Annotated in this window: 50 protein-coding genes (1 of these 50 running past the window's edge); 31 read left to right on the top strand and 19 right to left on the bottom strand. The window is 59.6% G+C overall.

Going from position 1 to position 57,671, the window contains the following annotated elements; genetic code table 11:
• The 6 genes from BCS36_RS04875 to BCS36_RS04850 all read right to left on the bottom strand — a co-directional run.
• Positions 1 to 126, bottom strand: partial view of a cytochrome C gene (locus BCS36_RS04875; protein ID WP_291301788.1) — the beginning only. The gene continues 1,266 nt to the left of window position 1, outside the view; 126 of the gene's 1,392 nt are visible here — the first part of the coding sequence; it begins with the start codon at positions 124 to 126; its stop codon lies off the left edge, out of view.
• Between the two features lie 2 nt (positions 127 to 128).
• Positions 129 to 1,016, bottom strand: a complete 888-nt coding sequence (locus BCS36_RS04870) for a c-type cytochrome (RefSeq protein ID WP_291301787.1) — start codon at positions 1,014 to 1,016, stop codon at positions 129 to 131.
• A gap of 1,299 nt (positions 1,017 to 2,315) precedes the next feature.
• Positions 2,316 to 3,140 (bottom strand): histidinol-phosphatase, encoded by an 825-nt coding sequence (locus BCS36_RS04865; RefSeq protein ID WP_291301786.1) that lies wholly within the window; start codon positions 3,138 to 3,140, stop codon positions 2,316 to 2,318.
• Positions 3,141 to 3,188: 48 nt separating this feature from the next.
• Complete coding sequence (locus BCS36_RS04860; protein ID WP_291301785.1) at positions 3,189 to 4,127, bottom strand: bifunctional riboflavin kinase/FAD synthetase; 939 nt, start codon at positions 4,125 to 4,127, stop codon at positions 3,189 to 3,191.
• Positions 4,128 to 4,196: 69 nt separating this feature from the next.
• A complete protein-coding gene (locus BCS36_RS04855) occupies positions 4,197 to 4,715 on the bottom strand; it encodes a hypothetical protein (protein ID WP_291301784.1) in 519 nt (172 codons plus the stop codon).
• Between the two features lie 14 nt (positions 4,716 to 4,729).
• Positions 4,730 to 6,466, bottom strand: a complete 1,737-nt coding sequence (locus BCS36_RS04850; protein ID WP_291301783.1) for a DEAD/DEAH box helicase — start codon at positions 6,464 to 6,466, stop codon at positions 4,730 to 4,732.
• A 689-nt stretch (positions 6,467 to 7,155) separates the two neighbouring features.
• Here BCS36_RS04850 and hisI point away from each other — a divergent pair.
• The 8 genes from hisI to tyrS all read left to right on the top strand — a co-directional run bounded on the left by hisI (position 7,156) and on the right by tyrS (position 16,063).
• Positions 7,156 to 7,569 (top strand): phosphoribosyl-AMP cyclohydrolase, encoded by a 414-nt coding sequence (gene hisI, locus BCS36_RS04845; protein ID WP_291301782.1) that lies wholly within the window; start codon positions 7,156 to 7,158, stop codon positions 7,567 to 7,569.
• Between the two features lie 13 nt (positions 7,570 to 7,582).
• Positions 7,583 to 8,476: an ATP phosphoribosyltransferase gene (gene hisG, locus BCS36_RS04840; protein WP_291301781.1), complete on the top strand. Its 894-nt coding sequence runs from the start codon at positions 7,583 to 7,585 to the stop codon at positions 8,474 to 8,476.
• 202 nt (positions 8,477 to 8,678) lie between these two features.
• Positions 8,679 to 9,452 carry a YkgJ family cysteine cluster protein gene (locus BCS36_RS04835; protein WP_291301780.1) on the top strand — a complete coding sequence of 258 codons (774 nt, stop codon included), beginning with the start codon at positions 8,679 to 8,681 and terminating at the stop codon, positions 9,450 to 9,452.
• 383 nt (positions 9,453 to 9,835) lie between these two features.
• Positions 9,836 to 11,098 carry a sulfite exporter TauE/SafE family protein gene (locus tag BCS36_RS04830; RefSeq protein ID WP_291301779.1) on the top strand — a complete coding sequence of 421 codons (1,263 nt, stop codon included), beginning with the start codon at positions 9,836 to 9,838 and terminating at the stop codon, positions 11,096 to 11,098.
• 2 nt (positions 11,099 to 11,100) lie between these two features.
• Positions 11,101 to 11,832 (top strand): hypothetical protein, encoded by a 732-nt coding sequence (locus tag BCS36_RS04825; protein WP_291301778.1) that lies wholly within the window; start codon positions 11,101 to 11,103, stop codon positions 11,830 to 11,832.
• Between the two features lie 985 nt (positions 11,833 to 12,817).
• Positions 12,818 to 13,690 (top strand): hypothetical protein, encoded by an 873-nt coding sequence (locus BCS36_RS04820; protein WP_291301777.1) that lies wholly within the window; start codon positions 12,818 to 12,820, stop codon positions 13,688 to 13,690.
• Positions 13,691 to 14,148: 458 nt separating this feature from the next.
• The gene (locus tag BCS36_RS04815) at positions 14,149 to 14,397 is read left to right on the top strand and encodes a hypothetical protein (protein WP_291301776.1); all 249 of its coding nucleotides are present in this window, start codon (positions 14,149 to 14,151) and stop codon (positions 14,395 to 14,397) included.
• A 469-nt stretch (positions 14,398 to 14,866) separates the two neighbouring features.
• On the top strand, positions 14,867 to 16,063 hold the full coding sequence (gene tyrS / locus BCS36_RS04810; protein WP_291301775.1) for a tyrosine--tRNA ligase: 1,197 nt from the start codon (positions 14,867 to 14,869) through the stop codon (positions 16,061 to 16,063).
• A gap of 206 nt (positions 16,064 to 16,269) precedes the next feature.
• Here tyrS and BCS36_RS04805 read toward each other — a convergent pair whose 3' ends face one another.
• A complete protein-coding gene (locus BCS36_RS04805) occupies positions 16,270 to 16,962 on the bottom strand; it encodes an aspartate/glutamate racemase family protein (protein ID WP_291301774.1) in 693 nt (230 codons plus the stop codon).
• 91 nt (positions 16,963 to 17,053) lie between these two features.
• Here BCS36_RS04805 and BCS36_RS04800 point away from each other — a divergent pair, with 91 nt between their 5' ends.
• On the top strand, positions 17,054 to 18,271 hold the full coding sequence (locus BCS36_RS04800; RefSeq protein ID WP_291301773.1) for a 6-phosphofructo-2-kinase/fructose-2,6-bisphosphatase: 1,218 nt from the start codon (positions 17,054 to 17,056) through the stop codon (positions 18,269 to 18,271).
• Positions 18,272 to 18,471: 200 nt separating this feature from the next.
• Positions 18,472 to 20,232: a methyl-accepting chemotaxis protein gene (locus tag BCS36_RS04795; RefSeq protein WP_291301772.1), complete on the top strand. Its 1,761-nt coding sequence runs from the start codon at positions 18,472 to 18,474 to the stop codon at positions 20,230 to 20,232.
• 677 nt (positions 20,233 to 20,909) lie between these two features.
• Here the strand turns inward: BCS36_RS04795 and BCS36_RS04790 are convergent.
• From BCS36_RS04790 to rpsB, 5 genes are all read right to left on the bottom strand, one after another.
• Positions 20,910 to 21,206, bottom strand: coding sequence for an ACT domain-containing protein (locus BCS36_RS04790; protein ID WP_291301771.1), 297 nt, complete (start codon positions 21,204 to 21,206; stop codon positions 20,910 to 20,912).
• Positions 21,203 to 22,879 carry an acetolactate synthase large subunit gene (ilvB, locus tag BCS36_RS04785; protein WP_291301770.1) on the bottom strand — a complete coding sequence of 559 codons (1,677 nt, stop codon included), beginning with the start codon at positions 22,877 to 22,879 and terminating at the stop codon, positions 21,203 to 21,205. Before ilvB ends, BCS36_RS04790 begins: the two co-directional genes overlap by 4 nt.
• A 273-nt stretch (positions 22,880 to 23,152) precedes the next feature.
• On the bottom strand, positions 23,153 to 24,760 hold the full coding sequence (locus BCS36_RS04780) for a transporter associated domain-containing protein (RefSeq protein WP_291301769.1): 1,608 nt from the start codon (positions 24,758 to 24,760) through the stop codon (positions 23,153 to 23,155).
• A gap of 331 nt (positions 24,761 to 25,091) precedes the next feature.
• Entirely contained in the window at positions 25,092 to 25,949 is an 858-nt protein-coding gene (tsf, locus tag BCS36_RS04775; protein WP_291301768.1) for a translation elongation factor Ts, read from the bottom strand.
• A 139-nt stretch (positions 25,950 to 26,088) separates the two neighbouring features.
• Complete coding sequence (gene rpsB / locus BCS36_RS04770) at positions 26,089 to 26,865, bottom strand: 30S ribosomal protein S2 (RefSeq protein WP_291301767.1); 777 nt, start codon at positions 26,863 to 26,865, stop codon at positions 26,089 to 26,091.
• Positions 26,866 to 27,317: 452 nt separating this feature from the next.
• Between rpsB and BCS36_RS04765 the strand changes: the two genes are divergently transcribed.
• The 5 genes from BCS36_RS04765 to cbiR are packed head-to-tail and all read left to right on the top strand — an operon-like array spanning position 27,318 to position 32,732.
• A complete protein-coding gene (locus BCS36_RS04765) occupies positions 27,318 to 30,230 on the top strand; it encodes an insulinase family protein (protein WP_291301766.1) in 2,913 nt (970 codons plus the stop codon).
• A complete protein-coding gene (locus tag BCS36_RS04760) occupies positions 30,231 to 30,533 on the top strand; it encodes an EAL domain-containing protein (RefSeq protein WP_291301765.1) in 303 nt (100 codons plus the stop codon).
• A 6-nt stretch (positions 30,534 to 30,539) separates the two neighbouring features.
• Entirely contained in the window at positions 30,540 to 30,725 is a 186-nt protein-coding gene (locus BCS36_RS04755) for a hypothetical protein (protein ID WP_291301764.1), read from the top strand.
• Positions 30,726 to 30,751: 26 nt separating this feature from the next.
• Positions 30,752 to 31,888, top strand: coding sequence for a glycosyltransferase (locus tag BCS36_RS04750; protein ID WP_291301763.1), 1,137 nt, complete (start codon positions 30,752 to 30,754; stop codon positions 31,886 to 31,888).
• On the top strand, positions 31,881 to 32,732 hold the full coding sequence (cbiR, locus tag BCS36_RS04745) for a cobamide remodeling phosphodiesterase CbiR (RefSeq protein WP_291301762.1): 852 nt from the start codon (positions 31,881 to 31,883) through the stop codon (positions 32,730 to 32,732). Before BCS36_RS04750 ends, cbiR begins: the two co-directional genes overlap by 8 nt.
• Positions 32,733 to 32,788: 56 nt before the next feature.
• Here the strand turns inward: cbiR and BCS36_RS04740 are convergent, their stop codons facing one another.
• On the bottom strand, positions 32,789 to 33,046 hold the full coding sequence (locus BCS36_RS04740) for a hypothetical protein (RefSeq protein ID WP_291301761.1): 258 nt from the start codon (positions 33,044 to 33,046) through the stop codon (positions 32,789 to 32,791).
• A gap of 324 nt (positions 33,047 to 33,370) precedes the next feature.
• Between BCS36_RS04740 and BCS36_RS04735 the strand changes: the two genes are divergently transcribed.
• From BCS36_RS04735 to BCS36_RS04710, 6 genes are all read left to right on the top strand, one after another.
• On the top strand, positions 33,371 to 34,444 hold the full coding sequence (locus BCS36_RS04735) for a DHH family phosphoesterase (RefSeq protein ID WP_291301801.1): 1,074 nt from the start codon (positions 33,371 to 33,373) through the stop codon (positions 34,442 to 34,444).
• A gap of 378 nt (positions 34,445 to 34,822) precedes the next feature.
• Complete coding sequence (locus BCS36_RS04730) at positions 34,823 to 35,620, top strand: 2-amino-3,7-dideoxy-D-threo-hept-6-ulosonate synthase (RefSeq protein ID WP_291301760.1); 798 nt, start codon at positions 34,823 to 34,825, stop codon at positions 35,618 to 35,620.
• A gap of 2 nt (positions 35,621 to 35,622) precedes the next feature.
• Positions 35,623 to 36,606: a 3-dehydroquinate synthase II family protein gene (locus tag BCS36_RS04725; protein WP_291301759.1), complete on the top strand. Its 984-nt coding sequence runs from the start codon at positions 35,623 to 35,625 to the stop codon at positions 36,604 to 36,606.
• Between the two features lies 1 nt (position 36,607).
• Positions 36,608 to 37,846, top strand: a complete 1,239-nt coding sequence (gene pheA / locus BCS36_RS04720) for a prephenate dehydratase (RefSeq protein WP_291301758.1) — start codon at positions 36,608 to 36,610, stop codon at positions 37,844 to 37,846.
• Positions 37,843 to 39,297, top strand: coding sequence for a 3-phosphoshikimate 1-carboxyvinyltransferase (locus BCS36_RS04715; RefSeq protein WP_291301757.1), 1,455 nt, complete (start codon positions 37,843 to 37,845; stop codon positions 39,295 to 39,297). The genes pheA and BCS36_RS04715 overlap by 4 nt, the downstream gene beginning before the upstream one ends.
• A gap of 158 nt (positions 39,298 to 39,455) precedes the next feature.
• Positions 39,456 to 40,223, top strand: coding sequence for a prephenate dehydrogenase/arogenate dehydrogenase family protein (locus BCS36_RS04710; RefSeq protein ID WP_291301800.1), 768 nt, complete (start codon positions 39,456 to 39,458; stop codon positions 40,221 to 40,223).
• Positions 40,224 to 40,430: 207 nt separating this feature from the next.
• On the opposite strand, the gene BCS36_RS04705 is transcribed toward BCS36_RS04710, so the two are convergent.
• Entirely contained in the window at positions 40,431 to 41,681 is a 1,251-nt protein-coding gene (locus BCS36_RS04705; protein ID WP_291301756.1) for an MFS transporter, read from the bottom strand.
• Positions 41,682 to 42,182: 501 nt separating this feature from the next.
• On the opposite strand from BCS36_RS04705, the gene flhB reads away from it, so the two are divergent.
• Positions 42,183 to 43,262, top strand: coding sequence for a flagellar biosynthesis protein FlhB (gene flhB / locus BCS36_RS04700; protein WP_291301755.1), 1,080 nt, complete (start codon positions 42,183 to 42,185; stop codon positions 43,260 to 43,262).
• 51 nt (positions 43,263 to 43,313) lie between these two features.
• Complete coding sequence (flhA, locus tag BCS36_RS04695; protein WP_291301754.1) at positions 43,314 to 45,413, top strand: flagellar biosynthesis protein FlhA; 2,100 nt, start codon at positions 43,314 to 43,316, stop codon at positions 45,411 to 45,413.
• A 468-nt stretch (positions 45,414 to 45,881) separates the two neighbouring features.
• Here flhA and BCS36_RS04690 read toward each other — a convergent pair whose 3' ends face one another.
• Positions 45,882 to 46,091: a helix-turn-helix transcriptional regulator gene (locus tag BCS36_RS04690; RefSeq protein WP_291301753.1), complete on the bottom strand. Its 210-nt coding sequence runs from the start codon at positions 46,089 to 46,091 to the stop codon at positions 45,882 to 45,884.
• 568 nt (positions 46,092 to 46,659) lie between these two features.
• On the opposite strand from BCS36_RS04690, the gene BCS36_RS04685 reads away from it, so the two are divergent.
• Positions 46,660 to 47,727: an HD-GYP domain-containing protein gene (locus BCS36_RS04685; protein ID WP_291301752.1), complete on the top strand. Its 1,068-nt coding sequence runs from the start codon at positions 46,660 to 46,662 to the stop codon at positions 47,725 to 47,727.
• Here BCS36_RS04685 and BCS36_RS04680 read toward each other — a convergent pair.
• Positions 47,717 to 48,400 (bottom strand): Crp/Fnr family transcriptional regulator, encoded by a 684-nt coding sequence (locus BCS36_RS04680; RefSeq protein ID WP_291301751.1) that lies wholly within the window; start codon positions 48,398 to 48,400, stop codon positions 47,717 to 47,719. The two genes, BCS36_RS04685 and BCS36_RS04680, sit on opposite strands and share 11 nt — an antisense overlap.
• 370 nt (positions 48,401 to 48,770) lie before the next feature.
• Here BCS36_RS04680 and BCS36_RS04675 point away from each other — a divergent pair, with 370 nt between their 5' ends.
• From BCS36_RS04675 to BCS36_RS04645, 7 genes are all read left to right on the top strand, one after another.
• Complete coding sequence (locus BCS36_RS04675) at positions 48,771 to 49,817, top strand: flagellar biosynthesis protein FlhF (protein WP_291301750.1); 1,047 nt, start codon at positions 48,771 to 48,773, stop codon at positions 49,815 to 49,817.
• A 28-nt stretch (positions 49,818 to 49,845) separates the two neighbouring features.
• A complete protein-coding gene (locus tag BCS36_RS04670; protein WP_291301749.1) occupies positions 49,846 to 50,658 on the top strand; it encodes a MinD/ParA family protein in 813 nt (270 codons plus the stop codon).
• A gap of 534 nt (positions 50,659 to 51,192) precedes the next feature.
• On the top strand, positions 51,193 to 51,978 hold the full coding sequence (locus tag BCS36_RS04665; protein WP_291301748.1) for a FliA/WhiG family RNA polymerase sigma factor: 786 nt from the start codon (positions 51,193 to 51,195) through the stop codon (positions 51,976 to 51,978).
• Positions 51,979 to 52,052: 74 nt separating this feature from the next.
• Positions 52,053 to 52,433: a chemotaxis response regulator CheY gene (locus BCS36_RS04660; RefSeq protein ID WP_291301747.1), complete on the top strand. Its 381-nt coding sequence runs from the start codon at positions 52,053 to 52,055 to the stop codon at positions 52,431 to 52,433.
• A 59-nt stretch (positions 52,434 to 52,492) separates the two neighbouring features.
• Complete coding sequence (gene fliL, locus BCS36_RS04655; RefSeq protein WP_291301746.1) at positions 52,493 to 53,152, top strand: flagellar basal body-associated FliL family protein; 660 nt, start codon at positions 52,493 to 52,495, stop codon at positions 53,150 to 53,152.
• Positions 53,153 to 53,217: 65 nt separating this feature from the next.
• Complete coding sequence (locus BCS36_RS04650) at positions 53,218 to 53,547, top strand: hypothetical protein (protein WP_291301745.1); 330 nt, start codon at positions 53,218 to 53,220, stop codon at positions 53,545 to 53,547.
• Positions 53,544 to 53,969 (top strand): hypothetical protein, encoded by a 426-nt coding sequence (locus BCS36_RS04645; RefSeq protein ID WP_291301744.1) that lies wholly within the window; start codon positions 53,544 to 53,546, stop codon positions 53,967 to 53,969. Before BCS36_RS04650 ends, BCS36_RS04645 begins: the two co-directional genes overlap by 4 nt.
• A gap of 158 nt (positions 53,970 to 54,127) precedes the next feature.
• Here the strand turns inward: BCS36_RS04645 and BCS36_RS04640 are convergent, their stop codons facing one another.
• The 3 genes from BCS36_RS04640 to BCS36_RS04630 are packed head-to-tail and all read right to left on the bottom strand — an operon-like array spanning position 54,128 to position 57,272.
• On the bottom strand, positions 54,128 to 55,687 hold the full coding sequence (locus tag BCS36_RS04640; RefSeq protein ID WP_291301743.1) for a DHA2 family efflux MFS transporter permease subunit: 1,560 nt from the start codon (positions 55,685 to 55,687) through the stop codon (positions 54,128 to 54,130).
• Complete coding sequence (locus BCS36_RS04635) at positions 55,668 to 56,792, bottom strand: HlyD family secretion protein (RefSeq protein WP_291301742.1); 1,125 nt, start codon at positions 56,790 to 56,792, stop codon at positions 55,668 to 55,670. The genes BCS36_RS04640 and BCS36_RS04635 overlap by 20 nt, the downstream gene beginning before the upstream one ends.
• A gap of 36 nt (positions 56,793 to 56,828) precedes the next feature.
• On the bottom strand, positions 56,829 to 57,272 hold the full coding sequence (locus tag BCS36_RS04630; RefSeq protein ID WP_291301741.1) for a MarR family transcriptional regulator: 444 nt from the start codon (positions 57,270 to 57,272) through the stop codon (positions 56,829 to 56,831).
• Positions 57,273 to 57,671: the final 399 nt, after the last annotated feature.

Raw genomic sequence — 57,671 nt, 5'->3', positions numbered from 1 at the left:
AAAAAGAATCAGCATGGTCATGAAGCCAATGGCCAGACCGTGACTTATGACGACGTGCAGCACGGCGTCCAAGGCGATGGTCATGCCGTCGCCAACACCCGGAATGTGCAGAATGGGAAAAATCATGGCTACTTCCCTTCCGTCAGGGGGATAAGCCGCTCAATCTTGTCGGGATGGGTGGGCACGAACTTGGGCCTGGGCTTTTCATGAATGTAGCCCGCCACGTCCAGGGCCTCTTCCTGTGTGAGTGAGGGCGCGTTCTTGGGCATGAAGCGCCAGGCAAAGGTGGACAGTGTACGCACGCGGTGCATGCCCGCCCCGTCGTTGTAGGACTCGTCGCCCCACAAGGGCGGCGCAATGTCCGTGCCTTCGCCGTTTATGCCGTGGCAGCGGGCGCATACGTCTTTATACACCTTTGCGCCATTGGCCGTGTCAGGCTTGTGGGGATTGCCCAGACTTTCGGGCAGGGTCCAGGGCAGTTTGGCATAGATGGGAATGTCCTTCGAAATCCACTGCAGATAAACCAGCAGGGACTGGATGATCTGCCCGTCCAGCGGCGGCGGCGTTCCGTTCATGCTGCGGTCAAAGCAGCCCTGAATGCGAATGCCGAGGTCCACAGTATAATCGTTGCGGTCGCGGAAGCGTGGGTACGTGGCTCCAACCCCCACCAGGGAGATGCTCTCCATAGACCGGCCGCCTTCAAAGTGGCAGCTGGAACAGGAGAGCTTGCTTTCCTTGCCATTGCCCACATACTGCCAGGCGTATTTGCTGGTTTCAGTCATGATCTTGTAGCCCAGCATGACCTCTGCGCGGATGCTTTCAGGCGCGTCCTCGGGCCGGGGCGGATTGAACAGCGCCTGCCCCGATGGCAAGGCCACCCGTTTGGCCGCGACTTCCGAGTCCATGGCCACCCTTTTGATCGAAAGCGTCGTGTCAAAAAACGACAGCACCCATACGCCAAAGACAAGCAACAGGCCCGCCAGAACGAGCCCTGTATATACGCCGCGGTTTTTCATTGTAACTCCTGCTGGGGCACGGCCCGGGCTGCCCCGGTGTGCATGGACGCAATCCTGTGTGGTTTGGTAAGTATAGCATCCTTGTTTCTCAGGCACAGAGAAGGATTACTATTCATTGTATGAATTTCAAAAATACAGAACCTTGTCAACCGCATATCGAAAAAATGCTTTCTTTTCGTATAGCTGCAAATTGCGTTTTTATTGGGGGAATTGGTATTGAGTGAACTTGGGGATATTGTTGTATTTTTTATGGGAGGGAAAAAGCCGGGTGGTTGGGCTGTGTGGGGGATGGGGACTGATGGAGATTTACGCAGATGGTCTTTCAGAAAAAGGGAAACCGGGCCTGTCCTTTGAGAGGTGGTTGTTGCGCCCTGCGGGCACGGGGAACTTTTATTTATTCCAGTTTGGGCCGCCTGCGCGGCGGGCGGCAGATGGGGGCCTGTTAGGGGCTGCCGCCCCTCCGAGGCCCCCTCTGCACTCCCCCCGGACAACCCCGCTGGGGCTTTCCCGTTTCCGCCATTCCACGAGGGCTGCGCGGCTGTCGCTGCGGGAGCTTCCTCGCTGCGCTCGGCGATCTCCCTCCGCGCCGCGCAATGCCACCAACATACACCGCTACGAGTAGTGGGAAGAAAGTTGACAGCAGCCTGCAAAAATACGGTGTCAGGGTGCTGGTCTTCGTTCATCTCAGATGAATGCAAGAGCAAATGCCCACCATTGAAGCGCAAACAGCGTCAGCTTCGCGCCGCGCAATGCCAGCGTGCACCTTCACGTTGGATGCAAGGCCGAGGGTGCCTGGCTGGCTTGAGGCATTGTGGAGGATTTGGGTTTTATAACTGATCGCTTCGTAACGGCCAAAAGTGGCCGCATCTGTTGTGTGATTCATTCTAAAAAGATTTGCCGTATAGCAATACTGTGAAGCCTATGCAGGTTCTCAGGCAAGGAGCGGATTGTCGCCGGGGGCGGCGTCATAAAGAACCGAAGCCGACACGTCGGCGAGGTTCGTGCATAGCCGCCCCCGAAAGAAGGGAGTTGTTGGTCAGGGTAGAACAGGGGGGTGCTTCGGGGGGGATGCAAGGGGGCCGAGAAGGGGGCGCAGCCCCATAACCGGCCCCGCCTTGCCGCACGCCGCGCAGGCGGCCCAAGCAACAGAAAAAGAAAAGCCCCGTGCCCGCAGGGCACAGAAGCCACCTCTCACAGGACAGGCCCTGCTTTATCTTTCATGAAGAACATGCCGCGACGCCCCCGCAAGGCACTGCAAAAACGACTCTACCGGGGGCTGTTTCTAAATAAGAGACTACCCTAAAACTCGAGCAGTATTTTCTCGCGCCCCACGCTGATACGGTTGCTTTTGAAGCCGTAGCTACGGGCGTAACGGGCCAGTTCTTCGAAGTGGGACACGGTCTCACTGACGGCGTGGGCGTCGGAGCCGAAACTGATGGTCAGGCCGAGGTCAGCGGCGATTTCCATTATGGCGGGGCCGGGGTACGGCTCATGAAAGGGTTTGCGCAGTCCGGCGGAGGAAACTTCCATGGCCGTGTCGGAATCGCGCATGGCGGTGAGCGCGCCAGCTATGCGGTCAAGGCTGCCGGGCTGTTTCAGCCATGCCTGAAAATCGTCATAGCAGCAGACCTTGATAAAATCCGGGTGGGCGACCACATCCACCAGGCCGCTGGCGGCCAGGCGGGCCATTTCTTCATAATAGGCATCATAGCGCGCAAAGCGCTGCGGCAGGGCAAGCCCCTCTCCCCAGCTGCGCGGCGAACCCACAGCCGCATCATTCACGTAATGCAGGCCGCCGATAACGTAATCAAAGGGGTAACGCCCCAGAATTTCCCGCATCCAGGGCAAATTGACGGGCAGCCAGTCCAGCTCCATGCCGAGCAGTACGCGCGGCCCGTCGGAAGGCGCGCTTTCCTTGAGGGCCAGCACCGCATCCACGTAGGCGGGAAAGGTCACAGTGAGGTCGCCGGTGTACAGCGGGCAGGCGTAGCCGGGCGGCAGGGGCGAATGTTCAGAGAGGCCGTACCACTCCAGGTGGCTGCCCATGGCGGCCTCATACATGGCGGCCACAGTGTCGCGCCCGTGAGCGGCAAGCGTGTGATTATGCAGGTCAGCGAGTATCATGCCTCAAGCATACCCCCAAGTTGCCTCAAAAGCCACCCGCGTAAAATCCTACAGGCGGATAAAGGCAGCCAGGATGCGCCGCGCGAGGTCAACGTCGTCCGCTATCTGTGCCTTGAGGGCCTCCACGGAGTCAAAACGCTTTTCTCCGCGCAAATGATCCACAAAATCCAGACGCATGGCCTCACCGTAAAAATCCCGTCCGCCCTCAAGCAAAAAGGTTTCCACGGTGAGCTCATTGTCGCCGAAGGTGGGTTTGCGCCCTATGCAGGTCACTGCAGGCCAGGTGCGGCCATCAGCCTCGGCTGGCGTGGCAAGGGTGGCGTAGACGCCCTCGGTGGGAATGACCACCTGCGGGCGGTCCAGATTGGCCGTGGGAAAGCCCAGACCGGCTCCGCGCCCGTCGCCGTGCACGACAACGCCGCTGAATCCGTGAAAGCGGCCCAGCAGGCGGGCGGCCTCACGCACATTGCCCTCGCCGATAAGCGCGCGCAGCGTTGTTGAACTCACCACCGTGCCGTCCACAACCACAGGCGGCAATTGCTCCACGCAAAAGCCCTGGTCCTCGCCCAGACGGCGCAGCGTTTCCACATGCCCGCCCCGGTTGCGACCCAGGGAAAAGTCATAGCCGACAACCAGATGGCGCAGCTTCAGCGGCGCAAGAAAGGCCCGCACAAAGCTCTCGGCATCGTGGGCGGCCAGTTCGGGGGTAAAGGGAAGTTCCAGCACATGCTCCACGCCAAGAGCTTCCAGCAGGGCAAAGCGTTCCTCGCGCGTGGTCAGGGGCATGTGCCCGCGCTGGGGCATGACCACCTGACGCGGGTGCGGCCAGAACGTCATGACCACGGGCGTCAGCTTTTCACCGGCGCACACATCCAGCGTATGCCGTATGAGCGCCTGGTGCCCAAGGTGTACGCCGTCAAAGTTGCCGATGGTGAGGCCGCTGGCCTCAAGAAAAGTAAGCTCTTCAATGGAATGTGCGATATTCATGTCTGCCGGTTCCAAGGCAAGGATCCGCGCGGCAAAAGACCCGGACTGCCGGGCCCATGCGTAACGGCCTTATATAAGCCTGTCAAATATATGTTTGTAAAGTTTGCGGATGTGCAGCACGAGCTTGAGATTGACGCTCTTGGCCCCCATTTCCGTTCTGGAAAAAAAGGAGGTCAGGTGGCGCGCCACATCACTGAAGTCGCCGTCGCCCATAGGCTCCAGCATGCCCCAGTACTCGCGTCCCCGCGTCAGCACGCGGGCGCTGGCCCTGTCCCTGTTCTTTGCGGCGAATTCCCGCAAAAACGCGTCAAACATGAAGTCCGCGTCCTGTGGAAAAGACTTGGCCAATGCCAGCCGCCAGAGGGCCATGTACAGCCCGCGCAGCTCAAGCAGCATCTGGCGGCGACGCAAAAACTGCATGCGCCCCACGCCCAGATAGGCCAGTTCCACAGTAAAATCCGCGTCTTCATACAAGGCCATGAAGTTGTCCAAAGCCTGCCGCATGGTGTCGGAAAGAACAGCGGGTGACGCCGTTTCCGGGGATGTGGTTTTAGAGGCTGGTCCCGGTGTGCCGTCCATATGACGCATAGAACTCCGTCGGCTTATTCAGCGCTGTCCGTTTTGCCTTGCACATTCCGGGGCGCAGTGTCCCCGGCATCCCTGCCCTGTTCGCCGTCACGGCGGCGTGAAGAACGGCGGCGCCTGCCCGAACGGGCCTCCGCGTTTTCGCCGCTGGCGGTTTCACTGCGGTCGTTGCGGTCGCTATTGCCGTTGGTTCCGCCCTTGCCGCCTCTGGAGTTTCTGCCGCCACGGCCCCCAGAGCCGCCACGGCCGGAACCATTACGCGAACCGGCGTTCTGGCCTGCGGGGTTGGATGAAGACTGGTCGGGAAAGCGGTTTTCACGCAGGCTTTCCTGATGGGCTGAATCCAGCAGCATGGCCAGCAGCAGGGCGCTGTCCTCGTCATCGCCCCCTTCGGCCGCGAGGTCGCGCGCCAGCTGGGCATAGCGGGCCACACGCATACGCTCAAGGCCCGTGAGATTGCGAAAACGCCCTTCAAGAATGGCCGTCAGGCGAGTGCCCGCCACGCGGGCCACGTCCTCATCCGTGGGCAATGACAGAGGGATGAGGCCGATCTTGTAGTGCTTGGCGATGCGGTCAAGTTCCATGCGCTGCATGACGTCCACCAGGGAAATCACCGTGCCTGCAGCTCCGGCGCGGCCCGTGCGGCCCGCGCGGTGGATGTAGCTTTCGTGATCTTCGGGCGGCTCGTACAGGAACACGTGCGACAGTTCGGGAATATCAATGCCGCGCGCGGCAACGTCCGTAGCCACCAGATACTGGAGCTTGCCCTGCCGGATCTTTTCCAGCACGGCTTCGCGCCGGGACTGGGAAAGGTCGGCGGAAAGCTCGTCGGCGCTGTAGCCGAAGCCCTGCAAGACCCCCGTCACATAGTGGACGTTGGACTTGGTATTGCAAAAAATTATGGCAGAAGCGGGGTTTTCCGTCTCCAGCAGCCGCACAAGCGCGCGGTCTTTATCCATAGGCTTCACTTCGCAGAAGAGGTGCTGCACTTCGGCCACGTGCACTTCTTTTTGCGAAAGGGAAAGCATGGCTGGCTCGGACATGAACTCGCCGGACAGCTTGAGCACGTGCGGCGGATACGTGGCCGAAAACAGGCAGGTATGGATGGCCCGCCGGGGCAGATAGCGCTGTATCTCCTTCATGTCCGGGTAAAACCCGATGGAGAGCATGCGGTCGGCCTCGTCGAAAACCAGTTCGCGCAAATCCTTGAGGTCAAGGGTGCGGCGCAGCAAATGGTCCAGCACACGACCGGGAGTGCCCACGATAAGTTGGGCTCCGTCACGCAGGGCGTCCATCTGCTTTTTGTAGCCCACGCCGCCGTAAACGGCGACGGTGACAATGCCCGTGCCCGCGAACAATACGGCGGCCTCGCGCTCGACCTGCACGGCCAGTTCCCGCGTGGGAGCCAGCACAAGGGCCTGCGGGGCCTTGAGGTCAGGGGACAGCCGGGGCAGCATGGGCAAAAGGTAGCAGCCTGTCTTGCCGCTGCCGGTACGCGACTGCACCATGATGTCGCGCCCTTCCAGCAGATAGGGGAGCGCCAGGGACTGGACGGGCATAAGCCCCTGCCAGCCAGCGCGGGCGCAGGCTTCATGCATGACCTGGGGCAGGTCGGCCAGGGTTACTCGCGGCAGCGCGTCTTCGGGTTCGCTGACAGCTATGCCCTCAAGCGGCGCGCCCGCGGCGTCCGACGGCGCGTCTTTCGCCGCTGCGGAGGCTGTGTCGGGGTCAGTGGGCAATTGATGTTCTGGCATATATTTTTCCCGGCGGCATTCCGCCAATAAATATGATTTCGCTAACGGACGAACATGCCATAGCACGCTAAATTGCGCAAGTTGCCTGGGATCAGGGCCGTAAATGAGCCGTGAATGGGGCATGTATGGGCACATAGCCCCGCATATGGCCCCGCATATGGCCCCGCATCTGACCTGTCCATCCAGCCGGCGCGGTTCACAACAAGGCCTGAACATGGCAGGCTCTGCGCATAACAAGCCCTGCGCATGACGCGGCTGGCGATCATCCGGCGCATATGCCACTGCCACCGGAACAGAATACCGTTGCGAATGCATATCCGCAACGATCTTGCAACGCCGCCAGGGCGTACAACAGTGCAGACAAAACGCGCTTACGCCCGGCGGCGAGATACTGCCCCCGCAATGGCCGGGCAATTGCGCCGTTAAATGGTTCCAGGCGCAAACTGCAACGTGCGCGCTGCCCACACGATACAGATAAGAGCCCTATGCAGTGACGCAACACTTTTTCCGCAAAAAATGTTTTCTACGCGCCCTGTAATGGATGCGGCCCCCTGCGCCCCATGCCGCCATACAGGCTTTGCTTGCGTCTCATGGCGCTTCTGGTTAGATTTATTCCCTTTGCCGACCACGAGCGCCGTGCGCACGCACAGCCCCTGGCTCATGGCCGCCGCCTTTTTCAAGGAGTGTGTATGACAGCCCCGGAACAAACGCCCACAGCCGTTCCCGGCGCGGATTTTGCGCCCGACTTCAGCAAGGGCCTTCTGCCCGCCATCGCGCAGGACCACGCCACAGGCGAGGTGCTGATGCTGGCCTATATGAATGAAGAAGCCTGGCGTAAAACCCTTGAAACCGGCGAGGCCCATTACTGGAGCCGCAGCCGCAAGGAACTCTGGCATAAAGGCGGCACTTCCGGCCATGTGCAGAAGGTCTGCGCGTTGCGGCTGGATTGTGACAGCGACACGGTAGTTCTGCTGGTGGAACAGATCGGCGGCGCGGCCTGCCATACGGGTCGGCGCACCTGTTTTTACCGGGAATGGAAGGACGGCGCAGTAACCTTGTGCGCCCCAATGGTTTTTGACCCTGAAAAAGTCTACGGCGTATAATAAGGACTGTAACATGAGCGCGGATATGAAGCCCATCATCAAACTGGGCGTGCCCAAGGGTTCGCTGGAAGAAGCCACTATCAATCTTTTTGAACGCGCGGGCTGGAAAATCCGCAAGCATACGCGCAACTATTTTCCCGACATCAATGATCCCGAGATTACGGCATCCTTGTGCCGCGTGCAGGAAATCGGGGAATATATCGAGGCGGGCGTGCTGGACGTGGGCATCACCGGGCTTGACTGGCTTGCCGAGCGCAATCACGACGACAAGGTCGTGCGCGTTTCCGACCTTGTGTACTCCAAGACTTCCAACAGGCCCTGCCGCTGGGTGCTGGCCGTGGCGGGCGACGCCCCCTACCACTGCGCCGCCGACCTCGCCGGCAAGCGCATTGCCACCGAACTTGAAGGCATGACGCGCCGCTATTTTGAAAAAGCCGGCGTTAATGTGGACGTGTTCTATTCCTGGGGCGCCACCGAGGCCAAGGTAGTGGAAGGGCTTGCCGACGGCATTGTGGAAGTGACCGAAACCGGCACGACCATCCGCGCCCACGGCCTGCGCATTATTGACGAGGTCATGGTCTCCTACCCGGTGCTCATCGCCAACAGGGATGCCTGGGCCGACCCGCGCAAGCGCGCCAAAATCGAGCAGCTTGATCTGCTGCTTCAGGGCGCTTTGCGGGCTGAGAATCTGGTGGCCCTCAAGATGAACGCCCCGGCGGACAATCTTTCGAGCATCCTTGAAATGCTGCCGTCGCTCAATTCCCCCACGGTGTCCCCCCTGCGGGACGAAAAGTGGCTCTCGGTTGAATCCGTGGTGCAGATCGACGTTGTGCGCGACCTAATCCCCCGCCTACGCGAGGCTGGAGCCGAAGGCATTATCGAGTACGCCCTGAACAAGGTCATCTAGCAGTATATGAAGGGCGGCCCGCCAAACGACGCGGGCCGCCCTTCCGCTTTTTTGCCGCCAGCTTCGCAACGCGCCCCCATGGCGCATCTGCTGCCCGCCTGCAGCACTCCTGCGGCACATCCGTGGCACATCTATGGCACATCTATGGCGCATCTGCGGCAACCGTGCCGCCCGCAATCCCCCGTCCTCACAAGGAGCCCCCATGAGCAACGACGCAAGCCGCGATTTTATTGACAAGCTGCCCGAGCTTGGCCCTGACGAAACCTTCTGCTTTGACTGCAATCCCGAAGTGCCCTGCTTCAATCGCTGCTGTGCGGAGCTCACCCTGCCGCTCACTCCTTATGATATTTCGCGCCTGCGCCGCCACCTGGGCATGGCCAGCGACGCCTTTCTCAGCACCTTTGCCACCATGCGGTCCTTCCCCGACACGGGCTTTCCCCTGCCCATGCTGCGCATGCTGGACGGCCCCGGCGAACCCTGCCCCTTTGTGACGCCTGCGGGCTGCTCCGTATACGAAGACAGACCCGGGGCCTGTCGCTACTACCCCATCGGGCGCGGCACAAAAATGGCCCCCGATGGCGTGGCCGAGCGCTTTTTTATCGTGCGCGAGCCCCATTGCCACGGGTTTGACAAGGGCACCAGCCGCACCCCGCAGCAGTGGATGAAAAATGAAGAGCTGCACCCTTTCAATGAGGCCAATGACCGCTACATGCGCCTGATGGCTATGGTGCGCGCTACCGGCAAGCCCCTTGAGGCGCGCATGGCCACCACGGCCGTGCTCTGCCTTTTTCAGATAGATAAATTTCGCGAGCTTATCAGCGCCATGAAAATATTCAGTCATGTGGCCATTGATGAGGCGCGCAAAACAGCCATTATGGAAGACAGCATGGACGGAGACGTGGCCGCCCTGAACTTCGCTCTGGACTGGCTTGAACTGATCATATTCGGGCAAAGCCAGGGTCTTGCAAAAAAATAGACGTGCGTTTTTTTTCACAATAACACGAAAAGACACGCAAAATAACACGAAACCAAGCAGGAAGGTGCGTTTATTTGTTCTTTGGTGCCAACTACTTGGATTGATTACTTCAAAAGTGCCTTGCAATGGTGGCATTTTCTCCACGCAAGACACAAAAAACTGTCGCTCGTGATAAATTTCTTTTACAAAAATAAAAGAATGTGTCACGGTAATTCCGTGTATGGGAAAAGATTGGCATTTTTCTTTTTACCATGGAAAAACCGCCAGTTACCAACATTTTGGCTGCACCGGGGCGCGCCGCGCAGCTACAAGTGCCTGTACACGTCATTGTTGGGGCCATGACCTACGGCCGTTGGCCGGCCACAATCGTATTGGAGGAGAATATGAGTTTTGGCAGACAAGTGTACGAGTTTCTGCTGAGCGGCTCACAAGCTTACGCAAAATGGGATCTGGAGGTGTCTACCTCCATTCTCAAAAACCGCAAAAAACTGCTGCTGCTTCTGGCGCTGGCAGTTCCGATTCTTGCGGGTTGCCTGGCGGAAGCTTATGAGTACCACGAAATGCTGGGCGGCAAAACCGCCTACGCGCCCGCCTTTTACACCACCAACATTTTTCTGGCGTCCATAGCGGTGGGCCTTGCCGCCGGTCTTATCACCGGGTGTATCGGCGCTGGCGGCGGCTTCATCATTACCCCGGCGCTTATGGCCGTGGGCGTCAAAGGCATCCTGGCGGTGGGCACTGACCTGTTCCACATCTTCGCCAAGGCCATCATGGGCACCACGGTGCACAAAAAGCTTGGCAACGTGTCGGGCAAACTGGCCGTAGCATTTCTGGCCGGGTCCATTATCGGAACATTCATCGGCGGGGCCATCAATAAAGGCCTGTACAACGCCGACCCCCTGCTGTCCGAACTGTTCATCAGCAGTATTTATGCGGTTCTGCTGGGCTTTCTCGGCTTTTACGCCCTGTTTGACTTTTTGAAGAGCTCACGCGGCGGCGCTGCCGCAAGCCAGGATGCGCACGGCGGCAGTTCCGGCATGACCGGCCTTGCCGTGAAGCTTCAGGGCCTGCGCATGCCCCCTATGATCTCTTTTGATGAAGACCTCGTGCCCGGCGGCCGCCGCATCTCCGGTTGGATCGTCGCCGCGGGCGGCGTCTTTGTGGGCCTGCTGGCCGCCATCATGGGCGTGGGCGGCGGCTTCGTCACCTTCCCCATGTTCGTGTACATTTTCGGCGTGTCCTCTATGACCACAGTGGGCACCGACATTCTGCAGATCATCTTTACCGCCGGTTTTGCCGCCATCGGCCAGTACGCCATTTACGGCTACGTGTTCTACACCCTGGCCATCGGCATGCTGCTTGGCTCGCTGCTCGGCATTCAGGTTGGCGCTCTGACCACCAAGGTGGTCAAGGGCATCCATATCCGTGGCTTCTATGCCATTTCAATCATTGCCGGTTTCATCAACCGCGCCGCCACCCTGCCCAAAAAGCTGGTGGAAATGGAAGTGCTGCACTGGTCGCCCAGTGTTGTGGGTGTTATCGAAAATGTTGGCAACGTCATTTTCTGGGTCGTTGTGGCATTTTTCGGCATCTGGGTATTCAGCAAGTTCTTCTTTAACATCGGCAAGCTCAGAGGGGAGGCCTGATTATGCTCATACATGCTAAAGCGCCCTTTATCCGTGGCTGCCTGCTGCTGATCTCGTTTCTGATTCTGTTTGCTGTCATGCTCATGCCCCTCATGAAGGATGAGCTTGGTAATCATATGACCGGGCTGCAATACGCGGACAACGTGTTCAACGAACTGTCCAAGGGATCTTCCTACTTCATCCCTGGCGTGCGCAATACCATCAAGTCTGTGGACGGCAAATCCGTTCAGCTTACGGTCAAGCTCAAGAAGGCTGACCTCGCCGCCCTGGCTGGCATGGTGCTTGAAAAGTCCGGAGCCACTGACGTGCGCGTTGAAGACGGCAAGGTCAGCTTTTCCGGCAACCTCGGCGTGATTCTGGCCTCAGCCACGGACGACGCCGACAACCTGTACAATAACGACGCCAATGCCGTTTCGCAGAAGTACGACGGCCAGCCCGCCCTCAAGGTCGCAGCTGCGTGGTGGTATGTGCTTTCGCCCAGCATCAAGGAATTGCAGAAGCAGTACAAGATTGAGGAAGCCCAGGTGGTGGACAGCGTACTGCGCCGCGCCATTGAACCGGGCAACAACTTCTTCAGCGTGCCGCCCGCCAAGGTTTCCGAGCACCTCATTCTCATGAGCGCCATGCTCATCTTCTACGTGCTCTATACCCTGTGGTACGGCTTTGCCATCTTTGAACTTTTTGAAGGTATGGGCCTGGCCATGACCAAGTCCAAGGTAAAGCAGGAAAGCTAAACGCTCCAGTTCCACAAGCCAGACGGGCTGCCCTTGCGGGCAGCCCGTTTTTTATTGCCAAGGCTCATAAACGCAGCCGGGCCGGAGCGCACCTTCCGGCATTGCGCAATAACAATTGCGCGAATGCTTCAGCCTGAAGCGTTGCCTCCCGAATCTGGATATACCTTCACAGTCAGCAGGATGCACACACCGGCCCCTCCAGGCAGTCCTCGCTAAAAACACGTATTCTTAACGGTTACGGCACCCGTTGCGACACCCCCCGTGCAATTAGAGCCTATTACCTTTGAAATGCCTCGCATTCCAGTTTATGATTCTGCCGTAAAAGCGCTCTCGGCAGGATCACGTCACGTTCTGGCGCTGCGCTCTCGTACTACGCCAGAGCTTGCAGCTATTTTCAAAGGTAAGATGCTCTACCCCGTAGCGCCGTCAGCGAGGCACCCATGACGGCGCAGAATCGTTGCACGCTGCGACACAGGAAATAACGGGCGCGCAGGCATACAAGCCGATACGGCGGCAGCCAGAGAAGACCAACAGCCTTGCGCTTCACGGCAGGCCTCTGCCTCCACAACCGCCAAAATACGTTCAGGATAAAGAGTATAACAATCATTCGGAACGTAGAACTACAAAACAGCATGCCCTTGCATTACGAACAACATAACAGACGCAGTGAAGCCTGCATTTTTGAAATACAGTCAACAGGGCATAATTACTGACTATATATAAAAGGCTTGCTGCATTCCCACAAATCGGGCAATTGTCTACATTGACTAACTGATAAACTTGTCATACTAACTTGCTAACTTTTTTGGCATAATATCAGCCAGTAATGCTGGCTTTTCTATCTTGCAAACAACTGTTTTCCAGTCCTGTATAAACGTCTCAGCGCGCTTCGTGATAATCCCCACGTTCCCCTACGAAAAACGCTTCGGGCTGTCTCTCCCCCCAGCGAAACTACCAGGGCCTGCAGCCGCAAAATGAGAACGAAATGACCAGCGTCAACTCTTTCAGCCTTTGGAACTCCGACATCACGGAAGCCTTCACCAATGCCATGCAGCACAGGGTGAACGTGCGCGTCAGGTGCTGCATTCTTCACGAAGGCAAACCTGTGGACATGCTTTTGCACGGCAAGTTTCGCAAGGTTGAGGGCCGCGAAGTGCAGTTCGTTGTGCGGCACAAGGAAATTACACAGGGGAAATGCAAATCTGAAGAAAACACCTGCGAGTATTTCTTCTGCCTTGACGAAAATACGCCCTCCGGCAGAGTTCGCCTTGGCCATCAGGGGCCAGGCCTGGTGCTTGAAGTCAGCTACAACGAAAAAAACGAACTGCGCAGCCTCTTTCTGCGGCTTGCCAACACCTGCTCCACGCGCCAGATGCGCCGTGACAGACGGGTACCCTGGAGCAAGGAGCGCAGCCGCCTTGCCGGGGTTATGCCCCTGGAAGAAGTGCCCGCCACCAGAGCTGAACTGCGTGATTTGCTGACCCTTTACTACAACTCCAGCCACCCCAATCCTCTGCCTCTGGTAAACATTTCCGCTGGCGGCGCGTGCGCCTGCGTCTCGGAAGAAATTGCCCAATTCTCCCGATCCGGCAACATTTTCTATCTCTTCTTCATTGTGCCCAGCAAGGCTCCGGCCTCGTCGCCTCCCCACATCTTTCTGTCAAAAAAAATGGGCATCGCCCGCAACGTGTGCGAAGAAGGCACGGGCCTGCGCCTTTTATTCGCTGAAGAGCTCAACTGGGAATCTCCTGGTCAGGCTCTCCAGTGGACTGACATCCTTGCCTCGGGCTCTGACCGCCTGCGCACCTGCCTTGAAGATTACCCCGATGATGAAGATGAGGCATTGCTGACCGCCTGAACCGCCTGCGTCAATTACGAACCTTCCCCACCATCCACGCCCCAAAGGCCGCACGGTCGGCTGCTTTCCCGCCCGGAGCATGAGCATTTTGCGCTCCACCTACAGGGGAGCGCATCAAGTGCCTGCCTTCCCGACGTTTACTCCACCCCGCTAGGGCGCGTACGATGCGCAACGCGAATTTGTGCCCCGCCCGGTCGTTTGTTCCACGCCCGCCTGGCGCGTAATGGCACATAAACGCGCAGCCCGACGGCGTACGCCCGATCCCGCAGCGCGTGAACTCTGCCCAAAACTTGCCCGTCCTATCCCGCAGCGCCAGCGCTTCCAACATGAGCGCGCCCCGAACCGTCAGAAACACATGCATTATTCATGGCACCCAATTTGCATAATTTTCCGCATCCGCTCTGGGCGGAAAGTTTGACCACACCCGCGCACGCGGCCATATCATAGAGGATACCGCCATGGAAATTTCCGGCATCAATGCATTCCACCCCATCACTTTTCTGCGCTCCGACAAGGACGATTCCGGTTCCACCCCCGCCGCTGTGCAGGATGTGGTCAACCTGAGCACGCCCAAACTGCTGGAAGACAACGAGGTGGATTCCGTTATGGATGACACCCTGAGCATGATTTCGCAGGACAATATGGCCGCGCTTTCGGTTCATGGCGGATTGAGCCAGAGCCGCGTTTACGCCCTGCTCGGCATCTAGATCAGATCCCCTTTGAAATGCTCCGCATTTCAATGTGTCTTCTGCCGAAAAATGCGATTTGCGGAGAATCCACGCCACGCTGCGTCTCGCTGCACTCTCGTGCCGCGTTGGAGCATGTACCCTTTTTCAAGGTAAAATGCTCTGACGTTGCGCATTGTTATGCATAATCACCTTCAAGGATTCGGCATACCCCTCATGCGCTGACCAGCGCTCATCCCCTGGCTTGCACGTTCACCGGGAACGCCGCTCGCATGCCTGCCAGCCAACGCCACCGCCAGAGCACGTTCAACGCCAACTGCCCCGAGTTCTCTGGCTGCAGCCAGAAGTTGCCCATACATGCAGTGAAAATTTGACACCCCAGCGGCCTTGGGGGTATTCTTGTCAGTCTGCGCAGGCACAGAACCCAGTTCTGTGCCGCGTTTTTTACCAACAGCACTGTATACCGCAGCCAGCACATGAGGACAGGGTGATGACCGATATCGACCGCCAGATGGCAATCATTAAGCGCGGCGTGGCCGAACTGATTGACGAAAACGAATTGCGCAAAAAAATCGCGCGCGGCGCGCCCCTGCGCATCAAGGTGGGCTTTGACCCCACCGCGCCCGACCTGCACCTCGGCCACACGGTGGTCATGCACAAGATGCGTCATTTTCAGGAGCTGGGCCATCATGTGATTTTTCTTATCGGCGACTTCACCGGCCGCATCGGCGACCCGTCAGGACGCTCCGAAACCCGCCCTCCCCTCACCGAAGAACAGGTGATGGCCAATGCCGAGACCTACAAAAAGCAGGTCTTCAAGATTCTTGACCCCGAAAAGACCGAAGTGGCCTTCAACTCGGCGTGGCTTGGCAAAATGGACGCCGCAGGCTTCATCAAACTGGCCTCCAGCTACACCGTGGCCCGCATGATGGAACGCGACGACTTTGAAAAGCGCTTTCGCGAGCAGCGCCCCATATCCATCCACGAATTTCTCTACCCGCTCTGCCAGGGCTACGACTCCGTGGCGCTCAAGAGCGATGTGGAAATGGGCGGCACCGACCAGAAGTTCAACCTGCTCGTGGGCCGCACCCTTCAGGCCCATTACGGCATCGAAAGCCAGTGCATTCTTACCCTGCCCCTGCTGGAAGGCACGGACGGCGTGCGCAAGATGTCCAAATCTTACGGCAACTACATTGGCATCGACGAAGCGCCCTCCGAAATTTTCGGCAAGGTCATGGCCGTTTCCGACGAACTCATGTGGCGCTACTACGAACTGCTTTCCGCCAAGAGCCTTGAAGACATCGCCAGCCTGAAAGAAAACGTGGCCAAGGGCGAAGTACACCCCAAGGCCGCCAAAGAAGCCCTGGCCCACGAGATGGTCAGCCGCTACCACAGCCCCAAGGACGCCGACGAGGCCCAGCAGGGCTTTAATGCCGTTTTTGCCGGGGGCGGCGTTCCGGACGATATGCCCGAACACAAGTGCCAGAGCGGCGACGACAGCACCCCTCCCGCCTTTCTTGAGGCTGCGGGCCTGGTCAAAAGCCGTGGCGAAGCCAAAAGGCTCATGAAGGAAGGCGCGCTTGCCATTGACGGTCAGCGCTGCGAGGACGCCCTGAGCCCCCTGAGCGCTGGCGAATACGTGGTCAAGCTTGGCAAGAAGCGCTTCTTGAAACTTATTGTCAGCTAGTGCACTGTTCATTTGAAATGCTTTGTGGGGGCGTGACCCTTTTACAAAAGAATCACGCCCCCACCCCCAAAACTCCTGGTATGTTTTAGCATCGCACAGAGTTTTTGCTGAAAAAGTATTGCCCCTGCGCAGACATCTGCGCAGGGGCAATATGATTAAAAAAATGCGTCTGCGGGCGACAGTCGCCCCTTGATTTTCACACGTTTTCAGCGGGCCAGCGCCATCTCCGCCGCAGCGGTGGCGTGCAGCACGGTCGTGTCCAGCAAGGGAAAACCCCCTTCCTGCTGGCGCACGAGCAGGCCTATCTCCGTGCAGCCGAGCACAACTCCCTGCGCGCCCCGCTCACGCAGGCTCTCAATGACAGACAAAAACTTTTGTCGTGAGGCGTCTTCAATACGCCCCATACACAGTTCATGAAAAATAATGTCATTGATCATGCCCCTGTCCGCAGCCTCCGGAATGAGCACCTCTATGCCCCGCCGCCGCAGCACGCCGCTGTAAAAATCTTCCTCCATCGTATAGCGTGTGCCCAGCAGGGCCGCCTTGACGATGCCTTGCCGCAGCAGCGCGTCCGCCGTGACTTCCGCCAGGTGCAGCAGGGGAATGCTCACGCCCGCCGCCACCTCCGGAGCCACCTTGTGCATGGTGTTGGTGCAGATGAGCAGAAAATCAGCCCCGCCCCGCTCCAGGCTTCGGGCGGCCTCCACCAGAATGGCCGCCGCATCGTCCCAGCGCCCCGCAGCCTGGCAGGCTTCAATTTCAGCAAAATCCACGCTGTACAGAAGGCACTTTGCCGAATGCAGGCCGCCGAGCCGTTGTTTCACAACACGGTTGATTATCTGGTAATAGGAAACCGTACTTTCCCAACTCATGCCGCCGATCAGGCCGATGGTTTTCATGTGTGCTCCATAGCGTTAACGTGCGCAGCGCCGCCTGTGCGGCCTCTTTTGTTATACGGGCTTTTGCTCTAATCTGCCAAGTGGAGGGCATATGCAAAAACTTTATGTAGCCATGGTGGGGCTGCCCGCACGCGGCAAGTCCACCTTGGCCAGACGCATTCGCGACGGCCTTACGGCCGAGGGCATTCAGGCCAGGCTTTTCAATAATGGCGACCTGCGCCGGGCCCTTATGGGGGCGGAATCCACCAACCCCGATTTTTATAATCCCACCAATGCCGCAGGCCGCGAAGCCCGCGAAATGATCTGCCGCCGCAACATGGACATGGCCCGCGACTGGCTGGCCGAGGGCGGCGAAGTGGCCATTCTGGACGCCACCAATGTGAGCCGCGCCCGCCGCCGCATGATTGAAAGCACGCTTACGGACTATCCCGTGCTGTTTGTCGAGTGCGTCAACGAAGACCAGCTTCTGCTCACGGCCTGCATCCGGCGCAAGACCACCCTGCCGGAATATGCGTCCTACAGCGAAGAAGAGGCGCTGCAGAGCTTCATGAAGCGCATTGGCTACTATGAGGCTATCTACGAGCCTCTTGAGGATGAAAAATTCTGGCTTTGCGTGGATTCCACCGCCAACCGTATTCTTGCCGAGCGCCCCTGCGAGGGCTCGCCTTTTTACCCGGCCATACGCGAGATCGTGGTCAGCGCCTGGGTGCACTGCCTGTACCTTGTGCGCCACGGACAAACGGAATTCAACGTGCGCGGCCGCATCGGCGGCGATCCGCCCCTGACGGCCAAAGGACGCGCCCAGGCCGAGGCCCTGGCGCGGCATATGCGCCATAAGGAAATTGACTGGGTTTTCACCTCCACACGGCTGCGCTCGCACGAGACGGCCGCGCCGCTGCTGGTCGAACGCCCCGGCGCCCATATCATGGCCTTCAAGGAATTTAACGAGATATGGGCAGGCGACTGCGAGGGCATGCTGTACAGCGAAATACGCGAAAAAATGCCGCAGGTTACCGCCGGGCGCAATGCCAACAAGTTTTCCTATGCCTATCCCAATGGCGAAAGTTACGCCATGCTGGGCGAACGCGTGCAGCGCGGCCTGCGCCGGGCCCTGTTTCTGGCTGGCGACACTCCTCTTGTGATCGTGGGGCATCAGGCCATCAACCGGGTGCTGCTGTCGCTTTTTTTGCGCCAGCGCAGTGAGGACGTCCCCTACATCTATATACCCCAGAACCAATATTATCACATCAGCCTTACACCGCGCCGCAAGGTTTTCGAGAGGGTTGCCTATCAGGACGATAGCAGATAAAACCTGCCCGCCCTTGCATTGTTGGCAATAGGTTTTACTTTTCAGTAAGCGCGAAGGTTACTCCCCGCGTTGCTCCTCTTTACCCTTTGCACAACACCTGATTTCTAGTCAGCAACACTCAAGTTAAAAGCCTTATAACCGATAGGCATATATGAAGTCGCCGCGCGTGTTGCCGTGGAGACAAAGACCGAAGGAATACTATGAAACTGCAAACAAAACTTTTGGCGGGTTTTATTGCCTCAGCCCTGATCACATTATCAGTGGGCATTTTCGCCGCTTCGCGGATGCACGACATGAGCAAGGCCGACAATTTTCTCTATACACGAGCTGTGGAGCCCATGGGCGACCTGCTCAACATCTCGGCCTACTTTCAGCGCATCAGGGTTAATTTGCTCGATTTTGCCACCACAAGTGATGATGCAGTAAAAGCACGCGCGCGCACCGTTATTCCCCAGTTTCGCGCCGTCATCGACAGCAGCGCCACAAAGGTTGAAGCCACCCTTATCTCTGATGAGGCGCGCAGGATCATAGCTGATTACAAGTTACGCCGCCAGGATTTCAGAAAGATGACCGATGAGGTCATGGCCATGGCCGAGGCAGGCCGCAAGGATGAAGCCTACGCCCTGCTGAGCGGCAAAGGCAGAGAAATTGCCACGACCTACCAGAAGACCATTGACGCCCTCGTGTCCTCCAAGCTTGAGCAGGGCGCCCTTGTGGCCAAAAACAATGCCGCGCTGGCAGATACCTCCAGCTACCTTCTGTTCGCGGCCCTTGGGTTCGGTCTTTTGCTTTCCATCAGCCTGGGCGTTTTGCTGACCCGCAACATCATGCGCCAGCTTGGCGAAGACCCCGGCTATCTGGCCGAGGTGGCGGGCGAAATAGCACGCGGCAATCTTGACGTGAACTTCCGGGTGCAAAAGCGCCCCGGCGGCGTATACCATGTGATGCAAAACATGGTGGCCACCATGAAGGACAAAATAGGCGAGGCCGAAGAAAAGAGCGCGGAAGCCGCCCGACAGGCGGAACAGGCGCATACGGCTATGAAAGAAGCCCAGGCCGCCAAGGACGAAGCCCTGCACGCAAGGGCCGAGGGCATGTTGCAGGCCGCCAACCAGCTTGAAAACGTGGTGAATATCCTCACCTCCGCCTCCGAAGAACTGTCCGCCCAGATTGAGCAGTCCAGCCGTGGCTCTGACGAGCAGTCGCAGCGCATCAGCGAAACAGCCACCGCTATGGAACAGATGAACGCCACTGTGCGCGAAGTGGCCAGCAACGCCGGCCACGCCTCGGAAATGTCCGGGAACGCGCGCACCCAGGCCCAGGAAGGCGAAGCCATCGTCACCAAGGTGGTGCGCGGCATTGACGAAGTCTCCAGGCAGAGCCAGGAACTCAAGCAGGACATGGACACGCTCAGCCATCAGGCCGAAGGCATCGGCCAGATCATGAACGTCATTTCAGACATTGCAGACCAAACCAACCTGCTTGCCCTCAACGCCGCCATCGAGGCTGCCCGAGCGGGCGACGCCGGGCGCGGCTTTGCTGTCGTGGCCGACGAGGTTCGCAAGCTGGCCGAAAAGACCATGTCAGCCACCCATGAGGTGGGCCAGGTCATCAGCGGCATTCAGGAAGGCACCCGCAAAAGCGTGGCCGGGGTGAACCTTTCCATCAATACCATTCAGGAAGCCACCAACCTTGCCAACCAGTCTGGCCAGACCCTGCGCACCATTGTTAACCTGGTTGACCAGACCAATGATCAGGTACGCTCCATTGCCACCGCCAGCGAGGAACAGTCCGCCGCCAGCGACGAGATAAACCGCTCCGTGGAGCAGGTGGCCGCCATATCCAGCCAGACCGCCTCGGCCATGGGCCAGGCCTCGCAGGCCACGGCGGAATTGGCGCGACAGTCGCAGGTTTTGCAGCGCCTTATCAATGAAATGAAGTCTGAAAGCAGCCGGGTCTAGAGCATTTTATCTCGGCAATGCTTAGTGGAGGAGGGGCCCTTTTGCAAAAGGGTCCCTCCTCCACGCCCCCACCCCCTAAAACTTTTATTTCCGACATAACGCAACAGGTTTTCTGATCTCAAGCGCGGGTTCCGGAGGCGGGGTTACGTGGCAACGCCGTCAAGGCATAAGGCCATCACAGGGTTTATCTGCTTTTTCCCGCTGCCGAAAAACCAGAGCTTTGAAGCAAAAAACAGAGGCCGTGCACCACATGAAGTGCGCGGCCCCTGTTTTTTGCGGCGAAGAATAGCTTATGAGTGAAACGAACAAGTGGTAACTACTCTGCTCCAGACAGTGTCGCCACGAGATGAATTTTCAGTCATATCAGGGAGAACAAGCCTTTTCTACAGGGAGTGTACTCTGATGGTACTCGACCGGAACAAAGGGCGAAGTTCGCCGCAGAAATACCAGGAAAGGCGCTCGTGACGGCACTGTCCAGAGCAATTTCATTTTGAAATTGCTCTGGCGGATGCGGGAGCAGACGCCCGCCGCGGAGGCGTAAGCGCAGCTTCAGCCGTTGCCCGTAGGGCTTACGGATGAAGACAGCATCGCTATTTATTTGCGCTGTTACGCGCCGAAGCGGGCGTCTTGGAAGCATTGAAAATGGATATTTTCAATGCGAAAATGCTATAAGAGATTCAGCATTCAAGGCATCCGGCCAGCCGGTTGAAGACCGCCGGTTCGGCCTGCCCCACATGCACGTCCAGCACGTCGTGCAGTTTGCTCACCTGTTTCACTATCTGCTCCATGCGGCCGTCATCCTTGACCACCAGCCACATGCGGCAGGTGGCCCCGTCGGCCTCGGGCGTGACAAGTATCCCTTCAAGATTATAGGCGCGTCCGGCGAAAAGACCGCAGATATGCGACATGACGCCGGGATGGTTGTTGACGCTCAGGCGCAACATGGCAAGGGCGTTTTTGATGGAACTGCTCATGACGGAATCCCCTCTATCATTTGACTGTTGGCCGCTCCTGGCGGCACCATCGGAAAAACCTTGTCTTCTGCCCGCACCTGCACTTCAATCAGGCAAGGGCCGGGCTTGCCAAGAAATTCTTTCAAAACACGCTGCGGGTCTTTTCCTCTGGTAAGCCGGGCCGCAGGCAGGCCAAAACCCTTGGCGATCTGCACAAAATCCGTGCGGGTGGTGTAGGCGGAAGCAGTGATGCGCCCGTCAAAGAAAAGGTCCTGCTGTTGCTGCACAAGCCCCAGCCCGTTGTTGTTGCACAGGATGATCTTTACATTGGCCCCGGTTTCAGCGGCAGTGGCCATTTCCTGAATATTCATGAGCAGGCTGCCGTCGCCGGTAAAACAGACGGCAACGCCCCCGCGCCGCTCCAGCGCCGCGCCTATGGCTGCGGGCAGGCCGAAACCCATGGTGCCCAGGCCGCCGGACGTGAGCCACTGACGCGGGCGGCTCATGGGGTAGGCCTGCGCCACGCGCATCTGGTGCTGGCCCACATCTGTGGCGATGACGGCATTGTCATCCAGCAATTTCGCCACATGGCGAATGATGCCGTAGGGGGAGAGGATGTCGTCCTCCCTCTCAAACCGCAGCCCGTGCGCGGCCTTGCGGGCGTCCACGCGCGCCAGCCATGCGCCGCGCTCGCGCGGCTTCACCAGGGGCATGAGCGCCCGCAGGGCCTGCGCTGCGTCCGCCGTCAGCCCCACCTGCGGCATGCGCAGCTTGCCCACTTCGCTGGCGTCGATGTCGATATGGATAAGCCCGCTCTTGGGGCAAAAACTGTCCAGACGGCCTGTGGCCCTGTCGCCCAGACGAGCGCCAACCACCATGAGCACGTCGCATTCCTCCACCAGCATGTTGGAGGCGCGCGCGCCATGCATGCCCAGCATGCCCACGGCAAGATCATGCCCGTGCGGCACAACGCCGAGCCCACGCAGGGACATGACGGCCGGGATGCGCTGCTGTTCCATAAACTCCAGCACAGCGGCGGCGGCCTCCGGCGACGACGTGCCGCCGCCAAGCAGCAGCAGCGGCCGTTCCGCCGCGTTGAGAAGCTCGGCAGCCCTGGCCAGGGACGCGCTGTCGGGCGTGGGCATGGGCTTGGCCACGCCGGGGTCGGGCAGGCAGTCTATCTCGATGGGGGCCACCTGCACGTCACGCGGGATGTCCACAAGCACCGGGCCAGGGCGATCGCTGACCGCAATGGAAAAAGCCTCGGCAATGACATGCGGCAGTTCTTCCGGAGAGCGCACGAGAAAATTGTGTTTGGTCGCCGGGATGGACATTCCGTAAATGTCCACTTCCTGAAAGGCGTCAGTGCCTATCATGCTCTGGGGAACCTGGCCGGTGATGCAGACCAGGGGCACCGAGTCCATACGGGCGTCGGCAAGAGCCGTGAGGGTATTGGTTGCTCCCGGCCCTGATGTGGCAAAGACCACGCCAGGGCGGCCCGAGACCCTGGCCATGCCCTGCGCTATAAAGCCCGCGCCCTGCTCGTGGCGCGCCAGAACATGGCGGATATTGCCGCTGCGCCCAAGCGCGTCGTACAAGGGCAGATTGAAACCGCCGGGAATCCCGGCAATGCAGGTAACCCCCTGATTTTCCAGCAGGCGTATGGTTAATTCGGCTCCAGTAAGACGTAACATCGCCACAAGGCTCCTTTTGCGTTGGCTGGGGCTTGCTGGCAGGGTTTTCGGGTATAAAAAAACCCCGCCAGCTCGCGCCGGCGGGGTTCACATATACCTTTTGCTCTTCCCTGCTTATGACGCGCCTAAAGATCGGTCCCGTACTACTAGGCCGACCATAACGAGGCAAATCATGCCGCAGAGGAAGAAAGAAATGTTGTACATTGTCATACCGCTTGTAAAATTACAGCCGAGTCCACCAGCTTGTCAACAGATTTACGGCGGAGTTTTCAATCAGCCCCGTCCGGACGCATCCTTCGCCTTTTTCTTGCCCTTGGCCGGAGGCGTCAGCAGGCGCACGGCGCGCACTTCGTCAATGCGCCTTCTGTCCATGCGCGTGATTTCCAGATCCCACCCCTGATAGTGCAGGTGCTCGCCTTTTTCGGGTATGCGCCCAAGGCGCTCCAGAATGAACCCGGCCAGGGTCGCGCTGTCGAGGCGCTTGGGCAGGCTGATGCCAAGCCAGCTGGCAAAAAGGTCAATGGTAAGTCGCCCGGGCATGACCCAGCTGCCGTCGGGGCGGCGGCAGGCTTCCGGCCCGGCGGGCATGTCGCCCATCTGCCCGGCCAGCACACTCAAAAGTTCCGCCGGGGTGATGATGCCCACCACGCTGCCGTATTCGTCGCGCACAAAGGCCAGAGGCGAGGGATGGGTGCGAAACTCCTCCATAATGACAGGCAGGGGCGTATGCTCGAAGATGGTGGGGGCTGGCCGGATGAACTTGGTCAGGTCCCATGGCCCTTCAGGCTGCTCGCCTTCGCGCATGAGAATGTCGCCGGGATGCACCACGCCAAGCACCTCGTCAGTATCGCGGCGCAGCACTGGCAGCCATGCCAGCCGTGACGACGCGGCATGTTTGCTCACGGTTTCCCTGTCGGCATTGCTGTCCAGCCAGTTCACGCGCTGGCGCGGCACCATGATGAACCGGGCCGTGCGCCCGCCAAGGCGGATGACGCGGGCCAGCATGGCCCGTTCTTCTGGCGCGAACAGCCGCTCTTTGCTTTCTCCTGCCAGGGCGGCTGCGTCGAGCTGGGCATCACCCTGCCCCGGCGCGCTGCCGCCCAGAATATTCAGAATCACGCGGGCCGTGGACTCGCGCATGTCGCGCATGCTGAATCGTCTGCGGCGGTTGCGCAGCGCCCACTGATTGCACATTTCAACCAAAAGGGAAAACACGATGGCCGCGTACATGTAGCCCTTGGGAATATGAAAGCCCAGACCGTCGGCCAGAAGGCTCAGGCCGATCATGAGCAAAAAGCCCAGGCACAGCACAATGACCGTGGGGTGGCGTTCCATAAAGCCCAGCAGGGGCCCGGCGGCCATGACCATAATGCTCATGGCTATGACCACGGCCAGCATCATGATGGTGACATGTTCCACCATGCCCACGGCCGTGATGATGGAGTCCAGCGAAAAGACCGCGTCCAGCACCACCACCTGAAAAATCACCTGCCAGAATCCGGCATGGTGTTCAGTTTCGCCGGCGTATCTGCCGCTGTGCCCTTCGAGCCGGTCATGCAGCTCCATAGTGCCCTTGAGCAGCAAAAAGACGCCCCCAGCCATGAGTATGAGGTCACGCGCCGAAAAGCCGTGCCCCCCAAGCACAAACAGGGGCGTGGTCAGCGTGGCCAGGCGGGCCATGACGGTGAGCAGGATCATGCGCATAAGCAGGGCCAGCCCAAGCCCCACCAAAAAAGCCTGCCGCTTGCGGTCGCCGGGCAACCTTCCCACAAGAATGGAAATAAAGACCAGGTTGTCCACGCCAAGCACCACTTCCAGCAGTACCAGCGTGCCCAGACCGGCCCAGGCGGAAAGCTGCGTCACCCATGAAAATTCCAGCATATATACTGCTCCGGGGCTGTGCCCCTTCTTGTAAAACAGACTCCCGGCGGCCATGGCCGGGCGTGGCCTCAAAAAGACAAAAGAGGGCCGAAGCCCCCTTTTGTCAATAGTCTGCTGCGCCCGAAGGCGCGATATCCAGCGCAGAGTACCCTTGAAACGCTTGGCATTTCAATTTGTCGTTCTGCAAAAAAAGCGATTTTTGGCAGAATCCACGCCACGTTGTGGCGCGCCGCACGCTCGTGCAGCATTAGAGCATGCGCCCTTTTTCAAAGGCAAAAAATGCTCTAGGCCGGACAGGCGAACCCGCCCGGCTCTGGCGAGTCAGATATCATTATTCAGCGGCAAGCTGAATGCGCTCAAAGCCGGTGACGGCGATTTCATCGCCAACGGTCTTGCCGGTTTCACGCACGATGTCGCTGATGGTCTTCTTGTCGTCGCGGATGTAAGGCTGTTCCATAAGGCACACTTCCTTCTGGAACTTCTTGACCGCGCCGTCAGCGATCTTGTCCACGATGTTGGCGGGCTTGCCTTCTTCCAGGGCCTTCTGGCGGTACACTTCGCGTTCGCGTTCCACAGCGGCCTGGTCCAGGCTGGCGGCGTCAAGAGCCATGGGGCTGGCGGCGGCCACCTGCATGGCGATATTTTTGGCCAGTTCCTGCACTTCGGGCTTGGCGGCGCTTTCGGCCTTGCCGCAGGTCAGAAACACCAGCACGCCGATCTTGCCGTTGGCGTGGATGTACTGGCCGATCACGGAGCTTTCGCCGGGCTTGGTGTGACGGGCAAACTTGCCGATCTGCATGTTTTCGCCCACAGAGGCGATAAGCTGGGTCACTTCTTCACCCATAAGGGCTTCAAGGGCCACGGCGTCGGCAGGGGCATTGTCCAGCACGCTCTTGGCAAGCTTGGCGGCCATGGTCTGGAACTGCTCGCCACGCGCCACGAAGTCGGTTTCGCACAAAAGTGAAGCCATGGCCACGGTCTTGCCGTCATCGCTCAGGGTCACGGTCACAAGACCTTCACTGGTGGCGCGGCCCGACTTTTTGGCAGCCTTGGCCATGCCCTTCTGGCGCAGCCAGTCCACGGCCTTTTCCAGGTCGCCTTCAACTTCCACCAGGGCTTTTTTGCAATCCATCATGCCAGCGCCAGTCATTTCGCGCAGTTCTTTTACCAGTTGAGCGGTAATAGCCATTGTATTCTCCAAAATGCGTCCGGCCTGAAGCCGGAGTTATCAGATAGGCTTGAGTGTTGCGGTGCTGCATCCAAACAGGGGCAGCGCAGCCATCTATACTGGTTGCGCTGCCCCCAAAATGCGAAAGCAGAAAAGCCGGTTATTGGGCGGGAGCAGCTTCGGCCACGGCCTCGGCAGCGGCAGCCTTTTGCATGGCTTCTTCAGCGTTGGAAGCTTCGCCCTTGTGATCCTTGTTCATGGCTTCGCCTTCCATGCAGGCTTCGGCGAAGGCGGCCACAAAGAGCTTGATGGCGCGGATGGCGTCATCATTGCCGGGGATGATATAGTCGATGACATCGGGGTCGCAGTTGGTGTCCGTGACGGCCACGATCGGGATGCCGAGCTTGCGGCATTCCTTGACGGCGATGTCTTCACGATGCGGGTCGATGATGAAGGCAAGCTGGGGCAGACGGTCCATGTTCTTGATGCCGCCGAGGGTTTCTTCCAGCTTGTTCATTTCGCGTTCCAGAAGCAGGATTTCCTTTTTCTGGTAGCGGTTGATGCTGCCGTCGGCAAACATGACTTCCAGCTTCTTCAGGCGATCAACGCTCTTCTGGATGGTGACAAAGTTGGTGAGCGTGCCGCCCATCCAACGGTTGGTCACATAGTACTGCGCGGCGCGACCGGCTTCGGCGGCCACAGCTTCCTGAGCCTGGCGCTTGGTGCCGATGAACAGAACCTTGCCGCCCTTGGCAACGGTGTCCACAACTTTGTCGTGGGCGATGCGGAAGAGCTTTACGGTCTGCTGCAGGTCGATGATATGGATGCCGTTACGCGCGCCGAAAATGTAAGGACGCATCTTGGGGTTCCAGCGGCGGGTCTGGTGACCGAAATGCACGCCGGTTTCCAGCATTTGCTTCATGCTGACGTAAGCCATTGGGATTCCTCCAAAGGGTTGTTTTCTTCCACCCACGCCCTGACCCTGCAACCCGGCGTTGCGCCTTTGGCGCAAAAAGAACGCCGCCACACGCGGCATTCCACCGGGCACCCCGGGCCGCTGCCTGGGTGTGCTTGATAGAAAGGGAGTACATACATGATCAAACCACGCTTGGCAAGCGTGGCCGCGCCCTTTTTGACCGGCAGGGCGACTCGCGGCGCAATTCTGTTGCATTGCCGGGCTGTTGCCCTCTTGCCGGGCCGACATGGGGGGGAGAGGGGGCGGGCAACGGCCACGGCAAAAAACTTCGACACGCCGCCGCACCGTGACGCCGAAAGAGGCTCACGACCTGCGACCTGCCGCCCCTTTTCAAACCCCGCCCCAGCCCTTATAGTTTAGATTCATTTGCCGTATACACTAAACAGGCCCCAAAATTATTTGCAGGAATTACTATGAACAACAACGGTTTTACTCTTGTCACCGAACGGCATCTCCACGAAGTGGACGGCATGGCGCGGCTGTGGCTGCATGAGGCCACGGGCGCGCAACTGCTTTCCATCAGCAATACAGATGAAAACAAGTGCTTTGGCGTGAGCTTTCGCACGCCGCCCACCGATTCCACCGGCGTGGCCCATATTCTCGAACACTCCGTGCTCTGCGGTTCCGACAAGTACCCGGTCAAAGAGCCCTTTGTGGAATTGCTCAAAGGCTCCCTGCAGACCTTTCTCAACGCCTTCACCTTTCCGGACAAGACCTGCTATCCCGTGGCAAGCTGCAATCTGCGCGACTTCTATAATCTCATCGACGTCTACATCGACGCCGTCTTCCACCCGCGCATCAGCGAGGACATCCTCAAGCAGGAGGGGTGGCATGTGGAAGCCCCCAGCGCCGACGGCCCCTGGTCCTACAAGGGCGTCGTCTATAATGAAATGAAGGGCGTCTACTCCTCGCCCGACTCCGTGCTCGCCGAGCAGAGCCAGCAGGCGCTTTTTCCCGACACCCTGTACAGCCTTGACTCCGGCGGCAATCCCGAGCGCATCCCCGACCTCACCTATGAGGCTTTTTCCAGTTTTCACAGCAGCTACTACCACCCAAGCAACGCCCGCTTCTTTTTCTGGGGCGACGACCCCGAAACCGAGCGCCTGCGCCTTGTCAACGAGGCCCTGAAGGACTACGCGGCCCGGCCAGTGGACTCCGCCGTGCCCCTGCAAAAACGCCTGGACACCCCGCGCCAGATTGAAGTGCCCTATGCCGCCTCTGAGGGCGAAAAGCGCGCCCTGCTTACGGTCAACTGGCTGCTGGGCGAACGCGGGGACGTGGACCAGGCCCTTCTTATGGAGATGCTGGAGCATATCCTTGAAGGCCTGCCGGGCTCGCCCCTGCGCAAGGCGCTCATCGCCTCCGGCCTTGGCGAGGACACGACCGGCTGCGGGCTTGAGACAGACCTGCGCCAGATGTACTACTCCACCGGTCTCAAGGGCGTGGCCCCAAGGGACGTGCCCAAGGTCGAGATGCTCATTTTTGAAACCCTGGCAGAGCTTGCCGAGGAGGGCATCCCCAAGGCTGCGGTGGAAGCCGCCGTCAATTCGGTGGAATTCGCCTACCGTGAAAACAACTCGGGGCGCTTCCCGCGCGGTCTTTCGGCCATGATTCAGGCCCTGTCCACCTGGCTGTATGACGGCGACCCCCTGGCCCCCCTGGCCTGGGAAGCTCCGCTGGAATCTCTCAAGGCGCGCATCGCCGCCGGTGAGCCGGTGTTCGAGCAGGCCATAAAAGACTGGTTCCTGAACAACGAGCACCGCGCCACGGTCGTGCTGCTGCCTGACGCAAACCTTGGCAAAACCCGTGAAGAGGCCGAAAAGGCCCGCGTGGACGCCGTGCAGGCAGCCGCCGACGCCGCGGCGCGCGCCGCCATGGCGGCTGACACCCTGCGGCTTGAGGAAGTGCAGAGCGCGCCCGACAGCCCGGAGGCCCTTGCCAGCATACCCGCCCTGGGCCTTGACGATCTGCCGCTCCACAATGCGCCCATACCGCGCAACATTGTGGAGCTGCCGGAACCCGCGCTGAGCCATGAACTGCCCACCAGCGGCATTGCCTACGCGACCCTGCTGCTGCCTCTGGCCAACGTGCCTGACCGCCTTGTGCCCCTGCTGCCCCTGTTTTCCCGCTGCCTGACCGAAATGGGCACCGCGCGCCGCGACTTTACGGAGCTCGGCGCGCTCATGGCGGCCAAAACCGGCGGCGTGGGAGCCGACCCCTTGCTGGGAACAGTGCGTGAAAGCCGCCATACCGTGAGCTATCTGGGCGTCTCCGGCAAGGCGGTCTACGACAAGTTGCCGGATCTCTTCGCCATCATGCAGGAAATCCTTCTGGAACCCCTCACGGACCAGAAGGTCATTGAAGAGCGCCTGGGCCAGATGCTTCTGGAAGCCAAGGCGCGTATGGAAAACGCCCTTCAGGCCGCAGGCCATGCGGCGGTCAGCGCCCGTTTGCGGGCGCGGTTCACGGGGGCGGGCGCTCTGGCCGAGCGCACCTCCGGCCTGAGCTATCTTGAAAGCGTGCGTTCCATGCTCGAACGCCTTGAAGCGGAACCGCAAACGCTCATGGCCGACCTGGAAGAATTGCGCGCCCGTATCGTGGCCCGGCCCGGCGCGATCTTTGACTGCACCGCCGAGGCAGCGGGCCTCGCCCAGGCCGAAACACAGGCGCGCCAGCTGCTTCAGGCCCTGCCGCCTGTTCGCCCCGGCGCGGCCAGCGGCATTGGCGAAGCCCCAATGAGTCTGCCCGAAGCCGAGGCCTTCATCGCTCCGGCCCAGATCAACTATGTGGGCAAGGCCGCCAACATCTATGACCAGGGCTATGTGTACCACGGCTCGGCCAGTGTCATCCTGCGCTATCTGCGCATGGGCTACCTGTGGGAGCGCGTGCGCGTGCGCGGCGGCGCGTACGGAGCCTTTTGCAATCTGGACCGCATGGGCGGCACCCTGGTGTGCGCTTCCTACCGTGACCCCAACGTGGACGCCACCCTTGAGGCCTTTGACGGCATGGCCGAATTCTTGCGCGGCTTCGCGCCGGACAAGGCCCAACTGACCCAGGCCATTGTGGGCGCCATCGGCGACCTGGACAGTTACCTTTTGCCCGACGCCAAGGGCGCGCAGTCCCTGAGCCGTTGGCTCACCAACGATACGGACGCCGCCCGCGCGGTCATGCGTGAAGAAATCCTTTCCACCACTGAAAAGCATTTTCGCGAGTTTTCCGAAGTGCTGGCAGAGGCCGCCAAAACCGGGCACATCTGCGTGCTGGGCGGCCCCAAGGCTGAAGCCGCCGCCCAGGAACACGGCTGGCAGAGCAGCAAACTGATATAATTGCAAAAGCGGTGGGGCGGGCTTAAAGCCCGCCCCCTGACGGAATATATCGACAACAATGTCAATGCGCAGATCGTGCGCAGCGTGCTTGAACTGAGCCAGAGCCTTGCCATCAGCGTCGTGGTTGAAGGCGTTGAAGACAAAGAGCATCTCCATTCATTCACCGCCATGGGCTTTTCCACCTTTCAGGGGTATTTTTTCAGTCGGCCCCTGAGCGCGAAAAACTGCCTCCCTATATCAGCGCCAGCGACACGAACCAGCGCCCGTAAGACCTCGTCTCCACCCGTCCGGCGGCAGGCATGAATCCGAATGGCGAAAAAACTTGTTCCCGGCCAGCGCGGCGGCTATGCTGCGGAAAGCAGGGGCCCTGTCACTGACCACGCCCTTGACGCGCCCTACCCGCGCCCCTGCCGCGCGGACAGTCAGCGCTCGCGCCCCGCGGCGGGCATCGGCGCGCACAGCCGCCAAAACGGCCTCACTTTGAAGCGGCCCTGATTTCAGTAAATTATCACTACGTGACAATGGAAAAATCCATGCGCCTGCTCTTCTGTACCCATGCGATCGATAACGGCGGCTCCGGCCGCAGCCTGTTCGTGCTGGCCCGCCAATTGTCGCACCGGCACGATATACAGGTGCTCAGCATGCTGCCCCCCGATCCGGCCAAGGCAGCCCGGGGCAACTACGCGGACCTGGGCATTCCTGTACATGTTTTTCCCCATCCGTCGCTGAAGCTGGTGTACGCGGGGTGCGCCGCGCCGCCTGAAGCCACCGCGCAGGGGCTGCCCTCGGCCCCGGATCTGCCGCAAACCCTGCCCGCCTGGGCTGAAGCCGTATGCTTTAACGGTTTTCCCTGTACAAGCCTCATCCCTTTTTTTCCAGAGCAGCGCAAAGTGCTCATCGCCCGTGAAGTGGTGTTGGAAGAATCGCCGGAACTGGACGCCACGGGCGAGTTTTTGCGGCAGCACCTTCACGCGGCGGCAGCCATCGGCCCGGTGGAAGCCCGCCAACTGGCCCGGTGGGGCATCCCGCACCGCATCGTATACAATTCTCCGATGAAGCCGCCGCGCTTTCACCCGCTGCCCCCGGCCCCGCCCGTGCGCTTTGGCTTTTTTAGTGAACTGCGCCCGCAAAAAGGGCACGACATCCTGCTGAATGCCTGCCTTGAGGCTGCGACGGTTCTGCGCGCCCACCGGGCTGAAGTGCATTTTTACGGCGTGGACGCCACAAGGACGGACCATCCCCTTGTGGGGCAGATCCTGGCCTTTCTCGAGCGCACGGGACTTGAAGACATTGTGCGTCTGCACGGCTGGACCGACAATGTGGAGCAAGCCATGCTGTCCATGCACTGCATGGTCAAGCCGGACGGCGCTGGCCACCCGTGGACGCGGGACATTATTGAGGCCCTTTCGCTGGGACGCCCGGTCATTGCCACTGGCACGGAGGAGGGCTTTATCCGGCATGGCGAAAACGGTCTTTTGCTGCCGCCCGGCAACGAATACGCTCTGGCCGCCGCTCTGGCGCGCATGGCTGAAAACCCCACGGTGCTTGAACTGGCGGGCAGAAAAGCCGCCGCCACCGCAGCGGCCCTTTTTCATCCCATTCGCAATGCGGCAGGCATTGAGAGCCTGCTGACAGGGCAGGATCGCGGCCATGCCTGATCATTCCCACGCGGCCCGCTCCGGGACAGAGGCATGCCCCGCGCCGGAGCCGGCGGGCAAGAGCGGCGGGCAGCGGCTTGAAGGCCGCATCGCCGCGCCGTCCTTTGTCATTGCCGCCAACGTCGCCGACAACGCATTTTTTCTGGCCCGCAAGGTGGATGAAGTGGGCCTGTGCCTTTTTGAAACGCGCGGCTGCCTCAACTATGGGCCGGATGATCTGCCCGCCGCTCTTGCCGAACTGCCCCTGCGCTGGCATGCCCACCTGCCCGTGGACCTGCCCTGGCCCGCACGCGCGGCCGCAGGCAAGGCCCGACCGGCCAGCGAAGCCGCCCGGCTGGCACTGGCCGTGCTTAACAGGGTTGTCACCCTTGTGCCCCATATGACCTTGCGGGCCGCCGTGCTGCACCCGCCCGAGGGTTCCCCCGCGTTTCAGCGCCGCATGCTGGCGGATTTCGCGACGCACTGGCACGCGCAGGGGCAAGCCGCGCCACCCCTGCTGCTGGAAAATGTGGCGCATAGTGATGTGCTCTGTCTCGGCGGCAGCTTCCTCGCAGACCACGGCCTGGGCCTTTGTCTGGACGTAGGGCACCTCCTGGGCTATGTTCAAAACGGGCTGCTGCACTCCGCGCTGCCGCGTCAGGCGGCCATGCTGCATTGGAGCGCTCCGGGCAACGGCGATCAGCATCTGCCGCTCACTGCCCTCACGCCGGAGCAGCGGCATATCGCGCAGAGCCTTATGGCTGACGCGCCGCTCACAGCCACTCACATGATCGAAGTTTTCAACTGGGACGGCCTCTCGGCCTCATTGCCTGTTTTGGCAGCCCTTGCGGGCGAATCCCGGTGACATGGCAGCTGGCCCGAAAAATTTCTAGAGCAGATTTAGTTTGAAAATGGACATTCTCAAGGTTTAAGACACGCTGGCTTCGGCCCATAACAGCGCAAATAAACAGCGGTGCTGTCTTCGCGGGAGCCGTTGCCCGAAGGGGTTACGGATGGCGACAGCGATTGCATGGGACAAACCATGTCGTTACGCATGCTGTCTTCAAGCGTAGTTTCGCGGCAGCCGTTGCCTGCAAGGCTTACGGATGGCGACAGCGATTGCATGGGACAAACCATGTCGTTACGCATGCTGTCTTCAAGCGTAGTTTCCTGCGTCACAACGCTTTAAGCCTGCGTCACAACGCTTTAAGCCTGCGTCACAACGCTTTAAGCCTGCGTCACAACGCTTTAAGCCTGCGTCACAACGCTTTAAGCCTGCGTCACAACGCTTTAAGCATCCGTAGCGATGCTGTCCTGCCCCGTAAGACGGTTCAGGCAAACCCTGCGGGCAACGGCTGAAGCTGCGCTTACGCCTTTTCGCTACGGGCGACTGCTCACGCAGTCGCCAGAGCAAGTTCAAAGTAAAAATGCTCTAACGGCCAGAAAATGAAAACCGCGCTGCCGCGCAATCAGGGGCCATTCCCCCGAAGGATGACCGCCATAATGCTGCCCAATACCGAAATTGTCGCCCAGATGAAGGAGTGGCGACAAAATCTGGACAAAGACGACCGCTGGTGCATTCTCATCAATGCGGACCCTGACGCTCTGGCCTCGGCCATGGCCCTGAAGCGCCTTCTTCTGCCCAAGGTGCACAATGCCGATATCGCCCGCGTCAATGAAGTGACCCGGCCCGACAATCTGGCCATGATCCGTTATCTGCGCATCCCCGTGCGCGCCTGGCAGCCCGAAAAGGCCGACCAGTACACGCGCTTTGCCATTGTGGATTCGCAGCCGCACCACCACAAGGCATTTCAGGGCATACCCTTCGACTGCATCATTGACCACCACCCCCTGCCGACGGCCAATGGCGGGGCGGCTGCGCCCCTGCACCCCTCCTTTTGCGACATACGCCCCGGGCTTGGCGCCACCAGCACCATCATGACGCGGTATTTTCAGGCCCTGCGCCTGCGGCCCAGCCCCCGCCTGGCCACAGCCCTGCTCTACGGCATCCGCACGGACACGGCGGCTTTTGAACGCTCGGGCGACGAGGACGATTTTCGCGCCTACCAGTGGCTGTCGCGCCATGCGGACAACAATTTGCTGCGCCGCATCATACGCAGTGAATACCTGCGCGAATGGCTGCCGCTTTTTTCGCGGGCCTTCCGCAGCCTTACCGACTGCCGGGGCAACGGGGCCTTTGCCTGGCTCAATGAGGTCAACAGCGCCGACCTGCTGGTGGCCGTGGCGGATTTCTTCACCCGTGTTCACGGCCTCAAGTGGATTGCGGTCAGCGGCATTGTGGACAAAACCGTCATCGTCATCTTTCGTGGCGACGGCGCAAGGGATATTGGCCGTCTGGCCGACGCGTGCTTTTATGATGTGGGGCAGGCCGGAGGGCACCGCACCCTGGGCCGGGCAGAGTTCAGCCTGGACGCCGTGCCGGAAGACATGAAACCCACCGACTTTGTGCTCAAGCGGCTTGAAACCCGCAAGTTGCGGCCCCAGACCGCCCACGGCGCTGCGCCAGCCCCTCAGACGCATACGGAAAACGAACCTTCAGACAATAAAAAGAAATAAAATCAGCATAATAAAAAAATATCCCACTTTTTCAACAATATTCTTGACACCCCACGCCCAACAGGCGTAGTTCTTTTTCAGAAGTTTTTAAAAAGGATTTTTGTGATGCAGCGCATTTCTTCCAACCACACCTCCTCATACGCCGCTAGCTTTTATAGCTGGTATTTTTTTGCGTACTTTATGGATGCCTGTGGTCGGGAGCTTCGCTGACGCGAAAAGACAAGTTAGCAAGTTCAAAGGGCCGCAGGCAAACCGCCGGCGGCCCTTTTCTTGTATGGGCAGCCGGGCACAAAAACAGCATCAGCCGCGCGGTCCATGGCTACAGGCAGTATGTAATTGATCTGCATTACGCAGCACAGCAACTGAAAGGAGCAAGCCATGTACCTTGGCAAAAAAGTCCGCCTGGAACGCATCATCAATCGTGAGAACGGCCGCACCATTATCGTACCTATGGATCACGGCGTTACCATCGGCGCTGTGGACGGCCTTGTAGACATGCGGGGCGCCGTCAACGACATGGCCCTCGGTGGAGCGGACGCCGTGCTCATGCACAAGGGCCTTGTGCGCTGCTCCCACCGCAGCGCGGGCAAAGACATTGGGCTCATCGTCCATCTTTCCGCCTCCACCGCCCTGACGCCCAACGGCAACACCAAGACCCTGGTGGGCACGGTGGAAGAAGGCATCAAGCACGGCGCGGACTGCGTTTCTGTGCACGTCAACCTTGGCGACCCCAACGAGCGCCTCATGCTGGCCGACCTTGGCCGCGTGGCCGAAGCCTGTGACAACTGGCATATCCCGCTGCTGGCCATGATGTACGCCCGCGGCCCGCAGATCCAGAACGGCTTTGACAAGAACATCGTGGCCCATTGCGCCCGCGTGGGCGTGGAGCTGGGCGCGGACATCGTCAAGGTTCCCTACACCGGCGATGTGGACAGCTTTGCCGAGGTGGTCTCCTCCTGCTGCGTGCCTGTGGTCATTGCCGGGGGCGAGCGCATGGAATCCACCCGCCAGATACTCCAGATGGTTTCCGACTCCGTAGCAGCGGGCGGCGCGGGCATTTCCGTGGGCCGCAACGTTTTTCAGCATCCCAACCGCGTGGCCCTCGTCAAGGCCCTGCGCGCCATCGTGCACGAAAACGCCTCTGTGGATCAGGCCATGACCATTGTGGGAGAATAGGCATGTCACGCATTTACTTCAACTGCACTCCCTTTGATAAAGGCGACGTGACGCTGGCCCTTGAATCCGGCGTGGACGGCGTCATTGTGCCCCGCGAGCATGTGCAACAGGTGGCTGGTCTTTCGCGCTGCACCGTATGGGCCGCCGAAGAAACGCCCATGGCGGTACTCAATGCCAAGGCTGATGAAGAGGCCGTGCTGCAAAGGCTGCTGGCCGGGGAGCGCGTGGTGCTGGCTCGCGGTTGGGAGGTAATACCGGTAGAAAACCTTCTGGCGCAGAGCGACAGTGTACTGGCCGAGGCCGGAACGCTGGACGAGGCCCGCCTTGCCGCAGGAATTCTGGAACGCGGTGTGGCGGGCATTGTTGTATCCAGAGAGGCCGTGTCGGACCTCAAGGATATCGTGGCCCAATGCAAGATGGCCCGCACCCGCGAGGAGCTGCAGACCGGCGTGGTCACCCGTGTGGAATCCGTCGGCCTTGGACACCGCGTCTGCGCCGACACCCTTTCGCTGTTGCGCAAGGGCCAGGGCATGCTGGTGGGCAACTCCAGCGCGTTCACCTTTCTTGTGCACGCCGAGACCGAGCACAACGAATATGTGGCCGCACGCCCCTTCAGGGTCAATGCCGGAGCCGTGCACGCCTATGTGCGCCTGCCAGGCGACCAGACCACCTACCTTGGCGAGTTCAGGGCCGGGCAGGAAGTGCTCATTGTGGACTATACCGGTGAAACCAGCGTGGGCACCCTTGGGCGGGTCAAGATTGAAGTGCGCCCCATGCTGCTGGTGGAAGCGCAGGTGCAGACCGAGGACGGCGTAAAGACTGGCGCTGTTTTTCTGCAGAATGCCGAAACCATCCGCCTGACCACGCCAGAGGGCGAAGCCGTGAGCGTTGTGGGCCTCAAGCCCGGCGACCGCGTGCTTTGCCGTTTGGACGAAGCTGGCCGCCACTTTGGCATGCGCGTGCGCGAAGACATTCAGGAGGTTTAGCATGGACGGCAGCAACAGCCACTGGCCCGATGCCGCCCGGCACAACGCAGGGGGCCAAGAGCAGCCCGGCAATGCCGAGGAGCGCCTTTCGGCCATCCGCAATGAAATAGACGCGGTGGATCAGAATCTGCTGTCTCTTTTCAACCGCCGCGCGGCCCTGAGCCGCGAGGTCGGGCACATCAAGGCCGACGTGCCGGGCATCATCTTCAAGCCCGTGCGTGAAAAGGAAGTGCTGGACAGCCTGGCCGCCCGCAACCCCGGCCCCTTGCCCGAAGACCATCTGCGGGCCATCTGGCGCGAGATTTTTTCTTCCTCGCGCGCCCTGCAACGCCCGCAAAACGTCGCCTATCTCGGCCCCGAAGGCACATTTTCCTATTTTGCCGGTGTGGAGTACCTGGGGCACGCGGCCACGTTCCATCCCTGCAACGACCTGACGCAGGTCTTTGAGGAAGTGTCTTCAGGCCGTTGCGAGCTTGGCGTCGTTCCTCTTGAAAACTCCCTGCAGGGCACTGTGGGCGTGAGCTTTGACCTTTTTCTCAAACACGACGTCTTTATTCAGGCCGAGCTTTTTTCGCGCATATCCCATTGCCTTTTGAGCAACGCCCCTTCCCTGGCCGCCGTGCGCACGGTGTATTCGCACCCGCAGCCTCTGGCCCAGTGCGGCGGGTGGCTGCGCGCCCATCTGCCCAACGCGGGGCTGGTGCCGGTGGAATCCACCGCCGCTGCGGCACAACGGGCCGCACAGCCGGATCAGGGGCATACCGCCGCCATCGGACACGGCAAGCTGGCCGACCTCATGGGTCTTGGCATTCTTGCCAGCCGCATTGAGGACGAACCCGGCAACTGGACGCGCTTTGTCATCATCGGCCCCAAGGCCAGCGGCGGGCAGGGCGGCAACAAAACGCAGAACCCGCAGCCCGGCCACACCGGAGCAGACAAAACCTCGCTGCTCTTCACCCTGCCGGACAAGGCCGGGGCGCTTTCGCACGTGCTGGACCTGCTGGCCAGACACGACATCAACATGCGCAAGCTGGAGTCGCGCCCCCTGCGCGGCCAGTGCTGGAAGTACGTGTTCTTTGCAGATGTCGAAAGCGACCTGGAAGATCCGCGCTATGCAAACCTGCTGACAAAACTGCACGAAGCCTGCACCAGCTTTCGCATCCTGGGCAGCTACCCTATGGGCCCGCAACTGGATCGCCTTGACCTTCATACGGAAGAATCGGAGCAGCAAGAATCATGAACCAGACCAAGGATACCGTGGCCGCCGCCAGCAAGGCGGGCGTCACGAACACAGCGGAAACAGTGGCGGTCACCGCGCCTGCCTCAAAGTCGGTTTCGCACCGCTATCTTATGGGCGCGGCCCTGGCCCACGGCACGTCCACTGTGCGCCATACGCTTGAGAGCCGCGACCTGGAACGCACCCGCGCCATCCTTTGCGCCGCTGGCGCAAAGATGGAGGAACTGCCCGAGAGCACGGCCTCTTCCGGGGCATGGCGCGTCACTGGCATGAACGGCAGGCCTTCGGGCGGCACAGCCGCAGCGCCTCTTTCCTGTGACGTGGAAGAGTCCGGCACCACCTGTCGCCTGCTGACGGCCGTACTGGCCGCCGGGCACGGGGTTTTTCGCATCCACGGCGCGGGGCGCATGCATGAGCGGCCCATTGCCGAACTGACCAATGCTCTGGCGACCCTTGGGGCCAAAACCGTTTTTGAAGAAAAGCCCGACTGCCCCCCCTGCGTGATCACCGCCGACGGCCTTGATCCGGCACTGTGCAATGGCATAGTTGAACTGGGCATGGATATTTCGAGCCAGTATTTTTCAGGCCTTTTGCTGGCCGCGCCTATGGGGCCAGCGCCCCTGACCCTGTCTCTGGGCGGGCAAAAGGCCGTGTCCTGGCCCTATGTGGGCCTGACCCTGCAATGCCTTACCGACTACGGCATCCAGTTTGAAGTGCACACCCGCCCCACCCCCGAAGTCAGATGGAACATTCTGCCCGACGGCGCTTGGCGTCAGCTTGCCGAGGCCCGGCCCGGCTGCTTGCGCGTTATCGTGTATCCCGGCCACTATCGTGCCGGAGAATACACGGTGGAAGGCGACTGGTCCGGCGCGTCCTACCTGCTGGCCGCTGGCGCTCTGGGCCGCCGCCCCGTGCGCGTGGAAGGTCTGCGTGCCGACTCCCTGCAAGGCGACCGCGCCATGCTGGAAATCCTGCAGAAAATGGGCGCGCAGGTCAGCGTTGAGCCGCAGGCCGTCACGGTATATCCCTCCCGCCTGCACGGCGTGGAACTGGATATGGGGCACTGCCCCGACCTTGTGCCCACAGTGGCCATGCTGGCGGCCTTTGCCCAGGGTTCCACGCGCGTTCGCAATGTGGCCCACCTGCGCCACAAGGAATCTGACCGCATCAAGGCCCCTGCCACGGAACTGGCCAAAACCGGCGTCATTGTGGACGAACTTTCGGACGGCATGCTGATCAACGGCCTGGGCGGCCGCAACAACGGCAAGCCCAATCACCCTGTGCTGCCCGAAGGGCAAAGCCTGTCGGCCCACAACGACCACCGCATAGCCATGTCCCTGGCCCTGCTGGACCTGTGCCTGCCCGAGGCCACGGTGCGCTCGCGCCTGGATGATCCCTCTGTGGTCAACAAGTCCTTTCCGCAGTTCTGGAACGTCTGGGGGCAGCTGGCATGACAGAGCATTCGGGCCAGTCCCTGGAAACAGGGGCGGCTAAACAACCGCAAACAGGACGTCAGGATGGCCAGACTGGCCAGATAGGGGAAAGCGGGACGCGCCAGACCGCTCCCGCCCACGCACGAGGCAAAACCGTCATCATAGGCTCGCAGGGACGCATGGGAGCCATGCTCATACAGCGCGCCCAGGCCGCCGGTCTGGCCATAGCCGGAGCGGACGTGCCCCTTACGCCGGAAAAACTGGCGGATGCCTGCGCCGGAGCGGCCATGGCCATCATATGCGTGCCAGCCGCCGTGTTTGACGAGGTGACCGCCGCAGTCTGCCCGCATTTGCCGCCCGCTGCGGTACTGGCCGACATCACGTCCGTGAAGGAGCAGCCCCTGCGCCAGATGGAACGCCTCTGGGCCGGGCCGGTGGTGGGTACGCACCCGCTTTTCGGCCCCAACCCTGAAGCCGACGCCGACCTGCCCGTGGCCATCACTCCGGGGCACCATGCGGGGCCGGAACACCTGGCTCTGGTTGAAGGCTTTTTTGCCGACCTTGGCTGCCGCACCTTTCTGACCTCGGCGGAAAAGCACGATCAGGCCATGGCCCGCATCCAGAATATGAACTTTATTACCAGCCTGGCCTATTTTGCCCTGCTGGCCGGGCAGGATGACCTGCTGCCCTTTCTTACCCCGTCCTTTCGGCGGCGGCAGCACGCGGCCCGCAAGATGCTCACGGAGGACGCCCGCCTTTTCTCAGGGCTGTTCGAAGCCAACGCCCACAGCCACGAAGCCGTGCGTCAGTACCGGCAGATGCTCAACCTCGCCGCCGCTGGCGACATTGATCTGCTCTGTGAACGGGCTGGCTGGTGGTGGCAGGAGGCCGAGAGCGAGGGCGAACACGAGGCCGAAAGTGCGGGCAGGCGCAAAGGCCGGATGTAAGGGCTGAAGCTGCGCTTCCGCATCCGCCAGAGCAATTTCAACGTGAAATTGCTCCAAGGAAGCACTGATTAAAGAGCCTCCTGGAAACGCGCGGTTATTTCGTTTGACAAGGCGCGAGCTTTTTTGAAGCAGGAGTGGACTCTTCCGCCCTCGACTTTTTCAAAAAAAGTGAAGCAACGCCGCCAAACGGAATAAATCAGCGTTTCCCTATATCTTGCGTCGGCGAACAGCGCCCTCAACGGCGTCGCCGTCACGCAGGTACATGCTCAATCCCAGCGAAAGCAGCAAAAGGCCCACAAAAACAACATCCGCAGCCCCATAGCCGCCCGTGATTTCGTAGGAATAGCCCATTATGGGATATCCCACGCAGCGCAGCATGATGAAGATGGACACGAACTTGTACGACGGCAAAAAATTGCCGCTGCCGTAATAGTAGGAAACCACGGCGGGCAGCACTGTCCACAGTCCGCCCACGCACAGGCCGAAACTGAGGCTGAAGACGCCCATTGTCCACAGGCTGGGCGGCAGAAGGCCCAGGCACAGACTTGCGGCGCAGGCCAGCATAATGCCGTGAACGGCGGTCAAAGGGCTAAAGCGGTCGCAGGCCCAGCCCCACACATACTTGCCGAGAGCCGCGCACAACGCGGCGGAGCAGGCCAGCAGCATGGCCGGATAGGGAGCAATGCCCAGGTCCACAAACCGGGGTTTCATCTGGCTCATGACCGACGAACTGACCATGAGCGCCAGACCAAAGGCCATTCCCATGCAGTAGGCGCGGGGCGAATGCAAAAGCCCTGTGAAGGATGTGTCCGGCGCCCGCCGCTTGCGGCTCACCGGGGGGTCGTGTCTTCTGCCGTCCGGGTGCAGGTGCATGGCCTGCGGCGTATCGCGAACCAGCGCCCAGGACAGAGGGGCCAGCGCGCAGGTCAGCAGGCCGATCACAAGATAGGCTGTAGCCACGTCAAAACGGTTGATCAGCACCATGGCTGCCAGAGGCAGCACAACGCCCGACAGCGACGTGCCCGCGTTGGCAATGCCAAAGGCCCGACCACGAAAATAATAGAACCAGTTGCTCACCAGAGCATTGCCCACAACGCCGCCGCATATCTGGGTGGCGCTCCAGGCAATGGTGAGCAGCAGGGTAAAAAGCGCCAAATTGCCGGTCATACCCTGAAGAATGGTGGCCACCCCGCCCACAAGCGCCCCCCAGGTCATAAGGCGGCGCAATGAAAACCGTGCAGACAGCGAAGCCGCCACCGGCATGGCCAGCTGCCCCACAAGGGCGGCCACAGCCATGCTGATGTTGAGTTCCGCGCGGGTCCAGTTATAGGCCTCGCACAGGGGTTCCATAAACGCGTTCATGCAGTAGAGCACACTGCCCTGCAACATAAAATTGCCACTCATGGACAGCAGACTGATTTTCCATCCGTAAAACATGGCTTCCTCAATATGCGGCATGGGCTGGCCAGGATACGGCAACCATGCTGTTTCCACTTTTGGCAGGCGCGCTGGCATCTTCCGCGCGCAAAAAACACTCCGCCATGCGGCGCGTTACGCCGTTGACGCCACAAGCTGTTCGTCCGCACCAAAAGGCCGGACATACGCAGTGTAAAGCACCTTTAAAAATATCCTTTCGCAAAGGGCATGGCGCGCCCCTTACGCCGTTTGACAGCGGGACGCCCCATGCCTTCGCCTTTATGCAAGCGCCTGCGCACAGCCGCCGGACAGTTTCAGGGCAGACAACTTCCAACCATTACGGGGCAATGACCTGCCAGCCCCGACGCGCACAGTATTCTCTGCACATACACTCCTTGGCCCCCGCCCTCAAGCCCGTTATTTCCGGTTCCGGCGCTGCCTGGCTGAAGTCGTTCGACCAGTGCCGGGGCACGCTTTTTGCTCAATGCATAGCGCGCGGCCCCCTCACCGGAATCGCGCCAATAAAACGACGGCGGATACCACATGTTCGGTACGCAGAAAGACCCCAGCAAAACAGAGCAAGCCACCCCGAAGCGCATCAGCAAACAGCGCACCGAGGGCAACGTTCCCAAATCGCAGGAGCTTGGCAAGGCTGTAAGTCTGCTTGGCGGCATGTCCATTCTTTATGCATGGATAGGCCCCATGAGCGAAGAAATTAAAAACATATTCCGCCATTTTTTGAGCCACGCCTGGGAGTTCGATCCCAACCCCGAAAACGTCTACAGCCTCACGCTGGACCTCATGGTGGAGATATGCAAGATCATCATGCCCGTCCTGCTCACTCTGGCCTTTCTGAGCATGCTGGCCCAGCGCCTTCAGGTGGGCAAGTTGTGGACCACCAAGGTTTTCAAGCCCAAATTGCAGCGCTTCAATATCATCAAGGGCATCAAACAGATGCTGTTTTCGCCCCAAACGATATTGCGCACCATAAAAAGCCTGATGTTTTCCATCATCCTGTCCGTCATACCCGCCTGGATCATCTACAAGGAATACGAAAACTTCCTTCCCATGTATTATTCCACCACAGAAGGCGTGGCCATATACATGCTGAAGATGGCCTTCAAGCTGGCGAGCTATGCCCTTATTCCCATTCTTATCATTGCCGCTTTTGACGTGTGGCAGTCACGCTACGCCTATAAAGAAAACATGAAGATGACCAAGGACGAGGTAAAGGACGAACAGAAGCAGGCGGACGGCGACCCCAAGGTCAAGAGCCAGCAGCGCAAAAAGATGATGGAAGCCATGAGCAGGCGCATGTTGCAGGACGTGCCCAAGGCCGACGTTGTCATCACCAACCCCACGCACATAGCCGTGGCCTTGCGGTACAACGCCGCAGAGGCTCCGGCCCCGGTGGTTGTGGCCATGGGCGCGGACCACCTGGCCGAAAAAATCAAGCAGGTCGCCCGCGAAAACAAGGTTCCCATCCGCGAAAATGTGCCTCTGGCACGGGCTTTGTATAAATCAGCCGAAGTGGGCGACATGATCCCCGAAGAGCTGTACAAGGCTGTGGCCACAGTGTTGGCCGCCATCTGGAAGCTCAAGCCAAAAGTGCATAATTCATAGTTTTTCCGGCGCTCGCAGACGGTTGCGGCGCAGAAGCGAGGTGTCAGAAAAATGGCTGCTGCAAGCATACCGAAGATGGATTACAGCAGGTTTTCCAAAAATGGCGAAATCATGCTGGCCGCAGGCGTGGTCATCATCCTTTTTGTCATGCTGGTGCCCCTGCCCACCTTCTTTCTGGACATCATGCTCTGCGTGAGCATTTCCATAGCCCTGCTGGTGCTCATCACCACCATGTTCATGACCTCCCCGCTGGAGTTCACCATCTTTCCTTCCCTGCTGCTGGTGACAACCCTGCTGCGGCTGTCGCTCAACGTGGCCGCCACCCGTCTTATCCTGCTCAACGGCGACATGGGCGTGGACGCGGCGGGCTCGGTCATCCGCGCGTTCGGCGAATTCGTCGTGGGCGGCAGCTACGTTGTGGGCGCGGTCATATTCATGATCCTGTTCATTCTCAACAAGGTGGTCATCACGGCGGGCACCACGCGCATCGCCGAAGTGGCCGCGCGCTTTACCCTGGACGCCATGCCCGGCAAACAGATGGCCATTGAGGCCGACCTCAACGCCGGACTCATCGACGAGGAGCAGGCCACGGCCCGTCGTAACGGGCTGCGCAAGGAAGCCGACTTTTACGGCGCCATGGACGGTGCGTGCAAATTCGTTTCCGGTGACGTGAACGCGGGCATGTTCATTACCCTGGTCAATATCGTTGGCGGCATCATCATTGGCATGGTGCAGAAGGATATGGACTGGAACACCGCCCTCACCACCTATTCCCTGCTGACCATCGGCGACGGTCTGGTTTCCACCATTCCCTCCATCATCGTGTCCACGGGCACAGGCCTGCTGGTGTCGCGCGCCGCTTCCGAAGCCAAGATGGGCGAAGAATTTCTGGCGCAGCTCACCTTCAACAGCCGGGCGCTCAGAATGGTCTCGGCCGTGCTGCTGCTTTTCGCCCTTGTTCCCGGCCTGCCCACCATACCTTTTCTGGTCATCTCCGCCCTTATTTTCACGGTGGCCCGCCTTACGGACAAAAACGAAGCCGACGACCAGGCCAGAGAAAAGAAAGAAAAGAAGGCCGCGGCCGGTTCCGGCACAGCCGACACCCCCGAAGAAGTGCAGGCCCTCCTGCCGCTGGACACGCTGGAACTTGAGGTGGGCTACGGACTCATTCCTCTGGTGGACGAGGAGCAGAGCGGCAACCTGCTCGCGCGCATACGCTCCATACGGCGGCAATTCGCCCTGGACATGGGCGTGGTTATCCCCTCGCTGCACCTGCGTGACAACCTGCAACTCAAGCCAGGCCAGTATTCCCTGCTCATTAAGGGCAATCAGGTGGCTTCGGCTGAAATCCTTGTCGACCATTTTCTGGCTATGGACCCCGGCAACGTAACCACAAAGATTCACGGCATTGAAACCCGCGAACCGGCCTTTAACCTGCCCGCCCTCTGGATACCGGACAGCCAGCGCGAAGAAGCCATGCTGGCCGGCTACACGGTGGTGGACCCGGCCACGGTCATTGCCACCCATCTGACGGAAGTGTTCAAGCGCCATCTGTCCGATTTTCTCGACCGCCAGGCCGTGCAGGGACTGCTGGACACCGTGGCCAAGCACTCGCCCAAGGCTGTGGAAGACCTCGTGCCCGGCATACTGCCCCTGGGCACGGTGCAAAAAGTGCTGCAGCTTCTGGTACGCGAAAATGTGGGCATACGCGACATGCTCACCATTGTGGAAACTCTGGGCGACTTTGGCGCGGGCATCAAAAATCCAGAAATACTGGCAGAATATGTCAGGGAAAAGCTGGCCCGCTCCATCGTGCGGCCCTATCTGGACAGCCAGGGCACCCTGCCGGTGCTCACCCTGGCCCCCAATGCCGAACGCATGGTGCAGGAAGGCATACGCCAGGCCGATACGGGCGCGACCTTTCTTTCGCTCAACCCGGCAGCGGCCCAGAGGCTCGTGCAGAACATCAGCGCAGCTGTGGAAAATGCCGTCAGTACCGACGGCCAGCCCGTACTGCTGGTGAATCCCATCATTCGCCCGCACCTGGCCCAGCTGGTCACGCGCTTTCTGCCCTCGGTGCCCGTGATTTCACAGGCTGAGATTCCGTCGGACATCCGCCTGCAGGCGGTGGGCAGCGTTGCGGCAGAATAGGGCAATGTACCCTTGAAAAAGGGTACATGCTCTGACGCGAACAAGAGTACAGCGCCCATAACATGGCGTGGATTCTGCCAAGCTTTAGCCGTTGCGACGAAGAAAGCTGCAGAATGGCGCCTTGAGGTGCGAAGCATTGCAGCGGCAATCTGATCCGGATTCCGGCTGAAACAGCATAAAAAAGAGCTGAAAGCCTGTATGGCTTTCAGCTCTTTTTTTGCGGCAATTCACAGCTCAAGCGGGAAGTTACAAATTTTTTTATATCTCAAAATAATATAACTTCAGTTGTAGGGCTGGAAAACCAACAGTATTTAATTGTGTATCCCTTGGCTCAACATTATGACGAGCAAGACCACACTCCGTTAACAGCCAACCTTATATACTATATATTGTATCTTTACATAAAAATATCTTTTTTACTGTGTTAAATTTTTTTAATAATAAAAAAACACTCAATACAGTTTTAAATTATATATTTTTTATGTCATCTGAAAACAAGTCTTTCACATTGACGTCAAGAGCCCGTGCTATAGACCAAAGTGTCGACAGTCGACACTCTGAAATAAGGTGACTTCTGGCACGTGTTATAGTCTGGCTTGACAGACCTGTCTTCTCTTCAAGCTCTTTATACGTCACCCCCTTGGTGATCATTATCTTTTTTATATTACTTTTAAGCATGTTCTACCTCTCACCGGAACACCCTACCAGTCTTGCCCTTTCTAGTTTACGGTGATATATCACTGTAAACCGTCGTATTTACCAGCCATCGTCGAAAGTCACGCGCCAGATGCACAGGCATTGCGGCCCAGCCGGGCCGCGCGATGGGCATGCCGTAACACTTTGCCCGCGCGTGGCCGTTGCGCGAGGCTCCTTGTCTGGGTGAAAGCCAGCAGGTGACCGGCTTTTGAAGGATCGGAGGAGAAACAGGGGGCTGTACCCTTGCGGCACGGCGCGTCCTGCGCGTCGCAATAACTTCTGGGGATGCGGCATGGGTAGGGTCAGGGAGACATGTGGATGTTACCGTCAAACTGCAGACCGCCGGGGGCGGCGGTCTGCCCGGCGGCAACCTGCACAGACTCGGGACGAAATCAATCGCATGAAGGGCAAAGGGGCACGATCATGCACACTGCGCCCAGCGCCCCTGAAACGAGCCAAACTGACTGACGGCCTTCCAACGGCCTGAAAAACAGGTCAATGGCCTGCGAAACGAATTGCGACAGACAGACGACGCAAGCCGGGAGTCGGAATGCAAACGCCGCTCATCGTGTCCATCGGCATTCCTCAAAAACTGGCCGCTCAAGTGCAGCGGGCTCTACCCCACTGCTATTTCATTCACCACGCCAGCGAGGACGCGGCGCTGGAAGACATAGCCGCCCAGGCTCCCCGCATCATCCTTTTTGCTCCACCGCGCAGGGTTCAGGGGAACCGCAGGTATCTGTTCCTGTCCAGGCTTGGCGAACTTGGTCTTGCGGCAAGTGTGCCCGTCATCGTCCTTTCAGACATTGCCACTCTCGCTGACAAAAAAAACGCTTTCAGCGCTGGCGCCACGGAGTATCTGGTACAGCCCTTCACCAACAGCGAACTGGCCGTGCGCATTTGCGCGGGGCTGGACGCCCACGACTGCCGCCAGTCGGTGCTGCAGCTGAATCTCCGCCTGTCCCGCGCAAAAAGCGTATTTCTGAAAGGCACGGCAGCCTTGATGGCCATGAAGGACGCGGAAACGGGCGGTCATATCGTGCGGGTGGCCCACTACACAAAAATTCTGCTGGAAGACGCGGCAATCCGAAACTATTATCCCGGCGGTCTGACGCGGCAGGACGCTAAAGAGTTGAGCAGGGCGGCAACCCTGCACGATATCGGCAAAATCCATCTGCCTGACAGCCTTCTGCAAAAGCCGGGGCCACTTACCAGCGAAGAATTCACCATCGTCAAGACCCATACCCTTTACGGGGGGGAACTGCTGCGCAACCTCCGCCAGATATCTGACTCCACGTTTCTGAGATTCGCCGAAGAAATCGCGCGGGCGCATCACGAGAACTGGAACGGCACGGGCTATCCCTACAACCTCCAGGGCGAAGAAATCCCGTGCTCCGCCCGCATAATGGCCGTGGCGGACGTGTACGACGCCACCAGAACCGACCGAGTGTACAAAAGCGCATGGCCCCACGCCCAGTCCACGCAATACATCATGGACAACAGCGGCATTCTGTTTGACCCGACCGTGACTGCGTGCTTTTACAAGCACTTAGATATATTTAAAAATATTTCTGACAACTGGCAAAATTTCACGGTCGGATCTTTTGTCAGCATTTGAAGTTCGGCATGTTCCCGTGCGCTTCATAAAAAAATGTTTCCGGCTCAAGAATAACCACCTCATCGCTGTTTTTGTCAAAACTCAGCAGCCCGCGAGACTGCGCCTCGCGCATGGCCTTGTACAGCGTGATGCGGTGCATGCCGAGCAGATCCGCCATTTCAAAAAGCGGCATATCACGCCTGGCCCGCAAGGGGTTGGAACCGGGTATTATCCTTGCAGCCAAAAATTTGCACACCCGCGTAATGTGCGACTCAACGCTCAGCGAAACCACCTGCTGCGCCAGAAGCGCCACCTTGACGCTGTAGCTCTGGCAAAGGTTGAGCAAAAGGTCGGGCCGCGCCTTGCCAATACGCTGCACTTCTTCCATGGTAAACCGCTGCGCATAACAATTTTCCACAGCCTCATACTGAAAATCAGCGGTATTCAACGGCAATGGCACATTGTCATTACCGCTGAAAAACAAAATCTTCTCATTGAAGCAGCACCCCTCGCCGAGATACCATATGATCTTTTCGCCTCCATTGGCGGAGAGCGCCGTCAAGCGCAGCCTGCCGCTGACAAGAATATACATATGGTCGTCTGAGAAGGTACTGCCCTTGGGGTACAGTCGAGGTTCCTCGCTGGAAACATTTTTCCAGCATTCATTCTGGTTTACCAAATCGGCAAAAGACATGAGATTTCCCCGGGAGGAATAAATGGAATAAGGAAGGCGCGGCGCCGAACGGCTCTGGAAGAGTGTCAGACTTATGAACTGGCGCAAGGCCAGAGCCGGGAGCCGGCTCGATTTGGAAGGCCTGTGCGATGGCCACACAGGGACAGGAAGATCCTGACTTGCCCTTGGGCGGATAAACTATATCCCAAAACGCAAGCTTTGCCTAGCCATAGGGCGCGGGTATGTAATTCTTGTTGCAACCAGCCGAAAAAACGGTACAAGGCGAAAAACAGGTTGGCCCTTAATTTGCATTTATCCTGAAAGCCGTCAAACAAACGGCGTAAAAAGGCAATAACAGGCGGCACGACCGCCGTCAGTCAAAGGAATGGCCATGCAGGTAAAGACGTTCACTGGCGCCACATCGCAGGAGATTCTGGCAAGAATCAAGGCTGAAATGGGGCCCGACGCCGTAATCCTGGGTAACCGCACCTACCGCAAAAACGGCGTTGTCTGTCACGAGATCACGGCGGGCATGGAGCGCCCCCAGGCAGACAACAACGCGCCTGCTGGTGGAGTTCCCGGCGGATGGGGGGAATGGCACAAGGAATGGCAGCAGATCAAAAACCAGCTTTTTGCTCTCATGAAGCCCGCCATTCAGCTTGAGCGCCTTACGCCCCGCCAGCGCGTGGCCCTTGAATATCTGCAGCGCGAAGGCATTTCTGACGCTGTGGCCGTGGATCTCTATCAGCGCCTCATATCCCAGCCCGGCGCGTCCGTGCTGGAGTGCCTGTGCGGCATGGTTCCTGTCAAAGGATGGGGCCCGGCAGGATGGGATCAACGCCTGCACCTTATGGCAGGGCCCTTTGGCTTTGGCAAAACCACCACGGCCCTGCGCTTTGCCCTGAACTGGCGCAAGGCCCGGCCAGAAGCGCGCATTGCCTTCATCAACGCGGACTGCCTGCGCGGCAGCGGACGCCTCATCCTGCGCCACTGGGCCGAGCTTTCAAATTTCAGCTATCTTGAAGCCCCGGACAGGGCCGGAATGGAAGCCGCCCTGCGCGCCACCGCCGAAGCGGATCTGATTTTTGTGGACGTGCCGGGGCTTGACCGGTCCACCACGCTTGCGCAGTGGCGTGAAGCAATGGGCCTGGCCGATATTGAGGCAGCCACCCATCTGACGCTTTCCCCCTACTGCGACGCGCTGCAGACCCAGGCTTTTCTGAAACGCTACCAGACCGGCGGGCCGGGATCACTGGTATGGACAAAGCTGGACGAAGCTGTGAGCTTTGGTAGTATAGTCAACGTCGCGTGGGCCGCAGGTTTGCCCGTATCGGCACTCTCATACGGCGCAGAACTCAAAGAAAGCCTTTCTCCAGCCACCGAACCGCTGGTCTGGCGATTGATTTTTAAAAGGCAACTTCCCGGCCAGGCGGCCTAGCCCGGCCATAACGATGCGGAGCACACTGATGAGCGGCACTTTTCCCCTGGTATTTTCCGTCACTTCTGGCAAAGGCGGCGTGGGCAAGACCAACCTTTCGGTCAATCTGGCCATATGCCTTGCGCAACTTGGCAAACAAGTGGTGCTCATTGATGCCGACCTGGGCCTTGCCAACGTTGACGTCGTCCTTGGTCTGACCCCGCAGAAAAATATTTTCCATCTGTTTCATGAAGGGGCCAGCGTGGGGGATATCCTCTTTCCCACACCCTACGGCTTTTCCATCTTGCCCGCCTCTTCGGGCATGAGCGAGATGCTCACCCTGTCCACCGGGCAGAAACTGGAATTGCTGGACGCCGTGGACGAACTTGAGGATGACCTTGACTATCTCATCGTGGATACCGGCGCGGGCATCAGCGACAATGTGCTGTATTTCAACATGGCCGCTCAGGAACGCCTGGTGGTGCTCACCCCGGAACCCACGTCCCTGACCGACGCATACGCCCTTATCAAGGTGCTCAAGACCAACCACGGCGTGGAGCGTTTCAGGGTATGCGTGAACATGGCCCCGGACCAGAAGGTCGCCAAGGAAATGTTCGTGCGCCTGCATCAGGCCTGCGACCACTTTTTGAGCGGCGTTTCACTGGAGCTTGTGGGCGTGATCCCGCGTGATACGGGCGTACGCAAGGCCGTGGTGCAGCAGCTGCCTTTCTGCGTGAGCGAACCGCAAGGCCCGGCCTCGCGCGCCGTCATGGATCTGGCGCACAACATCACGCAATGGGAAGTACCGGAAAATCTTGACGGCAACATCAAGTTCTTCTGGAAAAAGCTGCTCTTCCGCTAGGGCATTGCACACCTGAAAAAGGGGACATGCTTAACGCTGCGCGAGAGTGCAGTGCAGACCAACCGCCCGGATGCACCGCGCTTGCGCCTCCGCCACGGACGCGCCCGCGCCGCCAGAGCAATTTTGCTTTGAGATTGCTCGAGAGCAGATTACCTTTGAGATCATACCTTCTCAAAGGTTGCAGACGCCCGCTTTGGCGCGCGACCGGCAGAGGGAATCACGCGCACGAAGAGCATGGCATGTCGCACGGGTGAATGGCATGGACGGATCGCGCAAATGAACCGCGCAAATGAACTGCGCTCGCGCCTCCTCGGCAGGCGCTGCCCGCGCAGCCGAGAGCGTCCCGCAACAGGCAACCGCTCAGATTTGGCTCTGACCACAGGCTGGCGGGCAAGACGCCCGCCCATACATCAACCCTGACGTGGATCAACACGTCCTGACCCGCCTGGCGGGCGCGGACAGCGACGTAAACAGGCACGCAACGTGCCACGGGGTAGAAGAGGCAATACCGGAACATCCCGGAAGGACAACATCATGAAAGCCAGCACAGCCCAAGCGCATATGCCCTGCCCCTGGGAAGCGCTAGAGACCGGGGCCACAGCCTGGGAAAAGTTTTCTCCGGCAGAGCAGGAATCTGTGGTGCGCCATTATGCGCCCAAGATACGCTTTCTGGCTCTGCGCCTTAAAGCCAAACTGCCCCGCAGCGTAGAACTTGGAGAGCTCATCAGTTCCGGCACGTTGGGCCTTATGGAGGCTTTGGGCAAGTTTCGCCCCCAGCTCGGCATACGTTTTGAAACCTATGCCGAAAGCCGCATCCGCGGCGCAATGCTGGACGAGCTGCGTCGGCTGGACTGGTTCCCGCGCTCACTGCGGCAGCGGGTGCGCGTGCTGGACGAGGCCATGCGCAAGGTCGAACACGAACACGGGCGTCAGGCCACTGAACAGGAACTGCAAGACATTACCGGCCTTACGTTGCGTGACGTGCGCCAGGGCCTTGAAGCCCTGCAAAACCAGCTCTGGCTGTCTTTGGACTCCATTCAGGACACGCTTGCAGGCGATGGACAGGAGCCCGGCGGCGAACCCTACCGCAACACGGCCTTTCGTGAACTTGTGGAGCGGGTTGCTCCGCTTATAGAGCGCTTGACGCCAAGGGAAAAGCTGGTACTGTCGCTCTACTATACTGATGAGCTGAATATGCGTGAAACTGCTGAAGTCATGGGCATCACAGAAGGCCGCGTTTCACAATTGCACTCGCAGGCCCTGAGCCGTCTGCGTAAAGAGTTCATCAGCCTTTATGGTGAGGGCGCTGACATATCATAATGCTTACGGAGGACAGCGCGCGGCATGTGCCTGCCCTCCCAGACGGCGCCCGAAGGCGTTAAGGAGCTTTGTTCATGCCTTACAATCCCAACATGCGTGTCCTTGTGGTTGATGACTTTTCCACCATGCGTCGCATTGTGCGTAATATTCTGCGCCAGATCGGCTTTCAGAACGTAGTGGAGGCAGACGACGGCACCACGGCCTGGGAAGTGCTGAACCGCGAAAAAATAGATTTCATCGTTTCTGACTGGAACATGCCCAACATGACGGGCATCGACCTGCTGCGCAAGGTTCGCGCCAGCGAACAGTTCGCCCACATCCCCTTTCTTATGGTCACTGCGGAAGCCCAGCAGGAAAACATCATTGAAGCCGTGCAGGCCAAGGTGTCTAACTATATCGTCAAGCCCTTCACCGCTGACACCATGAAGCAGAAGATAGACAAAATCTTTGGCTGATATCGCACGAGGGAGTTTCTGCCTGCGGCGGCCCCCAAAGCGGCTGCCAGGAGTACCGCGTGGCAAACAAAACTGATGTCAAAGAAACTCCCGCCAGGGACGAGATGCAGGTTTCGCTAGGGTCGGATCCGGCCGTGCGCAAGGTTGACCTGGATCTTGACGATGCCCCTTTTCTTAAAGAACAGGGGGCCGATGCTCCGGCAGTGCCAGAGACAAAGAACCTCCCTGCCGAACAACTGCCCCCTCCTGCCTCCAAAAAAAACATAAAGCTCTTCATTATCGGCGGCGCTGCGGTTTTACTGCTCATTCTGGGCGCGGCCGTCTGGTGGTTTTTCCTGCGTACGCCCCCTGTTCCCCCCGCTGAAATCAAGCCAGAAGTCATTGTCGTGCCCTCAAGCCAGACACCCGCTCCTCCAAAGGACTATGTGAAAGAACTGGCCCCGTTCGTAGTGCCAAGAAACGTTAATGGCGCCACGCGCTTTCTGGTCTGCAAGTTTTCAACCATAAGCAAGAGTTCGGCCGTCGGCGCGGAGCTGGATCTCAAGATGATCGCGCTGCGCGATGCCCTGTATTTCTACCTGAGCAGCAAGACCAACGACTACTTGCTTAACCCGTCCAATGCTGTCACCATCAAGAAGGACCTGACCGGCATCCTCAACGACTACCTTGCACAGGGCCGCATTGATGATGTGCTTTTTGAAAGCTATTTGAACGAATAGCGCCCTGCCCCGCCAGTGAGTCACGGGTGGGGGCATACGCCGCACCTCAGACCACGGAGCCAGCCATGAGCGTTGACGCCACCATGGCCGTGCTGTATGCCCAGACAGGCATGGCCACGTCGATGGTGAATGCCGCCGCAGTGGGGCCGCAAGCCTCGGCCGCCATGTCGCGGGTTCTGGCCGCAGAAATGGCCCGGCATGAGCAGCAGCAGATTGCCAAGAGTGAAGCGGGCGACAAGACCAAGCTCTCGCCAGATGCCGATGGCGGGACGCCCACGCCCCAGTTCGGCAGCCGCCGCCGCAAGCGGCCCCCGCCCGTTGTGTCGGACAAGGACGAGGCCCCGCGCGTGCCTGATTCCCCCCTGGTGGGCAAACTTCTGAATCTCAAAGTATGAACAACACGCTGATTTTCGCCCTTATTGCCGCCTTTTCCATACTTGAGCTGATCGTCCTCGGCGGGGTGCTTTTCTTCTATCTGCGCCTGCGCCGTTCCGAGGCCATGCTCAACGCCCTTCAGGGCAATCAGGAAGCCCTGCTGGCCCGCATCGAGATGAACGCCAGACTGGAACGGGAAATCGTGGCCACCTTTGCCCAACGCCAGGCCGAACTGCAAAACCTGGACGAAAAGCTTGAGGAACGCGCCCGCGACCTGCGCCGACTGCTGGAACAGGCAGAGGGCATCAGCCGCTCGCCGCAGTTTTTGCGCGAACTTATCCTCAATGGCAGGCGCAAGGGACTTTCAAGCCGCCAGATCGCCCGCAATTCCGGCCTGAGCGTTGATGAAGTGGAGCTGATCCTGGCTCAGGAAGGCGAATAGGCCCCTACGCTGAACCATGCCCACCGGCCGCAAACGTCTGACGGCAGCACAAGCCCCTTTCGCCTGTTCCGCTCCTTTCGACCTTTCGACCTTCGCACAGAAAACTCGCGCGCGTCTGGCCGCCGCAGCAGCAAACCCGCCTCCTTCTGGCAGTCGCCTTAGCCATGCCTGGCGGAGCGCATGAACCAGGCCGGAACCACTGCCGCAAAAAAAGCCAGACCCACCAGCAAAAAACTCTCCCTGAAGCCCATGGCCCGCGCCTGTGCGGCCAGCATGTCCGACAGAAAACTGTATGCCTGCGGCGGCCTCAGGGCTTGCGCCACGTTGTCCAGTTGCCCTCCCCTTACAAACAGGAATGAAATCAGGTCAAGGGCATCCGATGCAGCATGGGTGCCGTTTTGCAGCGTGCTGAAAGCCTGAGCATAAATTTCCGTCTGGCGCTCCAGATACACGGAAAGCAGGCTCACGCCCAACGCGCCGCCCAGCTGACGGCTGAAATTGATGGCCCCGGCCCCCTGCGCCATATGCGCGGCGTCAAGCAGCCGCAGCGCCCCGCTGTTCAGCGAGGGCATGATCAGGCCAAGCCCGACGCGGCCCAGCGCGATCCAGCCCACAAAATCCCAGAAATAGGTAGAGGTTCCGGCTTCGGACATGTACAGGCTGGACCAGCCGAAGATGGCGAGCCCCGCCATAATGAGGGCGTACGCCGGCAGACGGTCGGCAAAGCGCCCCGCCAGAGGCATGACCACGCCAAGCACCAGCCCGCCCGGCATAAGCAGCAGGCCAGATTCCGTAGGGCTGTACCCCTGAACGGTCTGCACAAAAAGCGGAATGAGGTAGGTGGAGCCGAAGAGCCCCATGCCCAGAATAAAGGCCACAGCCGACGCGGCAAGAAAGCGGAGGTTCGCGTAAACGCCGAGATGCAGCAAAGGCTTTGGGCAGGTGCGCTCGCGGATGACGAAGCCTGCCCAGCCGCAGAGGCTTAAAAAAAACGCCCCCAGAACGTAGTCCGAATCCCAGCCTTCCCGCTGCCCGCTGGAAATTCCGGCAAGCAGCGCGCCTATCCCCACGCACAGCAAAACGAATCCGCAAAGGTCAAACGCGCCGCGCTCCACCGTGCAGTCGCGGCCCGGCAGAAATGTGGCGGCCAGCGCCATGCTCACAAGGCAGAACGGCGGCCCCAGCAAAAAGACATACCGCCAGGAATAATTGTCGATGAGCAGGCCGCCCACCGTGGGGCCAAGCGCCGGAGCCAGCACCACGCCCAGGCCGAAGATGCCCATGGCCATGCCCCTGTTCTCCGCGCCAAAGACGGAAAAAACCATAACCATGGCCAAAGGCTGCACCAGCCCGGCGGCAGCCCCCTGAATGGTGCGGGACAGGACAAGAATTTCCACGCCGGGGCTTGCGGCACCCACCAGCGACGCCGCCAGAAAGGCCGCCATTGCGCCAAGGTAGGCCTGGCGCAGGCCAAAAGCGCGCAGCATCCAGTCAGTCGTCAGCATGGAAGCCGTCATGGCGGCCAGAAAAGCCGTGGACAGCCACTGCACCTGATCCTGCCCCATGCCGAATTCGCCCATGATGTCGGGCATGGCCACGTTGACGATGGTGGACGACAGCACCGTGGCTATGCAGCCCGTCATCACCGCCGCCGTGGCCCACCATTTGTAGGCCGCGCCATAACGCTGGGAAAGGGCGTCAAATTCCGGCGAGGTCAATGTCCACCTCCACCATCATGCCGGGACGCAGGGGATTGTCGTCCGGCTGCTCCACCTTGATGCGCACGGGCACCCGCTGGTTGATCTTGGTAAAGTTTCCCGAAGGATTGGGGCTGGGGATAAGGGCAAACTGGCTGGTGGCCGCCGTGCCGATGCGCTCCACGCTGCCGCTGAAAGGGCGGCCGGGGTAGGCGTCCACGCTTATGCTCACGGGCTGGCCGGGCTTAAGGCCGCCCAGCTTGGTCTCCTTGAGCAGAACCTCCACCCACACAGCCTTGGGGTCGTGCAACATCACCAGGCGCTGCCCGGGAATGACATACTCCCCAGGCTCGACAAATTTCTGGTCCACCACCCCGTTGATGGGGCTGCGCACCACGCGGTCAGCCAACGCCACCTCTTTCTGCCTGATCCTGGCCTGCACTTCGGCCCTTTGCTGCGAAAGCTGCTCCAGCCGGGCTTCAAGCTCGTGCGGGTCGTTGCGGTGGGCAAGGGCCTGATCAAGATTGGCCTTAGCCTCGGCCAGCTCGGCAAGGGCCTGACGGTGCTTTCCCTCTGCCTGTTGCAAAAGCGTGCGGGTCTGGTCCCACATCCGGCGGGCGATGGCGTTTTCGGCAATAAGATTTTCACTGCGCGTGTGGTCCTTGCGGGCCAGGTCCAGAGCGGCCTGGCTTGAACGCAGGGCAGCCTCGGCATTGTCGCGACGCGCCTGAGCCGCGGCCACCGCGCTTTCGGTGGCGTCCCGGCTTGTTTCCAGCCGGGTCTTCACCTGCTCGGATTCCAGCCGCAAAGCCTCGCTGCTGGCCTTGAGCTCTTCCACCTGCATGAGGGCCTCACGCTGATCTATGACGACAAGCTGGCTGCCCTCGGTCACGACGTCGCCGTCGGTGACGTCCCTTTGGGCCACCCAGCCGTCCACACGGCTGCTGATGGTGATCATGTCGGCCATGACCCGTGCGTCATTTTCTGAAATATACCGTTGGCGGTGCACAAAAAACGCAGTGACGGCAGCAAGCAGAATCAACCCGCAAAGCATCATGATGCGTTTTCTGGTGCGTACCGGGGCGGACAGCAGGCGCGCTGCCTGAGGCGAAAGGGAAATGGGCATGCGCTGACAGCTCCTTGAGGGGCGCACGGCCTGACGTCACCGGACGGCCGCGGCGCAAAGATTGTTAAGTATGATTTCAAGTATCCGCAAAAACTCGGCCAGTTCCTCGTCAGAAAGGCCCGTCAGGGCTTCGGCGCGCAGGCCGGAGCCTATGCGCATGATTTCTTCGTTCACGCCCTGGGCCTTGGGAGTCAGCCGCACCACCTTGGCCCGGCGGTCGTCTTTTTGCCCCACGCGCTCCACAAGCCCCAAACGCTCAAGGCCGTCCACCACACGAACCATGGTTGGGCTTTCAACGCCGACCGACTGCGCAAGCTCTTTCTGCGGGGCTTCACCGCCCATGCGCGAAAGATGCATCAACACCAGCCAGCGGGCCTGCGTCAGGCCCAGGGGTTCCAGCCTTTCGTCAAGACGTGTGCGCCATACCCTGCCGGTACGGCTAAGCAGAACGCCCACGGTGTCTCTGGGTGATGTACTCATGGTGCAACCTCACTTAGGTGCATTGCTAAATAGTAGTGTGCTATCTAATTGTCAAGCGAGCGCCGCCCACACGCGGCAAAAAATCTTGCCCTTCGCTGAAGCGCGGGGCACAAAAACAGAGGCCAGCCCTTGCGGAGCTGGCCTCTGATATCTGCATGACGCGGGGTTTAGAGCATTTTACCTTTGAAAAAGTGTACATGCTCTAACGCTGCACGAAAGTGCAGCGCGCCACAACGTGGCGTGGATTCAGCCGCAAATCGCGTTTTCGGCTGAATAAATATCCCCCGGCATAGCCGGGGGTTTTTCATATGCGCCTGTAAGGCTCTCTTACCAGCTGCGCCCTAGCAGGCGCATGCACGATCTGACATTTGCATTTCTGTTACTTGCGGCCCGTAAACG

Origin of the sequence: Desulfovibrio sp. MES5, assembly GCF_002237645.1 — a bacterium.
Lineage (GTDB): Bacteria > Desulfobacterota > Desulfovibrionia > Desulfovibrionales > Desulfovibrionaceae > Desulfovibrio.
This window is presented reverse-complemented; position numbering and strand designations above follow the sequence as displayed.

Bases quoted from the DNA above. Each gene is read 5' to 3' on its own strand.
- BCS36_RS04870 (WP_291301787.1), bottom strand. From the start codon at position 1,016: ATGAAAAACCGCGGCGTATATACAGGGCTCGTTCTGGCGGGCCTGTTG.
- BCS36_RS04865 (WP_291301786.1), bottom strand. From the start codon at position 3,140: ATGATACTCGCTGACCTGCATAATCACACGCTTGCCGCTCACGGGCGC.
- BCS36_RS04860 (WP_291301785.1), bottom strand. From the start codon at position 4,127: ATGAATATCGCACATTCCATTGAAGAGCTTACTTTTCTTGAGGCCAGC.
- BCS36_RS04855 (WP_291301784.1), bottom strand. From the start codon at position 4,715: ATGCGTCATATGGACGGCACACCGGGACCAGCCTCTAAAACCACATCC.
- BCS36_RS04850 (WP_291301783.1), bottom strand. From the start codon at position 6,466: ATGCCAGAACATCAATTGCCCACTGACCCCGACACAGCCTCCGCAGCG.
- hisI (WP_291301782.1), top strand. From the start codon at position 7,156: ATGACAGCCCCGGAACAAACGCCCACAGCCGTTCCCGGCGCGGATTTT.
- hisG (WP_291301781.1), top strand. From the start codon at position 7,583: ATGAGCGCGGATATGAAGCCCATCATCAAACTGGGCGTGCCCAAGGGT.
- BCS36_RS04835 (WP_291301780.1), top strand. From the start codon at position 8,679: ATGAGCAACGACGCAAGCCGCGATTTTATTGACAAGCTGCCCGAGCTT.
- BCS36_RS04830 (WP_291301779.1), top strand. From the start codon at position 9,836: ATGAGTTTTGGCAGACAAGTGTACGAGTTTCTGCTGAGCGGCTCACAA.
- BCS36_RS04825 (WP_291301778.1), top strand. From the start codon at position 11,101: ATGCTCATACATGCTAAAGCGCCCTTTATCCGTGGCTGCCTGCTGCTG.
- BCS36_RS04820 (WP_291301777.1), top strand. From the start codon at position 12,818: ATGACCAGCGTCAACTCTTTCAGCCTTTGGAACTCCGACATCACGGAA.
- BCS36_RS04815 (WP_291301776.1), top strand. From the start codon at position 14,149: ATGGAAATTTCCGGCATCAATGCATTCCACCCCATCACTTTTCTGCGC.
- tyrS (WP_291301775.1), top strand. From the start codon at position 14,867: ATGACCGATATCGACCGCCAGATGGCAATCATTAAGCGCGGCGTGGCC.
- BCS36_RS04805 (WP_291301774.1), bottom strand. From the start codon at position 16,962: ATGAAAACCATCGGCCTGATCGGCGGCATGAGTTGGGAAAGTACGGTT.
- BCS36_RS04800 (WP_291301773.1), top strand. From the start codon at position 17,054: ATGCAAAAACTTTATGTAGCCATGGTGGGGCTGCCCGCACGCGGCAAG.
- BCS36_RS04795 (WP_291301772.1), top strand. From the start codon at position 18,472: ATGAAACTGCAAACAAAACTTTTGGCGGGTTTTATTGCCTCAGCCCTG.
- BCS36_RS04790 (WP_291301771.1), bottom strand. From the start codon at position 21,206: ATGAGCAGTTCCATCAAAAACGCCCTTGCCATGTTGCGCCTGAGCGTC.
- ilvB (WP_291301770.1), bottom strand. From the start codon at position 22,879: ATGTTACGTCTTACTGGAGCCGAATTAACCATACGCCTGCTGGAAAAT.
- BCS36_RS04780 (WP_291301769.1), bottom strand. From the start codon at position 24,760: ATGCTGGAATTTTCATGGGTGACGCAGCTTTCCGCCTGGGCCGGTCTG.
- tsf (WP_291301768.1), bottom strand. From the start codon at position 25,949: ATGGCTATTACCGCTCAACTGGTAAAAGAACTGCGCGAAATGACTGGC.
- rpsB (WP_291301767.1), bottom strand. From the start codon at position 26,865: ATGGCTTACGTCAGCATGAAGCAAATGCTGGAAACCGGCGTGCATTTC.
- BCS36_RS04765 (WP_291301766.1), top strand. From the start codon at position 27,318: ATGAACAACAACGGTTTTACTCTTGTCACCGAACGGCATCTCCACGAA.
- BCS36_RS04755 (WP_291301764.1), top strand. From the start codon at position 30,540: ATGGCGAAAAAACTTGTTCCCGGCCAGCGCGGCGGCTATGCTGCGGAA.
- BCS36_RS04750 (WP_291301763.1), top strand. From the start codon at position 30,752: ATGGAAAAATCCATGCGCCTGCTCTTCTGTACCCATGCGATCGATAAC.
- cbiR (WP_291301762.1), top strand. From the start codon at position 31,881: ATGCCTGATCATTCCCACGCGGCCCGCTCCGGGACAGAGGCATGCCCC.
- BCS36_RS04735 (WP_291301801.1), top strand. From the start codon at position 33,371: ATGCTGCCCAATACCGAAATTGTCGCCCAGATGAAGGAGTGGCGACAA.
- BCS36_RS04730 (WP_291301760.1), top strand. From the start codon at position 34,823: ATGTACCTTGGCAAAAAAGTCCGCCTGGAACGCATCATCAATCGTGAG.
- BCS36_RS04725 (WP_291301759.1), top strand. From the start codon at position 35,623: ATGTCACGCATTTACTTCAACTGCACTCCCTTTGATAAAGGCGACGTG.
- pheA (WP_291301758.1), top strand. From the start codon at position 36,608: ATGGACGGCAGCAACAGCCACTGGCCCGATGCCGCCCGGCACAACGCA.
- BCS36_RS04715 (WP_291301757.1), top strand. From the start codon at position 37,843: ATGAACCAGACCAAGGATACCGTGGCCGCCGCCAGCAAGGCGGGCGTC.
- BCS36_RS04710 (WP_291301800.1), top strand. From the start codon at position 39,456: ATGGGAGCCATGCTCATACAGCGCGCCCAGGCCGCCGGTCTGGCCATA.
- BCS36_RS04705 (WP_291301756.1), bottom strand. From the start codon at position 41,681: ATGCCGCATATTGAGGAAGCCATGTTTTACGGATGGAAAATCAGTCTG.
- flhB (WP_291301755.1), top strand. From the start codon at position 42,183: ATGTTCGGTACGCAGAAAGACCCCAGCAAAACAGAGCAAGCCACCCCG.
- flhA (WP_291301754.1), top strand. From the start codon at position 43,314: ATGGCTGCTGCAAGCATACCGAAGATGGATTACAGCAGGTTTTCCAAA.
- BCS36_RS04690 (WP_291301753.1), bottom strand. From the start codon at position 46,091: ATGCTTAAAAGTAATATAAAAAAGATAATGATCACCAAGGGGGTGACG.
- BCS36_RS04685 (WP_291301752.1), top strand. From the start codon at position 46,660: ATGCAAACGCCGCTCATCGTGTCCATCGGCATTCCTCAAAAACTGGCC.
- BCS36_RS04680 (WP_291301751.1), bottom strand. From the start codon at position 48,400: ATGTCTTTTGCCGATTTGGTAAACCAGAATGAATGCTGGAAAAATGTT.
- BCS36_RS04675 (WP_291301750.1), top strand. From the start codon at position 48,771: ATGCAGGTAAAGACGTTCACTGGCGCCACATCGCAGGAGATTCTGGCA.
- BCS36_RS04670 (WP_291301749.1), top strand. From the start codon at position 49,846: ATGAGCGGCACTTTTCCCCTGGTATTTTCCGTCACTTCTGGCAAAGGC.
- BCS36_RS04665 (WP_291301748.1), top strand. From the start codon at position 51,193: ATGAAAGCCAGCACAGCCCAAGCGCATATGCCCTGCCCCTGGGAAGCG.
- BCS36_RS04660 (WP_291301747.1), top strand. From the start codon at position 52,053: ATGCCTTACAATCCCAACATGCGTGTCCTTGTGGTTGATGACTTTTCC.
- BCS36_RS04650 (WP_291301745.1), top strand. From the start codon at position 53,218: ATGAGCGTTGACGCCACCATGGCCGTGCTGTATGCCCAGACAGGCATG.
- BCS36_RS04645 (WP_291301744.1), top strand. From the start codon at position 53,544: ATGAACAACACGCTGATTTTCGCCCTTATTGCCGCCTTTTCCATACTT.
- BCS36_RS04635 (WP_291301742.1), bottom strand. From the start codon at position 56,792: ATGCCCATTTCCCTTTCGCCTCAGGCAGCGCGCCTGCTGTCCGCCCCG.
- BCS36_RS04630 (WP_291301741.1), bottom strand. From the start codon at position 57,272: ATGAGTACATCACCCAGAGACACCGTGGGCGTTCTGCTTAGCCGTACC.